Here is a 55853-nt window from a genome sequence, read left to right as displayed (position 1 = left end):
CGCGACGGCCGTCACCGCCTTCGGCGACTGGTTCGAGGCCAAGGGCATTGCGCTCAACGTGCACCTGCCGAACGACACGCTCGTCATCGAGGGCGACCTGCACCGTCTCACGCAACTGCTCGGCAACCTGTTCGAGAATTCGCTGCGCTACACCGACGCAGGCGGCGCCGTGCGGGTGTATCTGTCATCCACCGACAAACACTTGCGTCTCGAGATCGAGGACTCGGCGCCCGGCGTGCCCGACCACGCCCTGCCGCGCCTGTTCGAGCGGCTCTTCCGCGTGGAGGCGTCGCGCAGCCGGCGCAGCGGCGGCGCCGGCCTTGGCCTCGCGCTGTGCAAGCACATCGTGGAAGCACACGGCGGCCAGATCGTGGCGCGGCATTCGCCGCTGGGCGGCCTCGCGCTCGCCATCACGCTGCCGTACCCGGGCTGCGCCACCGGCGACGCAGCCGCGCCACGCCACAGCCCGGCGCATTGCGCGGGCGCCGCCGCCTTCGGCGCCCACGCGCCGGGGGCCCTCTGCTGAGCCCGTCATCCGTGCATCCCGCCTTGCAGACCGAATCCCCCTCCGCTCCCCGTCCGACGCGATGACCTTTGCCGACACCGCCCCGATCCTGATTGTCGAAGACGAGCCGAAACTGGCCGCATTGCTCGCCGAATATCTGCGCGCGGCCGGCATGCCGTGCCGCATCGTCGCCGACGGCCGCGACGTGCTGCCGGCCGTGCGCGCGACCGAGCCGCGTCTCGTGCTGCTCGACCTGATGCTCCCCGGCATGGACGGGCTGGAAGTGTGCCGCGCCGTGCGTGAAATCTCCGAAGTCCCCATCGTGATGCTCACCGCCCGCGCCGCGGAAACGGATCGTCTGCTCGGTCTGGAGCTGGGCGCCGACGACTACATCTGCAAGCCCTTCAGTCCGCGCGAGGTGGTGGCGCGCGTGAAGGCCATCCTGCGACGCGTTCGCGGCAACGGCGCCACGGCGGGGGCTCCCGTCGCCGCGCCGCAAACGCCTGCGCTCGTGATCGATCCGGTGCGTCATCACGCGCGCCTCGACGGCCACGAGCTGCCCCTCACGCCGGTGGAGCTGCGCCTGCTGGCCACGCTCGCCAGTCATCCCGACAAGACGTTCCCGCGCGCGCATCTGCTCGATCGCATGTACGACGACCACCGCGTGGTGGCCGACCGTACCGTCGACAGCCACATCAAGAATCTGCGCCGCAAGCTGCAGGCCATCCGTCCCGACGAGGAAATCGTGCGCTCGATCTATGGCGTGGGCTACCGGCTGGAGTTGCGCACCGATCGCCCGACCGGGCACCCGGCGCGACATGGCGTCGCCGCTATCGACAATCCGGCAGGTGCAGTGCCAGAATAGGCGCACCCGCGCCACGGCGGGTGCCCATTGAGGAGATCGACGATGCCACGCCGCACCGCCCCGCTCTGCCCGATGTTCCCGATGTTCCCGATGTCCGCGCCATCCCATCCGCCCGCCACGCCAGTCGGCTCGTTGCGCACACGCGCCGCCCGCGATGCCGCCGCGTGCGGGAAGCGCCCACGGCTCGATCGCCTGATGCGCGTAACGCTGGCCCTGGCCCTTCTCGGCAGCGGCGCGCTGGCACACGCGCAAACGCCGGTGTGCTTCGATAGCGTCGGACGCGCCCTTCCCCCGGAGCAATGCTCGCAGGCCGCGCGCGACCAGGCGGCGGCGCAAGCCGCCGCATCGGGGGCCGGGTCACCGTCCCTGCGAGACGAATGCCGCGCCCTCGCCGACAAAATCGCCAACACCCCCGACAAGCCGGTCTACACGCGCGACCGGCCGGTCGTCGCGCCCAACGGCAATCGTATCGACATTCCTACGCGCACAAACCCGCGCAAGGCGCTCAAGGAAGAATACATGCGCAAGTGCACGTAGGCATGCGCCTACAAATTAGCGGAAGATGCAAGCGAGTTAGCGGAACTTGTGGCGCCGGTTTCTTGACAATACACGCAGACACCGCATAATCGTTGTCATGCCGGCGCGTACTGCAACGTCGCGAATGCGCTGTCCATCGGACGCCGAATCATCGTCCTCATCGCCGCTTCAATGCCGAAGCGTCTCGCCCCGCCGGGGTGTTGCGTCGGCCTGACGTTTTATCCGCATCCACCGCCGCCACACGTTGCAAGCGGCATACGCTTTCCGGAGGGAGAAAATGCAGAAACGCGAATTCCTGATGAAAACTTCCGTGGCCATGGCGGCTGCCGCCTTCGCTCTGGCAGGCTGCACCACCACGACGCCTTCGCAGGCCGATCGGAGCGACAAGGCCGCCGGCACGAACGCGAACAAGCGCCGCGAAATCGATGCGGCCGTCAACGGCGCGCTCGAGAAAATGTATGCCTCCGTGAAGGGCTCGCGCGAACTGGTAAACCGCGCACGCGGCGTGCTCGTGTTCCCGTCGGTGCTGCAGGCCGGCTTCGTCGTGGGCGGCGAGTATGGCGAAGGCGCGCTGCGCGTCGGCGGCGCGACCAAGGGTTACTACAACACCGTGACGGCGTCGTTCGGCCTGCAAATCGGCGCGCAGTCCAAGGCGGTCATCTTCCTGTTCATGACGCAGGACGCGCTCGACAAATTCCAGCGCACCGACGGCTGGACGGCTGGCGCGGACGCCTCCGTCGCGCTCGTCAAGGTCGGGGCCAACGGCGCGGTCGACCTGAATACGGCCACCTCGCCGGTAGAGGTCATCGTCATGACCAACGCCGGCCTGATGGCCAACCTGAACGTCGAAGGCACGAAGGTCACGAAGCTCAATATCTGACCGGGCGGGCGTCGCCCTGCGCGGCGGCGCCCATCGAACGGCCAACGAACGACAAACGAACGGCCAACCAACAACGCCAACGGGAAAACGGCGCTGCCCCTGCGGGGGGCGCCGTTTTTTCATGCGACGGACTCGCCTCGGCCGGCCATCACTCGTTGCTGAACGCGGCCGGACGCCACTTGAGCAGGCGCTTCTCGAGCGACGTGAGCAGATAGTCGGCGCCCAGCGCCACGGCGGCGAGCACGATCATCGCGGCGAACACGCCGCTCGCGTTGAACGCGCCCTGCGCGGTCGAGATCAGCAGGCCAATGCCCTGCTTGGAGCCGAGGAATTCACCGACGACGGCGCCCACGAGCGCAAAGCCGAAGCTCACGTGCAGGCTGGCGAGAATCCACGACAGCGCCGACGGAATCACCACCGACATCGTCACCTGACGACGCGACGCACCGAGAATCTGCGCGTTGGCGATCATGTAGCGGTCGGCTTCGCGCACGCCCTGGAAGGCGTTGGCGAACACCACGAAGAACACCATCACCACGGCGAGCGCAACCTTCGACGCCATGCCCAGGCCGAACGCGATCACGAAGATCGAGCCGAGCACCACGCGCGGAATCGAGTTGGCGATCTGGATGTAGAGGCTGAAAACGTCCGAAAGCAGCTTGTTGCGCCCGAGCACGATGCCGCAGATCACGCCGGCCACGCCCCCGATCAGAAAGCCGAGCACGGTCTCTTCGAGCGTGACGAGCACCTGCGTCCAGAGCGGTCCCTGCGACGTGCCTTCCACGCACCAGTCATAGATCTGCTGCACGATGAGCGACGGCTGCGAGAAGAAAAACGGATCGATCCAGCCGACGCGCGCGGCGAGTTCCCAGCCGCCCAGTCCGACCACCAGAATGGCCACGCGCAGAAAAATCACCAGCGCGCGACGTTGTTTGATACGGCGCTGCGCCGCGGCTTCCTCGCGTGCGAGATCGGCGTCGCCGATTCCTGCCAGCATGGCCTGTTCACTCATGTTCATGCCCTCCTCCTGACGGCATGGGCGTGCGCGCCTGCCGCGCCGCCCGATAATTCACTGTCGCCGGCTCTCGCCAATGCCGACAGACTCAACCGATCTTCACTTCTTCGCGCAGATCCGCCCAGATCTCGCGCGAGATGTCGATGAAACGCTGTTCGTAGCGAATCTCGGACATCACGCGCGGGCGCGGCAGATCGATCGTGTACACGTTCTTGAGCGTGGCCGGACGCGCACTCAGCACGAACACACGATCGGCGAGTGCAATCGCTTCCTCCAGATCGTGCGTGACGAACACCACCGAGCCCGACGTCGACGACCACAGTTGCAGCAGCTCGTCCTGCATGAGCGTGCGCGTTTGCATGTCGAGCGCCGAGAACGGCTCGTCCATCAACAGGATTTCGGGGTTGTTGATGAACGTCTGCGCCAACGCCACGCGCTTGCGCATACCGCCCGAGAGCTGGTGCGGGTAGTGATTGCCGAACTTGTCGAGGCCAACGCGCTTGATCCACTCGTCGGCCAGCGCATACGCGGCGTCCTTCGACTGGCCCCGGAAGAGGGGTCCGGCGGCCACGTTCTCGCGCACGCTGCGCCAAGGGAAAACGGCGTCGTTCTGGAAGACGAAGCCGATGCGCGGATCGATGCCATTTACCGTCTGGCCCATCACGCGGACGGTGCCGGTCGTGGGACGCAGCAGGCCGGTAATCATCGACAGCGTGGTCGACTTGCCGCAGCCGGTCGGCCCGACGATGGCGACGAATTCGCCGCGCGCGACCGACATGCTGAAATTGCGCAGCGCGACGGTGGCGCGCCCGTCGGGCGAAATGAAGCGGCACGACACGTTGTCGAATTCGATGGCCGGCGTGTCGCGCGAGACGGTGCTCGCGGCACGCACCGGCGCCGTGGGGGTGGTGGTCTGGGTCATGCCCGGCTCCTCTGGTACGTCGAATGGCTAACGGTCTTGCCGTTGCGTTGGGATGAGCCGGCCCGCACACCGGACGGTCGTCAGGCGCGGGCGGCTCGGGGTGCGCGCCGAACTGCGCGCGCGCCGGTATTACGGGGTCAGGCGGTGCGCAGGCCGCGCCGCGAACGCGAGAACGCGAGGGCGGGCGAGCGCCCGATCACTTGACCTGATCGACGAACTCGTTGGTGTACGTCTTCGACAGGTCGATGTGCTTGCCCTTCACGTTCGGATTGAACGCAGCGAGCACCTTGAGCACGGTCTCGGGACCGCCCTTGGGCATGCGGCCGTCCGGCGAGAACATCGGCAGCGAGTTCTGCAGCGCCTGCACGTACAGGTCCCGATTCTTGCCGTAGTAGTCCTTCGGCATCTTGTCGGCGATCTCGGTCGCCGAGTGGGTGTTGATGTACTTGAGCGTCTTCACGAACGCGCGAGCCAGCTTGGCCGCTTCGGGCTTGTGCTTGTCGAGCCACGAGCGCTGCACGTACAGGCTCGATGCCGGATACGCGCCGCCGAGCGCGGCCACGGTGCCTTCCATCGTGCGCATGTCCACGAGCACGGCGGCGTCGCCGGTCTTGATCAGCTGCGAGGCGGTGGGCTCGGTCGTCATGCCGGCGTCGATGCGGTTCTGCTTGATCGCCGCGATGAACGTGTTGTCCGCGCCGACCGGCAGCACCGAGTACTGCGCCGACGTGATGCCATGCTTGGCGGCGAGGTACTGCGTGAGGAAGTTCGTCGAGGAGCCAAGGCCTGTCACGCCGAGGGTCTTGCCCTTCACGTCGGCCATGCTCTTGATGGTGTCCTTGCTCTTGGCGTTGACCAGTTCCACCTCGCCCGGCACCTGACCGAAGATCGTGATGGCCTGGACTTCCTTGCCCTTGCTCTGCAGATCGATGGAGTGATCGTAGAAACCGACCACGGCCTGCACCGCGCCGGCGAGCAGCTCGTTCTCGGCGTCGACGCCGGCTGGCTGCGAGAGCAGTTCGACGTTCAGCCCCTCTTCCTTGAAGTAACCGAGTTGCTCGGCGAGCTTGGCCGGCAGGTAGATCATCTTCGTGATGCCGCCGACCATGATCGTGATCTTGCCGCTGTCGGCGGCGAAGCCCGGTGCGGCGGCCAGCGCCAGCGACACGCCGAGCACGGCGGCGATTGCGGGTTTCACGAAGGCTTTGGGCAGGCGCGTGCCAAGGCTTGCTCGCATTGTGGTGTCTCCATCGTTTTAGGGATAATGGGGCCGAGCGCGTGTGCGGCGCCGGCGGGCCTCGCGCGACGCGTCGCGGGGCCGGGGCAGCGGTCCACTGAGTCGAATTCCCCTGCCTCGATGGCGATTGTAGAAAATCGAAGCTTTCATCAAGCTTTCGCCGCTTGCAGGTTTTCGTTCGCGACTCATGGGTGTTTACCCGCTGTTGGCGAGCGTCCGGACAGCGGGCACACTCCCGAGCGCATTACGCCCTCGCCGTCATGAAACTGCTGCTCATCGAAGACAACGACACGCTCGCCCACTGGCTCGCCCGCATGCTGCGCGACGACAACTTCACCGTCGACGCCGCGCGCGACGGCGATGCGGCCGATCGCCTGCTGCAAACGGAAACCTACGACGTCGTGCTGCTCGATCTGATGCTGCCCAGGCTCGGCGGCAAGCATGTGCTGCGGCGCCTGCGCGAGCGGCGCAACAACGTGCCGGTCATCATTCTGACGGCGAGCGGCTCGGTCGACGAGAAAGTCGACTGCCTTGGCGCGGGGGCGGACGATTACCTCGTCAAGCCGTTCGAAGTGCGCGAGCTCATCGCGCGCGTCAAGGCGCTGGCCCGGCGGCACTCCCCCGAACAGGGCGCCGAGCTGCAGTGCGCCGATCTCGTCTATCACACCGGCACCCGCCAGTTCACCATCGCCGGCGCACCGCTTGCGCTGCCCTCGCGCGAGCACGCCGTGCTCGAGATCCTCATGCGCAAGCAGGGCAAGACCGTCGCCAAGAGCGCGCTCGTCGACGGCGTGTTCGGCCTGGACGACGAACCCAGCGCGGACGCCATCGAAATCTACATCCATCGCCTGCGCAAGAAGCTCGAGACCAGCCGCGCGGCGATCATGACGCTGCGCGGTCTCGGATATCTGCTGCGCGAGAAAGATGCTTAGCCTGCGCGTCAGGCTGTTGATGTGGCTGATGCTGCCGCTCTCGCTCTATATCGGCGCGAGCGCGTGGCTCGCCTATCGCAGCGCGCGCGACACGGCCGAGCTCGTGCAGGACCGTGCGCTGCTCACGTCGGCGCAGGTCATCGCCGGCGAGCTCACGTGGGTCGACGGCGCGCTGCGCGCCAGCGTGCCGCCTTCGGCGCTCGAGCTCTTCGCCTCGCCGGCGCGCGACCGGGTGTTCTATCAGGTCATCACGGAAGACGGCCGCCTGCTCGCCGGGCCGCCCGACTTTCCGCATCCGCCGCTGTTTCAGGCGTCCGCGCCCGTCTACACGGACGTCACCTTCAACGGCGAGCCGCTTCGCGTGGTGAATTACGTGCGCACGATGTACGACTCCGGGCAGCGCTATCGCGTCGCCGTCGTGGTCGCGCAGACCATGCACGGACACGACGAGATGCTCGCGCAGCTCTGGGAGCCCTCGCTGCATCGCCAGATCGCCATGGCCGCGCTCGCCGCCATACTCGTGCTCATCGGCCTGACCGTGGAGCTGCATCCGCTCATCCGGCTCAAGGAAGAGGTGGCCGGCCGCGCCCCGCAGGAGCTGGTGCCCATTCGCGCAGGACAACTGCAAACGGAATTGCGCCCCATCGTCGACGCGATCAACCTGTGCATCCAGCGGTTGTCCGCACAGGCGCAGCAACAGCGCCGCTTCGTGGCGGACGCCGCACATCAGCTGCGCACGCCGCTCACGCTGCTCGACACCCAGTTGCAGTTCGCCGCACAGTTGGACGACCGCGCCGCGCTGGCCGACGTGCTCGCCGCCATGCAGACCAGCAGCCGCGGACTGGCCGACCTCACCAACAAGCTGCTGCTGCTCTCACAGGCGGAGGCGGCGGACACGCCGGCGTTCTCGCGCTCGCGCGTCGATCTGGTGGGCGTGGCGGCCGGCGTGCTCGAAGAGCTCGTCGCCCTCGCGCAGCGGCGTGACATCGACCTGGGGCTGGAGACCGCCGAAGCGCATGTCTGGGTCTCGGGCAACGGCGAGCTGTTTCATGCGATGGTCATGAATCTTGTCGACAATGCGATCCGCTATATCCATGAGGGCGGCCGCGTGACTGTCGCGATCGACCGCGAGGGCGGCGCCGCACGCCTGCGCGTGATCGATGACGGCCCCGGCATTCAGGCCGAAGCGCGCCAGCGCGTGTTCGAGCGCTTTTATCGCAATGCGCCGCCCGGGCAACCCGGCACCGGCCTTGGCCTCGCCATCGTGAAAGAAATCGTGGCGGCCAGCCACGGCGCCGTCACGCTGGGCCCGGGCGCGCACGGACAGGGTCTGGTCGTGACCGTGACGCTTCCTCTGGATCCGGAAACAGAAAACAACGCCCTATAGGGCCCGCGCCTGGCGTACCGTCACCGATGAGGCGCGCGGCACTTCCGGGCGATTGTCTGAAAGAAACTCACAACCGTATGAAGTACCGATAAAAATCAAGGCACTACAACTGGTTAGATCGAAAGTGTCGTTTGAAACATACGCTCGACTGGATACGCTAGGACAAACCCTGATATATTTGGGGTCTTCGCAGAATCCTCCTCAAGCAAGCGCAAACTTATTGATCCAAATCAATTAGTTATGCTTCGCTGTCAACCACGCGGGCGCCCGCCGCGTGTAATTGTGACGAAATGTAAAGTTTGTTAAATTGGTTGTCGGTCCCGCCGCGTGGGTTGCGGCACGGGACTTTTTCTCTCAGGGATTTGCCTCCATGCCGTATCTCGTCGATCCTGCCGCACAGGCTGCGAGACGCCGCACGTCGCTGGACGACGCGGTGCACGCTCGCGCCGTGACGCCGGCATCGGATCAGGCCGCCGTCTGCGATGCGTCATTGCCGGTGGAACCCGCCTCGCGCGCGGGCGTCCCCCGTGCGCTCGCGCAGTCGGTGGCGCGCAAGATCGACGCCGCACGCGAGGCCGAGCGCACGCGCCTTGCGCAGGAAATGCACGATGGCCTCGGCGCCCATCTCACGGCACTGCAACTGACGGTCGCGCGCCTGACGATGCGCCCGCCGGCCAACCCCGCCGAATGGCAATCCCTCTGCGCCCAGATCCAGCATGCGGCAAGTGCCGCACAGGACGCGGCACACGAACTCGTCGGCCGCCATCGCCCTCCCGCGCTCGACGCGGGTCTGGTGGCGGCGTTGCGCGCGTGGCTGCGCGGCTTCGGCGAGCAAAGCGGACTTACCTGCATCTGGCGGTGTGACGACGTGACCCGCGAGCGCGTGGCACGGCTCACGCCCGAGGCGGTGCTCGCGCTGTATCGCATCGCGCAGGAAGCGCTCACCAACGTTGCTCGTCACGCCCGCGCGTCGCGCGTCGTCGTCGCGCTCGACGGCAGCCATCGCTCGCTCAAACTCACGGTTTGCGACGATGGTTGCGGGCTTGCCCGCGGCGCGCGCCGCAAGCAGGGACATTTCGGCCTGATCGGCATGCGCGAGCGCTGCACGGCGCTCGGCGGCACGCTGCGCATTGGCGGTGGCGAGGGATCGGGGACGCTCGTGAGCGCCCGCCTTCCCTGGCACCAGATCCTTCCGGCCCCGGCCGGAATCCAGGCCCTGCAGGCCCCGGAATCGCTCGCTCTTCACGGATACGCATCATGACGCTTAGAGTGCTCATCGTCGACGACCATGCCATCGTGCGGCAGGGCGTCCGACAATTGCTCTCCGATAGCGGGAGCATCGCCGTCGTCGGCGAAGCCGACTGTGGCGCGGAAGCGCTGGAGATGACCGACTCGGCGCAATGGGATATCGTCCTGCTCGATATTTCGTTGCCCGACACGAACGGTCTCGAGATTCTCAAGACCCTGCGACGCAAGCACCCCCGTCTGCCGGTCATGGTCTTCAGCATGTACGGCGAAGGCCAGTTCGCGCTGCGAGCGCTCAAGGCTGGCGCGGCCGGCTATCTGAGCAAACGGTCGAACGCGCAGCAACTGGTCTCGGCCGTGCGGCAGGTCGCCTCCGGCCGCAAGTACGTGAGCCCGATGGTCGCCGAGACGCTCGCCGACTATCTCGGCCCGGATGCCGACCAGCCGCCGCACGAGCGCCTGTCCGATCGCGAGTATCAGACGCTGTGCATGATCGGCTCGGGCAAGCGCCTCACCGATATTGCCAATGCGCTGTCGCTCTCGGTCAAGACGGTGAGCGTGTACCGCACGCGCCTGCTCGAGAAGATGCGTCTGAACAACAACGCCGAGCTGACCTATTACGTCATGCAGCACGGTCTGGTCAGCGCCGAGATGGGACCGGTTGGCGTTTGATCGCCGGCGCAGCCCTGACCGGCCGCCCACGGGCGGACCGGCAGTGAATAAGTACTCACTCCATGGCCCGCCTGCGCGGGCCATGCGCATTTCCGGCGTCCGACCTGGTATCCGCGACGTCTTTTTCACGGGCGCGGCGAAAAAATTTTCGTCGCCGCGGTGCCTCGTCGCGCACACGCGCTCTTCGCGCTCGGGCGCCCTCTGCGCCGCAGGGCTTGCCGCCTCTCAGCGCCTTACAGGATATGAATAGGCGCCAGATTGCCCCTTTCCTTGGCGGATCGATCGTGGAGGAATTTCGTAGACTGGCTCACTAGCGTTTTTCCGACATCGACGGGCACGGTCGATGGGGGGTGGCAAAGCAATTTGCAAAAGCACCCTAAATTTTCCCAAATGCCGTCCGATATCCCCTACAACGGCGGCTTTCGGCGATTGGCTCGTGAGCCAAAGTTACGGCGCTTAAGCCGGAGCCAATTTATTTGGGAAAGGAGTTGCTAAATGGCATCTGTCATCAATACCAATATCTTCTCGCTGGTTGCTCAACGTAACCTGAGCTCGTCGCAAGGCGCGCTGCAAACCTCGATCACGCGCCTGTCCTCGGGCCTGCGCATCAACAGCGCCGCCGACGACGCCGCCGGTCTGGCCATTACCGACCGCATGACCGCCCAGGTCAACGGTCTGACCCAGGCACAGCGCAACGCCAACGACGGTATCTCGCTGGTGCAGACCGCTGCCGGCGCCCTGTCGTCGATCACGGACAACCTGCAGCGCATCCGCACGCTGGCCGTTCAGGCGACCAACGCCACGAACTCGGATTCGGACCGTGCCGCTCTGGACCAGGAAGTCCAGCAACGTCTGGCCGAAATCCAGCGTACTGCGCAACAAACTCAGTTCAACGGTCTGTCGGTTCTTAACGGCACGATGGGCACCGCGAACTTCCAAGTCGGTGCGAACGCCGGTCAAACCATCTCGGTCAATCTGTCGCAGAGCATGACGATCGACAGCATTGGTGCCGTCGCAACCAAGGCAGCAGGAGCGTTGCCGACGTTCGGCCCGTTCGTTGTCAACGGTGCGACCAATGCAATCACGGTTGCCATTGGCGGCGGCGCCAGCGTCTCCGTCGCAAACGGTTCGTACGGCAACCTCAATGATTTGGCTAGCGCAATCAACGTCGCGGCGAGCGCCGCAGGTGCTACCTCGCAAGTGGCAACTGTCGTTGGTGGCGAACTGGAGCTCACCAATAACGACACGACGCCCGGCAACACCTTGACCATCGCCGGCGCTGGCGCAACCGCCCTTGGCATCCCGGCAGGCGCGATCGCCATTAGCGGTGGCACCGCTTCGTCCACCAACGGCGCCATTGTTGGTTCGACGCTGACCCTGAATGCCGGTGACCTTACCCTCACCGTCGGTGGGAAGACGACCAACGTCGTCGGCAAGTTCTCGTCGTTGTCGGATGTCGCTAACGCCATCAGCGCATCGAATTCCGGCGTTAATGCGTTCGTTGACTCCAACGGCAAACTGAACCTGGTTTCGTCGCAAGACTTCACGCTCGGCGGCGATACCGCTGCGGCGGGCAAGCTTGTGGCCCTGGGTTTTGCCACTACTGATGCAGTCGCCTACTCCGTCGGCGGCAACCTGACAACTGCAAACGTGCAGTCCGTCGGTAGCGCTACGACGATGCTCAGCCAAATCGATGCCGCGATCTCGCAAGTCGATAGCCTGAACGCAACGCTGGGCGCAATTCAAAACCGCTTCCAATCGACGATCAGCAGCCTGTCGACTACGACGCAGAACCTGACCTCGGCACGCTCGGGCGTTCAGGACACGGACTACGCAGCGGAAACGGCCAACCTGACCCGCTCGCAGATCCTGCAACAAGCCGGTATCTCGATGCTGTCGCAAGCTAACCAGCTGCCGCAGCAAGTGCTCAAGCTCCTCCAGTAATACCGGAGTAGTGCAAGCATGGCCGACGCGAACGAGTGCGCCGGCAAGCCGGCGGCGTCACTGCATAGCGGTGCCGCCGCCGCGCGCTTTACAGACCGGGACACACAAACAACGGTCTGGTAGTAAAAACCAGTTCAACGAAGCGAGAGCAAAAAATGGCAACTTCGAGTTCAGCGGGCAGCATTTCCTCCCCCGGTATCGGTTCGGGGCTGGACGTCAACGCCCTTGTCACGAGCCTGATGCAGCCGGCCAACAACAAGCTCACGCTGCTGAAGAACCAGGAAGCCAGCTATCAGACGAAGGTCTCGGCCCTAGGTCAACTCCAGTCCGCGTTGAGCACCTTCCGGTCGGCGTTAAGCTCGCTATCGAGCGCGTCGCAATATCTCCAGATGTCCGCCAATGTCGGCGATTCGACGATTCTCGGCGCAACGGCCGGCAGCACCGCCGCCGCTGGCGTGTATTCGCTTAACGTCTCGCAGCTAGCCGCCTCCCAAAGCCTGACGGCGGCCGGCGTTACGAGTCAGTCGGCCGCCATTGGATCGGGCACAGCCACCAAAGTCACGCTCTCCTTCGGCACGATCTCGGGCGGCACCCTGACCAACGGCACGTACAGCGGCGCATCGTTCACGCCGAATGCTTCGCAGTCGCCGGTCACGATCACGATCGACAGCACCAATAACTCGCTCACAGGCATCCGCGACGCCATCAACGCATCGGGCGCGAACGTTAACGCGACCATCGTGAATGACGGCACGGGAACCCCCTATCGCCTGGTTCTCACGTCGAAGACATCGGGCGAGCAGATGAGCATGAAGGTCGATGTCGCTGCGGGTGGCGACGCCGCCGTCACGAACTTGCTAGCCTACGATCCGACCGGCACGCAGAACCTGACGCAGACGGTCGCGGGCCAGAACGCGAAGCTCACTGTTAACGGCCTTGCTGTTCAAAGCGCAACCAATAACGTCACCGATGCCGTGCAAGGTCTGAGCTTCAGTCTCATCAAGACCGGCTCGACCACAGTGACAACCTCGAACAACTCGTCTGCCGTCACCACCGCCGTCACCAACTTCGCCAGCGCTTACAACACGCTGCAATCGACAATCGGCACGCTGACCAAGTACGACCCCACGGGCGCCAATACCGGCCCCCTGATCGGCGATTCAACCGTACAGATGATTCAGACGCAGATACAAACGATCCTGAACGGCAAGCTGCCGGGCGCTTCGGCGACGGGCTTGACGCAGCTCGCGCAGATCGGCGTTGCTTTCCAGAAGGACGGCACGTTGAGCGTCGATCAGTCGGCGCTCACCAAAGCCATGAATTCGCCCAACGGATTCAATCAATTGGCGTCGTTGCTGGCAACAAACGGGATCGCCTCGGACAGCCTGATCTCCTACACAAGCTCCACGTCAAAGACGCAAGCTGGCCAGTACAACGTCAACGTCACCCAACTGGCCACCCAAGGCGCAACGACCGGTTCGGTGACGTTGCCCTCGTCGATCACGCTAAACAGCACGAACAATCAACTATCCATCACGCTTGACGGAAATTCCGCAAGCATCGCGATTCCTCCCGGCACCTATACGCCGGACTCGCTTGCTACGGCAATTCAGGCTGCCATCAATGGAAATTCAAAGTTTTCCACTGCCGGCTCTACCGTATCGGTTAAGCAAAACAACGGCATTCTGACGATTACGTCGAATCGTTATGGCTCGGCTTCGAACGCCAGTGTGACTGGCGGAACAGGCTACACCAACCTCTTCGGCACGGCCTCAAGCGCAACGACCGGCGTCGACGTTGCCGGCACGATCGGCGGTTATGCGGCCACTGGCAGCGGGCAATCGCTCACCGGCGCGACGGGGACCCCCGTCGAGGGCCTGAAACTTCAGGTCACTGGCAACACCACCGGCAATCGCGGCACCATCAGCTTCTCGCAAGGCTATGCCTCGCTGTTGAACAATCAGGTCGGAGATTTCCTGAGTTCGTCGGGAGCCCTCTCCACGGCGACAACCAGCCTGAACACCACGATCAAGCAGATCCAGCAGCAGGAATCGGATTGGCAGGACCAGATGACGCAAATGCAGAACCGCTATCTGGCGCAATTCACGGCGCTGGATGCGACGATGGCCAAGCTGCAGAACACGAGCGACTACCTCAAGCAGGTGCTGGGCGGCTCGTCGTCCTCGTCGTCGTCCTCGAAGTAAGCGCGCGTCACGCTCAATCGGCCACGCGCCCCGGAGAAAGACATGTACGGTCAAAATGCCGCCAACGCTTATCGCAAGGTCGGTCTCGAGACGGGCGTCATCGCCGCGAGCCCGCACCAGCTCATCGTGATGCTGTTCGACGGCGCCAAGGCCGCGCTCACCCGCGCGCGCGTGCACTTCGAGGACGGCCGCATCGCCGAGCGCGGCCAGGCCATCTCGAAGGCCATCGAAATCATCGGTGGGCTGCGCGACGGGCTCAATATGGAAGTCGGCGGGGAACTGTCCCGCAATCTGCGTGATCTGTACGACTACATGGGGCGGCGTCTGCTCGAGGCGAACCTCGAGAACGACGTGGCCAAGGTAAGAGAAGTCGACACCCTGCTCGACACCATTGCATCGGCCTGGCGAGAAATCGCCCCGGCCGCCGGCACGGGTGCCGCCGCCGCCCAGGCGGGCACCGGAGTGCGCTATGAATGATGCCGCGACCTTGCTCGATTGCTACGAAAGTATTGCCGGTCTGACAGAGCGCATGCTCGGTGTGGCGCGTGACGGCGATTGGGATGCCCTCATCGACCTCGAGGCGCAGTACCGCGCGCAGGTCGACGCGATCAAACAGCTCGACGCCGCGCTGCCGCTCAGCGAGGACGAGCGCGCGCGCAAGCATGCCATCATCCGCCGCATTCTGGCCGACGACGCGGCCATCCGCGATCTCGTGGTGCCGCGTCTCGCGCATCTCGACGCCATGATCAACAGCACGCGCCGTCAACGTGCCCTGCACGAAGTCTACGGCCTGAACCTGGGCACCTGAGGCGCGCCGCCCGGCAGCGCGTCTCGTCGCCCGCATTTCGGAGTAAGGCATGGCCGGTCTCGACTCGGTTCTGGCCACGACACTCGCCCGGCGGCTCGATTCGTTGCTCGGGCTCGGCCAGGGTGTCTCCACGACGAGCGCACCCAGCGCCGTTGCCGGCACACCGCCCGCGGGCGACGCGACCGCCGCGCTCGGTGACCTCGCCACGCGCGGCTCGCCGAGCGCCCCCGTCGGTCTGGGCGACACGCCCGCCCAAACCGCCGCGCGCCTTCCCACCCCGATCCAGCAGGCAACGCTCTCGGCGGCCGCACGCACCATCGACACGATTTTGCGCCTCGCGCCCGAGTCGCCCGGCCCCATTCAGGCGAGTGCGCCGGTATGGCCGGCCGCGCCCGGCACCGGTGCACCGGCGCTCGCGCCGCTGGTCGCCGCCGCGCTCAGGGAAGCCTTGTCCGCGAGCGGCCTCTTTTACGAATCGCATCTGGCGCAATGGGCGTCGGGCAGCCGCTCGTTCGAACAACTGCAGGCCGAGCCGCAATTGCGCTGGCCCGCGTCCGCGAACCTCGCGGCGCAACTGCGCGCCGCCGGGGCCGACGCGACGCTGCCCGGGCCCGGACCGCTCACACGGCTGCTGGGGCCGGCCGCCGGCGAGGCGACGCTCGCAACAGCGTGGCCGACGTTAGGTCCCGGGCGCCTGGACGCCTTGCCGGGCGCGGCGAATCCTTCACCGCCATCGTCGACATTGCCAGGGCAGCCGACGACGACGCCGGGCTCGCCCGGCCAACCCGCCGCGGACGGCGGCTTGCCGGCGGGAGCCCACCTGCCGAATGCCGCGACGGCACTCGCGCATGCGGCCAGCGTCGCGCAGACGACGAGCAGCGTCCTGCCTGCGGGGCACGGCGAGGACACGTCGGCTGCCGCCGACCGTCCCCCGCATGGACCGGCCGGCGCCATTGCCGCCGTGGCGAACACGCCGGCCGAGAGCGTGACGCTGGTGCGCCAGCAGCTCGACATGCTCGTCAATCCGCAATTCCAGTGGAACGGCATGGCGTGGCCCGGCGCCCCCATGGAGTGGCAGGTCGAGGAGCGCGCCGGGCAGCCCGCGCCAGGCGAGGCGGCCGCGCCTTCGACGTGGCACACGCATCTGCGTCTGACGCTGCCCTCGCTCGGCACGGTCGACGTCACGCTCGGTTTGTCGGGCCAACAACTGCAAGCGCGAATGCTCGCGGACTCGGCGGCGTCGGCGGACATGCTCGCGAATGAAGGCGAAGAACTGCGTCAGCGATTGGCCGCGGTCGGTCTGATCGCGAGCCAGCTTTCGTTCGGGGCCCTGGGCGCCGAAGCGTCGGACGCGCCGGCCGAAGTCGGCGCGCACGCCATGGGCGCCGCCGGCGCGGGAAATACGCGTGCGGCCAGCGAAGCCGCCGGCGAGCGAGCGCCGGGTGCCACATCGCCGGCAGGAGGTGACGCATGACGTTGCCGCCGGAGCGCCGCACCGCGGTGGCCCTCGCCTACGGCGCGAAGGACACGGCGCCGCGTGTCGTGGCAAAGGGCTACGGCCTGCTCGCCGAGACCATCGTGCGCACGGCGCGCGAGCATGGCCTGTACGTTCACGAATCGCCGGAGCTGGTGAGCCTGCTGATGCAGGTCGACCTCGACCAGCGCATTCCCGCGCAGTTGTATCAGGCCGTGGCCGAACTGCTGGCGTGGCTCTACAAACTCGAAGCGAGCCGCGGCGGCAAGACGCCATCGTTGCCGCCAATGCCCCCCGGCGCGGCGCCCACCGCGCAGACGCCAGCACCGGACGCCGCCGCTGCACCCGCTGCACCATCCAGCAGCGCCGACGTCCCCCCCGCCTGAGCGCCGGCAGCCGCGCCCGTCGTCCAGGCGCCGTGACGACGGCGGCCGGCGAGGGAAATGGCCGAAAGGTGTCTGGAAGGGAACGGCGAGCGGAATCGACGAAGGGATCGACGAAGGGATCGGCGGAGGGACCGATGAATGGAATCGGCCGGGGCGCGCCGACCGCGCGAAACATGGGGCGACATTGCGCCGCCGCTGGCCTCACACCTGCATGTTCATCACGGTGGTGTATGCCGAAACGAGCTTGTTGCGCACTTGCAGGCTCATCTGAAAGCCGATGTTGGCCTTTTGGAGGTCGACCATCACGTCGTTGAGCGCCACGCCGGGTTCGCCCATTTCGAACGCCCGGGCCTGCGCCTCAGCGCCATTCTGCGCCGCCGACACGCGCCTGAGCGACGCGTCGAGTTCCGCGGCAAAGCCGCCGGTGGCCGAGGCCGCGCCGGCGCTGGACGTGCCCATGATCGAGCCCGCCGCCTGCGACGCCACACCGCCCAGCTTCTGCAATACCGATTCGATCCCCGGAATAGCCATCTTCTACTCGTCCTCAACGGATCCCGGCCACGCGCGACGCCGAGCCGCTCGCACCGGTTTGCCTTTTATCAGTCACGTCGGAGCTTACCACCGGCCGGCAAGCCCCCAATACCCTAATTAGCGGCAAAACACCCGCCTAATCCTCAAAACGATTCCATATTCGGCGTCGAATAATCAGGACCATCGGCATCGTGCGCACCGTGAGTCGGACCTCTCCGTTCCTTGTCCCCGCACACGTGAGCGCCTTGCCAAGCGTACCCGGAGAATCCTGTCGCATGTTAGTGAGCACTTCCACCGCGATGAACGTAATGTTGACGCCACTGGCGTGGGGCCGCGCATGAACGCCGCCACCCAGACGGCGGACGTCGCCGCCAAGCCGCCCCTGCTCGCGCAGTTGCGCTCACGCGAGCGCCTGCCGCTGCTCATCGGCGGTGCGGCGATCGTCGCATTGCTGATCGCCGTCTTCCTGTGGAGCCGTGCGCCGGACTACAAGGTGCTGTACAGCAACCTGAGCGACCGCGACGGCGGCGCCATCATCACGTCGCTGCAGCAGATGAACGTGCCCTACAAGTTCGCCGAGGGCGGCGGGGCCATTCTGGTGCCGGCCGAGCAGGTGCATGACGTCCGGCTGCGCCTCGCGTCCCAGGGCCTGCCCAAGGGCGGTCTGGTCGGCTTCGAACTGATGGACAACCAGAAGTTCGGCATCAGCCAGTTCGCCGAGCAGGTCAATTACCAGCGGGCTCTCGAAGGCGAACTCGCACGCTCGGTCGAGTCGCTGTCCGCCGTGCAGGCCGCGCGCGTGCATCTGGCGATCCCCAAGCCGTCCGTCTTCGTGCGCGAGCAGCAAAAGCCGAGCGCCTCGGTGCTCGTCACGCTCTACCCGGGCCGCGTGCTCGACGACGCCCAGGTGAGCGCCATCGTGCACATGGTCGCCTCGAGCGTGCCGGAGCTGCCGGTCAAGAACGTCACGATCCTCGACCAGAACGGCAACCTGCTCTCCGCGCAGAGCGGCAAGGGGCTGGGTCTGGACGCCAGCCAGCTCAAGTACGTGCGCGAGCTCGAGCAGTCCTACGCCCGCCGCATCGAATCGATCCTGAACCCGATCGTCGGCCCGGGCAACGTGCATGCGCAGGTCACGGCGGACGTCGACTTCAACCAGGTCGAGCAGACGTCGGAGAACTACAAGCCGAACGCGGGCGAGCAGGCGGTGCGCAGCCAGCAAAGCAGTGAAGCCTCGCAGATCGGTATCACGCCGCCGGGTGGTGTGCCGGGCGCGCTGTCGAACCAGCCCCCGGGGCAGGCGAGCGCACCGATCACGCAGCCGCCGCAACAGTTCGCGCAGAACGGCGCCAACCCGGCGAGCGCCCCGCAAGGCCCGCGCAGCGACCGCAGGGACACGACGGTCAACTACGAAGTCGACCGCACGATTCGCCACGTGCAGCAAGCCACGGGCGGCCTCAAGCGCCTGTCGGCGGCCATCGTCGTGAACTATCGCCCGGGCACCGACGCGAAGGGCAAGCCCGCGATGGTCGCGCTCACGCAGGCGCAGCTCGACCAGATCCAGAACCTGGCGAAGGAGGCAATCGGCTTCTCGGGCCAGCGCGGCGACACGCTCAACGTGGTCAACAGTCCGTTCACGGTCGAGGAAGACCCGGAGGCGAACCTGCCGTGGTGGCGCCAGCGCCAGAACATCGAACTGGCCAAGCAGGTCGGCAAGTGGGCGCTGATCTCGCTCATCGGCCTCTATCTGTGGTTCGGCGTGATCCGCCCGGCGATCCGCAAGCACTTGAGCCCGCCGCCGCCGGCAGAGCCGACGCTCGCCGGCGCCGCGGGTGCGGACGGCGCGCAGGACGCCGAGGGCGAAGGCGCCGACGGCGAGTCGGGCAAGAAGGGCGAACTGAGCGCCTACGAACGTAACTTGCAGTACGCGCGCCAAGTCGCGCGACAGGATCCGAAGATCGTGGCAACGGTAGTCAAATCATGGGTGGGTGGCGGCGATGAGCGCGGCTGAGGGACTCCAACGCAGCGCCATTTTGCTGATGTCGCTGGGTGAAGACGAAGCGGCGGAGGTCTTCAAGTACCTCGCCCCGCGGGAAGTGCAGAAGCTCGGCGCGGCCATGGCCTCGCTGCGCCAGGTCTCGCGCGACCAGATCGCCGACGTGCTGCAGGACTTCGTGCTCGAGGCCGAGCAGCATTCCGCGCTCTCGCTCGATTCGTCCGAATACATCCGCTCGGTGCTCAACAAGGCGCTCGGCAGCGACAAGGCCGCGGGTCTCATCGAGCGCATTCTGCAAGGCGGCGACACCAGCGGCATCGAGGGTCTGAAGTGGATGGACTCGAACGCCGTGGCGGAACTGATCCGCCACGAGCATCCGCAGATCATCGCGACGATCCTGGTGCACCTCGACCGCGATCAGGCCTCGGAAGTGCTCGCGCTCTTCACCGAGCGCCTGCGCAACGACGTGGTGCTGCGCATCGCCACGCTCGACGGCATTCAGCCGGCCGCGCTGCGCGAGCTCAACGACGTGCTCACCAAGCTGCTCTCGGGCAGCGAGAACATCAAGCGCAGCCCGATGGGCGGCGTGCGCACGGCCGCGGAGATTCTCAACTACCTGGGCGGCGTGCACGAAGAGTCGGTCATCGAAGCCGTGCGCAACTACGACTCGGACCTCGCGGCGAAGATCGTCGAAGAGATGTTCGTGTTCGAGAACCTGCTCGACGTGGAAGACCGCAGCATTCAGGTGCTGCTCAAGGAAATCGAGTCCGAGTCGCTCATCATCGCGCTCAAGGGCGCGCCCGCCGAGCTGCGCGAGAAGTTCTTCAAGAACATGTCGGCGCGCGCCGCCGAACTGCTGCGCGAAGACCTCGAGTCGCGCGGCCCGGTGCGGGTCTCGGAAGTCGAAGCCGAACAGAAAAAGGTGCTGCAGGTGGTGCGGCGCCTCGCCGACCAGGGCGCCATCGTGATCGGCGGCCGCGGCGACGACGCTTACGTGTAACCGGACGGGGCTCACGCGCATGTCGACCATCATCCCGAAGGAACGCCTGTCCGCCTGGCAACGCTGGGAGATGGCGTCGTTCGACCCGCCGCCCCCACCGCCGCCACCGCAACCCGCGCCGCCCAGCCCGCTCGACGACCCGGCGCTCGTCGAACAGATCGCCGCCTGGCGCGAACAGGCGCGCGCCGAAGGCCACGCCCAGGGCTACGCGGCCGGCCACGCCGAAGGCTATGCCGCCGGACAGGCCGCCGGTCAGCACGAAGTGCAGACCCGCGCGGCGCAGCTCGCCGACATTGCCCATGGTTTCGGCAATGCCGTGAACGCCATCGATCGCGAAGTCGCCGAGCCGTTGCTCGGCCTGGCGCTCGACATCGCACGTCAGGCGCTGCGCCAGACGCTCACCATCCACCCCGAAACGCTGCTGCCCATCGTGCGCGAGTTGCTCGCCAACGATCCGCTCACCGGCTCGCCGCGCCTGCTCCTCAATCCGGAGGACGTGGCGCTCGTCGAGGCCCACGTCGGTGCGGAGCTGCAGGCGGCCGGCTGGACCGTGCGCGCCGATCCGGGCATCGAGCGCGGTGGCTGCAAAGCCGAAGCGGCGAGCGGCGAGGTGGACGCCACCGTCGCGACGCGCTGGCAGCGCGTCATGGCCGCCCTGGGCAAGGATTTGCCGTGGTGAGCCCCGAACTCACCCCCCTCTCGGCCCACGCGCCGGTGCTCTCCGCCACGGCCGGCGCGCATGGCGACGCGCCGCCGCCGTCGCACGCCCCTGTTCAGGCGAACGACGACGCGGCACCGTCCGTCCGCCTGTGGGACGAGATCGATACGGCAGCCCAGGCCGGCGCGTTGCAGCCCGAGGATCACGAACCTCACGAGCCGGCCTCCGCCCCCCGCGCCGAGGCCGCGACAGCGGGCGCCGCCATGGACGAGGACGTGGCGGCACGCGCCTGCGCCGCCGCGCCCAAAGCGGCCGTACACGCGCTCGACGCCCGGGAGATTGCACGCGACGCGCACTTGCGCCGCTGGCAGAACACGTTGCGCGAGCGCCTGCCGCACGTGCATGCCGTCGAATCGACGCGCCGCTGCGGCCGCCTGACGCGCGCCGCCGGGCTCGTGCTCGAAGCGGTCGGCCTGCGGCTGCCGGTCGGTGCGGGCTGCCTGATCGAGCTGCCGGTGCACGACGCCTCGCGCGAACCCGCCACGGCAGAAGCGGAAGTCGTCGGCTTCGGCGGCGACCGTCTCTTCCTGATGCCGCAAACGGAAGTCGCCGGCCTGCTGCCGGGCGCGCGCGTATTCCCCCTGGAGCCGGCCGCCGACGGTCCGCTGCCGAGCCAGCGTCACAACGGCAAGCGCCTGCCCGTGGGCGAGGCGCTGCTCGGCCGCGTGGTCGACGCCGCCGGCCGTCCGCTCGACGACTTCGGCCCGCTCGGGCTGACGGACAGTGCGTCGCTCGCGTCCGTGCCGATCAACCCGCTGGGACGCGCGCCCATCGAATCGGTGCTCGACGTCGGCGTGCGCGCCATTAACGCGCTGCTGACGGTCGGACGCGGCCAGCGCATGGGGCTTTTCGCCGGCTCGGGGGTGGGCAAGAGCGTGCTGCTGGGCATGATGGCGCGCTTCACGCAGGCCGAAGTGATCGTGGTCGGACTCATTGGCGAGCGCGGCCGCGAAGTGAAGGACTTCATCGAGAACATTCTCGGACCGGACGGTCTGTCGCGCTCGGTCGTGGTGGCCGCCCCGGCCGACGTCTCACCGTTGCTGCGCCTGCAGGGCGCCGCCTACGCCACCACGCTCGCCGAATACTTTCGCGACCAGGGCAAGGACGTGCTGCTGATCATGGACTCGCTCACGCGCTACGCGATGGCCCAGCGCGAGATCGCGCTCGCGATCGGCGAGCCGCCGGCCACCAAGGGTTACCCGCCTTCGGTCTTCGCCAAGCTCCCCGCGCTGGTCGAGCGTGCCGGCAACGGTCCGGACGGCGGCGGCTCGATCACCGCGTTCTACACGGTGCTCACCGAAGGCGACGATCAGCAGGACCCGATCGCCGATTCGGCGCGCGCCATTCTCGACGGCCACATCGTGCTCTCGCGTCAGTTGGCGGAATCCGGACATTACCCGGCCATCGACATCGAGCAATCGATCAGCCGGGCCATGGCCGCGCTCATCGACGACAACCAGTTCGACAGCGTGCGCCGCTTCAAGCAGATGCTCTCGCGCTACCAGCGCAACCGCGACCTCATCAACGTGGGCGCCTACGCGCCGGGCAGCGACCCGATGCTCGATCAGGCCATCGAACTCTACCCCCGTCTCGAAAGCTTCCTGCAGCAGGGAATGCGCGAGCGGGCCAGCTATCAGGACGCCGTGCAGCAGATGCGCGGACTGTTCCACTGACCGGAGGCGGCCATGAACTCCACCCTGCCCCTCAAGTTGCTCATCGAACTCGCGCAGAAAGACGTCGACGAGGCCGCGCGCCTGCTCGGCGAGCGCCAGACCCAGCGCGCGGAAGTCGAGCGCCAGCTCGAAGCGTTGCGTCAGTACCGCCACGAGTACCGCACGCGCATGCAGGCGGCAACGATCCAGGGCATGGCAGGCTGCGACTGGCGCAACTTCCAGCAATTCATCGATACGCTCGACGCCGCCATCGGGCAGCAGGCCATGCTGCTCGAGCAGGCCGAGGAGCGTCTCGTTGCCGCACGCCGCGAGTGGCAGGCGCAACAGCGCCGCCTGAACTCGTTCGGCACGCTCGCCTCGCGCGAGCAGGCGCGCACCGCCCTGCGCGTGGCGCGTCGCGAGCAGAAGGAAAACGACGAGTACGCCGCGCGCAGCCTGCGCCGCCGTGCCGAATCCCAGATTTGAAGGACCGTAGGAGCCCGACATGTCGATTCTGAGCTTCCTGACCGACTCCGCAAGTGCCGCCATGCAGGCCGTGAAGGCCGGCCGCGCCGGCGCGCCGAGCAGCGACGACGGCAACGCACTGCCGTTCTCGACCGTCTTGTCGCAGCAGACCCGAAGCGTGCCGACGCCGGCCCCCGCCGTGAGCAGCGGCGCGGCGACGAACGCCCCGGCCGGGCGGACGGATGCGTCGTCGGGCGGTGCCCGCTCGACGGACGGCGCCGCGGCCGGCAGCCCGGCGAGCCAGACGGCGCAGGCCGGGCAGACGAGCGTGTCGAGCCCGCCATCGCAGCCGTCGAAGGCGAACACAGCCAACGGCGGCAAGGACGACAACAGCGGCGACGACAGCGACGACGTCCAGAGCGCCGCATCGGGCGATGCCGCGGCAGCGCTCGCCGTCGCACTGGCCGCGATGAATGGCGCGCCGCTCGCGCCGCAAACACCGGCGCCGGCTGACGCGAGCGCCAGCGCGCAGGCAGCAGCGAGCGCCGCGCACGGCAAGTCCGGCGCGGGCGCGGCCATCGCAGCCGCCGTGGACGGCGCCCTGCAAGCCAGTGGTGCGGCCCAGTTGACGGGGCAGCCGCCGGCAGGCGGAGCCGCCGACGCCAAGACCGCGGCCCCCCCCACGGCCGATGCCAAGGCACCGGTCCATGGGACTGTGACGCCGGCGGCCTCGAATACGACCGGGCCGGGCCTGTCGCTCGACGCGCTCGCGAAGAACGCCACGGCCTCGCAGGCCGCCGCCGGCGCACAAACCGCGGCAACGGACGCGAGGGCGGCCGCAACCGCCCCGGTGAGCGCCGACGCACAGGCGTCGCGCATGGCCGACGCGATGGCGCAGCAGGCACAGGGCAACCGCGACGCTGCCACGCAAGCCGCGGCTGCCGCCAATGCCGCCTCGCAGGCCGCCGCGCAGGCGGCACAGACGGCCACCGCCACGCTCAGCGCGCCACCGCAACTGCAGGCCCAGGCCAACTTGCCGGCGGCCCTCGCGCTGAGTGCGCGCGTCGGCACGCAGGACTGGAACAACCAGCTCTCGCAGCAAGTCGTGTGGCTTTCCTCGGCCCACACGCAAACGGCGCAATTGAGCCTGAACCCGCCCGACCTCGGCCCGCTGCACGTGGTGCTGAACGTGGCGAACGACTCGGCCCAGGCGATGTTCGTCTCGCAGCACGCCGCGGTGCGCGACGCCGTACAGGCCGCGCTCCCGCAACTGCGTGAAAACCTGGCCAACAACGGCATCGCGCTGGGTAACGCCTCGGTGAGCGCCGACAGCTCGCAGCAGCAGACGTTTGCGCAGCAGGGTGCGAGCGGCAACGGCGGCGGCAATGGCAGCGCCCGCGGCACGACCGCGGACTTCGATTCCGGCAACGACACGCCGCTCGCCACGGCCGTGAGCGTGCCGGTGCGCGCGGGCAACGGCCTCGTCGACACGTTCGCCTGATCGTCCGACGCCTGTCCGGCCGATGACGTCCAATGGGGCCAAATGAGGACCAATGAGGACCAATGAGGGCCAAGCACAGGGTCCAATAAGGGCCGGTCGCGCCCGCGCCGCACCCGACCGGCCGGGCACCCGTGAATGGATCCGCGCACGCTCACTGCCCCGAGCTCGTCCCATCGGTCTGGAAGGCGCAGACCTAAAGCCGGCGGTTTTTCCTGCCGTTAAGACAAAGACGCGAGTTAGACGCGATTGTCCCTTCTTTTCGGTCGATCACCCCTAGCCGGAGTGGCCGACAATCACTACCCAATAGCAGGCGAATACATGGCAAATCCCGCACCGACGCAAGCCGCTGCTCCCTCCGGAGGGGGTGTGCGCAAATGGATTCTGTTGATCGTTGCGGTGGCGCTCATGGCGGCTGCAGGCGCGGCCACGGCCGTGTATCTGCTCACCGGCCGCAGCGAAGCGGCGAAAGCCCCGCCGCCACCGCCGCCGCCCGTATTCGTCGGCATGGATCCGTTCACGGTGAACCTGTCGGGCGAAGACGGCGAGCGTTATCTGCACATCGGCCTCTCGCTCAAGGTCGCGGATGCCGAGACGCAGGCCCGCATCACGCAGCACATGCCCGAAGTGCGCAGCCGCGTGTTGCTCCTGCTCTCGTCCAAGCAGCCGCAGGATCTGGCCACGATCGACGGCAAGCGCCGTCTGGCGAGCGAGATCCGCACGCTGATCGCGCAGCCGTTCGCGGCCAACATGCCGCAGCAGGCCGTGGGCGAAGTGCTGTTCACCGCGTTTGTAATTCAGTGAGTGATTCATGGCGCATGAGGAGTTCCTGTCGCAGGAAGAAGTCGACGCCCTTCTGAAGGGCGTCACCGGCGAACAGGATGACCGGTCCGATACGGAAGATCATTCCGGCATCAGGCCCTACAACATCGCGACGCAAGAACGCATCGTGCGCGGGCGCATGCCCACGCTCGAGATCATCAACGACCGTTTCTCGCGCCTGTTCCGCATTGCGCTGTTCAACTTCATGCGCCGCAGCGCCGAAATCTCGGTCAGCCCGGTGCGTGTGCAGAAGTACAGCGAATTCATCCGCAACCTGCCGGTTCCCACCAACCTCAACCTGGTCCACATCAAGCCGCTGCGCGGCACGGCGCTGTTCGTGTTCGATCCGAACCTCGTCTTCCTGGTGGTGGACAACCTGTTCGGCGGCGACGGCCGGTTCCATACGCGCGTCGAAGGGCGCGACTTCACGCAGACCGAGCAGCGTATCATCGCGCGCCTGCTCGATCTGGTGTTCGAGAACTACGGCGCGTCCTGGAAGCCGGTGCATCCGGTGGAATTCGAATACGTGCGCGCCGAAATGCACACGCAGTTCGCCAACGTGGCCACGCCCAACGAGGTGGTGGTCACCACGACGTTCGACATCGAGTTCGGCTCGGTGGGCGGTGAATTCCACATCTGCATGCCGTACTCGATGATCGAGCCGTTGCGCGACCAGCTCTCGAGTCCGCTCCAGGGCGAGACGCTCGAAGTCGACAAGCGCTGGGTGCGCCTGCTCTCGCAGCAGGTGCAGGCCGCCGACGTGGAAATCGTGACCAACCTCGCGCAGGTCGACATGACGCTCTCGCAGCTGCTCAACATGCGCGTGGGCGACGTGATTCCGCTCGACGTGCCCGAGGTGCTCGAGGCCAAGGTCGACGGCGTGCCCGTGATGCTCTGCAATTACGGCGTCTTCAATGGTCAATACGCGCTGCGCGTGAACCAGATGATCAACCATTCGCACAGCGATTACACGAAGGACAACGAGTGATGAGCGATACCCCTCAAACGCCCGGTGACGACGCCCAGGCCATGGCGGACGAGTGGGCCAGCGCCATGGCGGAGCAGACGGCCGCCGAATCGGCGCCCGCGGCGGCCCCGCAGCCGGCGCCCGCCCCGGTGTTCCAGCCGCTCTCGGCGAGCGCCGGCAATCCGCCGGGCGCCACGCACAACGACATCGACCTGATTCTCGACATCCCGGTCCAGATGACCGTGGAGCTCGGCCGCACCAAGATCGCCATCAAGAACCTGCTGCAACTCGCGCAGGGCTCGGTCGTCGAGCTCGACGGCATGGCCGGCGAGCCGATGGACGTGCTGGTCAACGGCTGCCTCATCGCGCAGGGCGAAGTGGTGGTCGTCAATGACAAGTTCGGCATTCGCCTGACTGATATCATCACGCCATCCGAACGCATCCGTAAGCTCAACCGATGATTGCAACGAAAGTCCGCGGCGCGCCCGTCGGGCGCGCCGTGGCAGCCGCCGCCCTCGGCCTGACGACCCTGTGCACCGCCCACGCCCAGGGCACCGCCTCGCAGGCCGCCGCCGTGCCGAGCCTCGGCGGCGCCGGCATCGTGCAGACCGGCCTCGGTCTCGTACTGGTGCTCGCCCTTCTCTTCGGGCTCGCGTGGCTTGCCAAGCGCTTCGGCTTGCAGCGCCCGATGGGCAGCGGCAACGTGCGCATCGTGGGCAGCGCCGCCGTCGGCCAGCGCGAGCGCGTCGTCGTGGTCGAAGTGGCCGGCGACTGGGTGGTGCTCGGCGTCGCGCCGGGACAGGTGCGCAGCCTGCACGTGATCGACGCCGAGCGCGTTGCCGACCTGCCCGCCCCCGCGCCGGCCGCCCCGGTCGGCGCTCAGGCCAACCGCGCCGCGCAGGCTTTTGCGCAAAAGTTGCGCGATTCGATGAAAAAGGATTCCTGATGTCACGCGGCTTGCTGCGGGCCGGGTGGATGCCGGGACTGGCGCTCGGACTGATCGTTGCCGGCATCGCCCTGCCGGGCGCGGCACTCGCGCAGGCCACGTTGCCGGCGCTCACGACGACGCCCGCCCCGGGCGGCGGACAGACGTACTCGCTGTCCGTGCAGACGATGCTGCTGCTCACGTCGCTCGGCTTCCTGCCGGCGATCCTGCTGATGATGACGGCGTTCACGCGCATCATCATCGTGCTCTCGCTGCTGCGCCATGCCATCGGCGTGACGACCTCGCCGCCGAACCAGATCCTGATCGGCCTGGCGCTGTTCCTGACGTTCTTCGTGATGTCACCGGTGTTCGACAAGGCCTACACCGACGCCTACCAGCCGTTCGCCGCCAACAAGATCAGCTTCGAGCAGGCCGTCGACACGGGTGCCAAGCCGTTTCACGCGTTCATGCTCAGGCAGACGCGCGAGGCCGACCTCGCCCTCTTCGCCAAGCTCGCCAGGACGCCGCCGATGAACGGCCCCGAGGACGTGCCGATGCGCATTCTCGTGCCCGCCTTCGCGACGAGCGAGCTCAAGACCGCGTTCCAGATCGGCTTCACGATCTTCATCCCGTTCCTGATCATCGATCTGGTGGTCGCGAGCGTGCTGATGTCGATGGGCATGATGATGGTCTCGCCCTCGACGGTGTCGCTGCCGTTCAAGCTGATGCTCTTCGTGGTGGTCGACGGCTGGCAACTGCTGCTGGGCTCGCTCGCCCAGAGCTTCACGATGTAGCGACGAGGAACGCGAGATGACTCCCGAAACCGTCATGGCGCTGGCCCACCAGGCAATGCAGGTCACTTTGCTGCTGGCCGCGCCGCTGCTGCTCGTCGCCCTCGTCTCCGGCCTGCTCGTGAGTCTCTTCCAGGCCGCCACGCAGATCAACGAAATGACGCTGTCGTTCATCCCCAAGCTGCTCGCCGTGTTCGTCACGCTGGTGATCGCCGGCCCGTGGATGCTCAACCTCATGGTCGATTACATGCGCCAGCTGCTCACCGGCATTCCCGGCCTCGTCGGGTAAGCCGCGCGCCCGTTGATCAGCTTTACCTACGAACAGCTCTCGGGCGTCATCGCGGCGTTCCTGTTTCCGTTCGCGCGTCTGCTGGCGCTGTCGATGAGCGCACCGCTCTTCGGCAACGCCGCCGTGCCCGCCACGGTGAAGATCGGCCTCGCGGGCGTGGTCACCCTCGCGCTCGCGCCGGTGCTCGGGCCCATGCCGGCCGTCTCGCCGTTCTCCTGGGAGGGTCTGTGGGTGCTCGCGCAGCAGGTCATGATCGGCGCGGCGCTGGGCTGGTGCATGCAGATCGTGTTCTCGGCGATCAGCATGGCGGGCGACTTCGTCGGCCTGCAAATGGGCCTGTCCTTCGCCACGCTGCTCAACCCCAACAGCGACGGCAGCACGGCCGTGCTCGGCATGCTGCTCAACGTGGTCGCCATGCTCGTCTTTCTCGCCACCAACGGCCATCTCGTAATGTTCGCCACGCTGGTGCAGAGTTTCACGGTGCTGCCCGTCTCGGGCACGCCGATCTCGGTGGCCGGCTGGCACTACCTCGCCATGCTCGGCACGCAGCTCTTCACGCTGGCGCTCATGCTGTCGCTGCCGCTGGTCGCCGCGCTGCTCATCTGCAATCTGGCGCTCGGCATCCTGAACCGCGCCGCGCCGCAGCTCAACATCTTTGCCGTGGGCTTCCCGCTCACGCTCGGCGTGGGTCTCGTCGTGCTCGAACTGATGATGCCGCGCATCGCGCCGGTCATGGACCACTTCATCTCGATCGGCATCGACATGATGATCCGCGCCACGGCGGCCTTCGTGCCGAAGGCCTGAGCGCGGCAACCGGTCACAGATAGTTGAACAGCGACAGCTTCTGCGTCTGGATGAAGCTCTGCTGCGAGGCTTGCAGCGAGGCCTGCAGTTGCGCGAACTTGCTGGCCGTGCCGATGAGGTCGACATCCAGCAGGTCGCTCAGCTGCGACTGATACGACAGGTCGGCCCCGCTGCCGATGTTGTCGAGCGACGTCAGCTCGTTCATCCGCGAGCCGATGGTCGTTCGTATCGTGGTCACGTTGTCGTAGGTGTTGCTGAACATCTGGTTGAACGTGGTCAGCGCGTTGCTCAGGTTCGCCTGCCCGCTCGGGCCCTGCAGGCCATACGGCGTCTTGAGCGTGTTGATGAGCGACTGCAGGTTGTCGAACACGTTCGTGCTGCCCTGCGTGGCCGGCTGCACCGTGTAGTTGTCGCCCGTGGCCGGCACACCCGTGAACGTGACCGTCTTGCCTGCGAACGAGATCGGCTGGCCCGACGTGTACACGCCCGTCACGTCCGTGGCCGTGGTGTCGGTCAGGTCCTTGATGGTGTAGTTCGTCGTGGGCGGCGTGGTCGTGTTGTCGATCGCAAAGCTGATCTGGAACTGGTGGTTCGCCGCCGGGTCGGTCACGTCGGTCGTCGAAACGGTCGTGTACGTGGCGGTGCCCGTGTTGGCGGCGTTGCCGCTGATGAGCGTGCCGGCGGTGGCCGGCTGCAGCCCCTCGAAAATGCTCGAGCCGATGTCGTTGACCGGGATCACGCGGTTCGCCCCGACCTGCACGTTGCGAATACCGGTGTCGCCGGCGTAGCTCGCCCCGGTGGGCGAGGCCACATAAGCCGCCGAACCGCCCAGGAAGCCGGAGAACAGGTACTGGCCGTTCGCGTCCGTGGTGTTGGCGAGCGAGAGCAGTTGCTGGAAGCTCGACTGGAGGTCGGTGGCGATCGTCGTGCGGTCGTTGTCGCTCAGCGTGGCGTTGCCCGCACTCACCACCTGCGACATGATGTGCTGCAGGTTGGCGATGACGCTGCCGAAGGTCGAATCCTCGAGCTGCAGCTGGGTCATGGCGGACTTGCGGTTCGTCGCGTACTGCGAGTTCATGTCCTTGTCCTGCGACACGGCCACCGCCTGTGCCGCGGCCACCGGGTCGTCGCTGGGCGTGGTCACGCGCTTGCCGGACGAGAGCTGCGCCTGGGCGTTGAGCATGTCGGACGTGTTGCGGCTCATCGCCTGCGTGCCCTGCTCGAAAATCATGTTGGTGCTGATGCGCATCGTTCGACCCCTGCTTAGTTGACCATCTGAAGGATGGTGTCGAACAGCTGCGACGCCGTCTGGATCACCTTCGAGTTGGCCTGATACAGCTGCTGATACTTGATCAGGTTGGCGGCCTCTTCGTCGAGGTTCACGCCGGAATTGGACGACTGGGCCGTCTGCGCCTGCGTGAGCAGCGTCTGCTGCGCGGCGCTGGTGGCCTTGTACGTGTTCGTGGTCGAACCGACGTAGGAGACTAGGCTCGCGTAAGCCGACGCGTAGCTCTCCTTGCCGCCCACGCGCGTCTTGTCGTTCTGCAGCCCGGCGAGCGCCAGACCGTTGCGGTTGTCGGTGACCGCCCCCGTCGTGTTCGGGCTGATGGTGACCTTGTCGCCATTGCCGGGCGTGCCGCTCAGATTCACCGTCATGCCGTTCATGGTGATCTTCGCGCCGTAGGTCGCGTCATACGGCACCGTGTCGCCCTCGGCATACGTGGTCGTCACGCCGTTGACCGTCACCGTCATCGGCGAGGGCGCGACGAGCGTGAGCGCGCCCGTGGTCGCGTCCTTGCTGAACGTGAACGAGACCGGCGCCGTCAGCACGTTCGACAGGTAGTTCGCGTCCACGCTGCCCTGATCGGTCTTGAGCGAGCCGGTGTTGGTCGACGGCGTCGAGGCCAGGATGGGCGCGGCCAGGGCGATCTTGCCCGGGTCGGTGATTGCCACGCCGATGTTCTGCGCCGCGTTGCGCGTGGGCTGGATCGTGAAGCTGTCGCCGGCCACGAGGCCGCCGGCCGTCACGCTGAAGCCGTCGGCAAATGCGTTGCCGCTGGTGTCGGTGAACGCGAGCGGCGCGCCCGGCGTGGCGGGTGCGCCGGCCGTCCAGGTCGCGCCGTCCGTCACACGCGTGAGCGTGTAGTTCGTGCCGTCATACGACACCGTGTAGTCGCTCGCGGTGACCTTCGACGCGTCGGTAATGCTCGCGTTGAGCGTGGCGGCGTTCGAGTTGTTCGTGTTGGCGACGATGGTCGGGCTCGGCACGGTGAAGAAGTCGCCGCCCGGCTGACCATACAGGTCGAGGCCCAATTGGTTCTGCGCGTTGAACGTGCCGGCCAGCGACAGCGCGATCTGGCCGAGCGTGTTTTGCGCCTGCGTGAGCGCGCCGCTGCGGAACGACAGCAGACCAGCCACCGAACCGCCGGTGATCGACGACTCGGGAATCGGCACCTTGGTGCCGCTCGGCGTCACGTAGGCGAGCGTCATCTGCGACGGGTCGCTCGTCGACGCCACCGTGGTGAGCTGGTAGGCCGAGTTGCCCATCACCAGCGATTGCCCGTTGCCGATGAACACGTTGTACGCGCCGTTGCTGTCCTTGACCACGTTCGTCTGCACGAGCGCGTTCAGGTTGGCCACGGCCTGGTCGCGCTGGTCGAGCAGATCGTTCGGCGTGGCGTTGATGCCGTTGGCCTGCGCCTGCTGGATCGCGTCGTTGAGCGCGGCGATCTGCTTGGCGTAGGTGTTGATCTGGTCGGTCGACTGGGCGAGCGTGCCGTTGATGCTCGAGCGCAGCGAGGCGATCTGCCCCGAGAGCGACTGGAACATGCTCGTGAGCGTCTGCGCCGACGAGATGACCGTCGCGCGCGTGGCCGAGTTGGCCTGTCCCGAGACGATGTTCTGCAGATTCGTGAAGAACGTCGACATCGACGCCGGCAGGCCGGTCGTCGAGCTGCCCAGCGCGTTGTTGATCTGCGAGATCTGCTGGTAGTAGGTGTTGAGCTGGCTGAACTGGGTTTGCGCCTGGTTGACCTGGTTCGACAGGAACTGGTCGTACACGCGCGACACGTCGGTCACCAGCACGCCCTGGCCGAGGTAGCCCATGCCCGTGAACTGGCTGTTCTGCTGGGCGTAGTTGACGACTTGACGGTTGTAGCCGGCCGTCCCCGAATTGGAGATGTTGTTGCCGGTGGTATTGAGGGCGAACTGGGAAGCGTTCAGCCCGCTCATGCCAATGTTGATTAGGCTCATGATCTCGCGGCTTGAGTTGGGGGCGCGCGCCGCGGCTCTGTGTCCCGAGCCCTGGGCTTCGCACCGTTACCGATGTGTTTACGGCAGCCCGGCGCCAATATTGAGGCCGTCGCCGCATGATTTCGTCCCGTTTTCCATGCCGGCGGCCGGCCATCGCAGCCCCTTGCCGACCCCTGCCACCCCTTGCCGGGCATTGCCGTGCGCCCCTTCTGCGCTCGTGGGGCGATCGTGGGGAGCTCGGGGGGCGCTCGTGGGGCGCGCCTGCCGCCCGTCGGTCCGTCCGTCCGTCAGGCGAAGTGCTTCATGATCTTCATGAGCTTGCTGGCGTAGTGCGGATCGGTCGCGTAACCGGCGCGCTGCAGGTTGGTCGCGAAGCTCGCGGCGTCGTTGGCGCTCGCCACGACCGACGCGTAGCGCGGGTTGTTCGAAATCAGGCTGGCGTAGTCGGCGAACGCCTCGTCGTAAGAACGATAGGCGCGGAACCTGGCCATCACCTTGCGCGGCTGGCCGTTGACGTACTCGGTCGTGGCGACCTCGACCGTCGGGCCCGTCCAGCTCTTGCCCGCCTTGATGCCGAAGACGTTGAAACTCGTGCTGCCGTCGCTGCGCCGGATCTCGCGCTTGCCCCAGCCGGACTCCAGCGCCGCCTGACTCAGCATGAAGCGCGCCGGAATGCCGCTGCTGGCGCTCGCGTTCTGCGCGGCCGCGGCCATGCGCTCGACGAACTCGCCGGCAGCCGCCGGTGCGCCCTCGGCAATGCCGATGCCGTCCGCGGCGTTGTAGGCGCGGCCCTGCAGCGGCTGCTGACGGCCCATGGCCGCCGGCGGCAACGTGGTGCCGGTCTTCGCGAGCTGCCTGAGCATCAGATCGGCCAGGCCGATGCCCTTGTTCGACGCGAGCTGCTGGGCGAGCTGGTCGTCGAGCATGCCGTTGAACATCTTTTCCTGATCGCTGCCGAGCAGGCCGCCGGACATCGTGGCCTCGCGCATGCTCTTCATCATCATCTGCGTGAAGACGGCCTCGAACTGCCTGGCCGCCTGCTGCGTGGCCTGCGGCGTCTGCTGATGGGCAGCCGCACGCAGGGCGGTGAGACCCTGCATGTCGTAGGTCGCGCGCTGCGTCAGGTCGGGAAGGGACTTGCCTGCGCCGGTGAGTCGGGAGCCGTCGGCCATATCAGATGATCTCCAGGTCGGCGCGCAGGGCGCCCGAGGCCTTCATGGCCTGCAGAATCGACATCAGGTCCGCCGGGCTCGCACCGAGCGAGTTCAGCGCCTTGACGACGTCGGCGAGGTTCGCGCCCGCCTTGACGAGCTTGAGCGCGTTGTTCTCCTGTTGGACGGAGATCTGCGAATTCGGCGCCACCACGGTCTGGCCGCCCGAGAACGGCGCCGGCTGGCTCACGTTGTTCTGCGTGTCGATGACGACCGACAGGTTGCCATGCGCCACCGCGCATTGCTGGATCGTCACGTTCTGATTCATCACGACCGAACCGGTGCGCGCGTTGATGATCACGCGCGCGGCCGTGTTGTCGGGTCGCACTTCCAGGCTCTCGAGCTGCGCGAGGAACTGCACGCGCGAGGACGGATCGGTCGGCGTGCGCAGCAGGATCACGCGGCCGTCGAGCGCCTGCGCGGTGCTGTAGCCGAAGCGGCGGTTCACGGCGTCGACCACGCGCTGCGCGGTCGAGAAATCGGTCACGTTCAGCTCCATCTGCACGGTGCCCGGCTGGCCGCCCATGGCGGTCGGCACGGCGCGCTCGACGATGGCCCCGGCCGGAATGCGGCCCGAAGCGAGCTGGTTGACCGTCACGCTCGAACCGTTGGCCGACGCGCCGGCGCCGCCCACGAGCAGGTTGCCCTGCGCGAGCGCGTAGACCTGACCGTCCGGCCCCTTGAGCGGCGTCATGAGCAGCGTGCCGCCGCGCAGGCTCTTGGCGTTGCCCATCGAGGAGACCACCACGTCGATGGCCTGGCCGGGACGCGCAAATGCGGGCAGTGTGGCCGTCACCATGACCGCGGCCACGTTCTTCAACTGCATGTTCGTGCCTGGCGCGACGGTGATGCCGAGCTGCGAGAGCATGTTGGTCATGCTCTGCACGGTAAACGGCGTCTGCGTGGTCTGGTCGCCCGAGTTGTCCAGACCGGCCACCAGGCCGTAGCCGATCAGCTGGTTGTCGCGCACGCCCTGAATCGACGCGAGCTCCTTCAGGCGTTCGGCGTGCGCCGCGCCCGGCATTGCCAGCAGCGCGGCGCCGGCGGCCGCCGCCACGGCGAGCGAGCGCACGACGCCCGCCCAACGGCGAAGGCAGCCGGGGCGAGCAGGGAGACGGAGGCGAAGCGCGCGGCGCGACGGGTACGGCATGTTCGACATCACAAGGGCATCAGAAAGGCGACACGTTGAGGAAGAAGCGCTGCAGCCAGCCCATGGTCTCGGCTTCGTTGATGTAGCCCTTGCCGCGGTATTCGATGCGCGCATCGGCCACCTGCGTCGAGGGCACGGTGTTCGAGCCGGAAATCGTCTGCGGGCTCACGATGCCCGAGAACTTGATGTACTCGGTGCCCTGGTTGATGGCGATCTGCTTCTCGCCGGCCACCGCCAGATTGCCGTTGGGCAGCACGTCCATGACCGTCACCGTGATCTGGCCCGAGAACACGTTGTTGGCGTTGGCCGCGCCCTTGGCGTCGAACTTGTTGCCGCCGCTCGCGTTCAGGCTCTGGTTGTTGAACACGCCGCCGACCACCCCGGGCATCTGGTTGAGCGTGAGCGAGCCGCTGCTCGAGCGGTTCGTGTTGGCTGCGGAATTCTTGCTCGCCGCCGTGTTCTCGTTGATGACGATGGTGAGAATGTCGCCTACGTTACGCGGGCGCCGGTCTTCGAAGAGCGGGCGGTTCGAGTACAGCGGTCGATAGATCGAGCCCTCCGGGTCGGCCGCCACCGGCGGGGGCGGCGGACGCGTGGTGGTCGGGCCCTGCACCACCGGTTCCTGCGGCACGTAGGCGCAGCCCGCCAGAGCGCCCAACGCGACGGCGGCGGCGAGCGCAAGATACCGCGACTGGCCTGCGCTGCTTCGTGGGATGACGATCTTTGCGGACATGGTCGGCATTTCCTGAAGCGATCAGCGGCGAGCCGCTGCTTACATCTGCGTCAGGCGCTGCAGCATCTGGTCGGATGCCGTCACCGCCTTCGAGTTGATTTCATAGGCGCGCTGCGCCTGGATCATGTTCACCAGCTCTTCCACCACGTTCACGTTCGACGTTTCGACGTAGTTCTGGTTGAGCACGCCCGCGCCGTTGGTGCCCGGCTGCGCCACGTTCGGCGCGCCCGAAGCCGCGGTTTCGGCGTACAGGTTCTCGCCCAGGCTCTGCAGCCCGGCGTTGTTGATGAAGGTGGCGAGCTGGAACGTGCCGATCTGCACGTTGGCCGTGTTGCCCGGTTGCGTGACCGAGACCGTACCGTCGCGCGCGATGGTGAGCGAGAGCGCGTTGGCCGGAATCGTGATGGCCGGCTGAATCGGGTAGCCCGAAGCGGTCACGAGCTGGCCGTTGTTGTCGACCTGGAACGAGCCGTCGCGCGTGTAGGCGGTCGTGCCGTCCGGCATGAGCACCTGGAAGAAACCGTCGCCGTTGATGGCCACGTCCTTCGCGTTGTTGGTCGACGTGAGGTTGCCCTGCGTGAAGATGCGCTCGGTGGCGGCCGGACGCACGCCGGTGCCCAGCTGCAGGCCGGAGGGCAGCAGCGTTTGCTGCGACGACTGCGCGCCCGGCTGGCGCAGGGTCTGGTACAGCAGATCCTCGAACACCGCACGGCCCTTCTTGAAGCCGTTCGTGCTGGTGTTGGCGAGGTTGTTGGAAATCACGTCCATGTTCGTCTGCTGGGCGTTCATGCCCGTGGCGGCGATGTAGAGCGAACGGATCATTTGATTTGACTCCCCGTGTACGGTAGCGAGCGCGCGCTGGCGTCTCGCGAGGCCATCAGCTGAAGTTCAGCAACTGGTTGGCGGTTTGTTCGTTGGTATCGGCCGTCGAGAGCATCTTCATCTGCATCTCAAAGGCCCGCGACTGCGAAATCATGTTCACCAGACCGCTCACCGGATTGACGTTGCTGTTCTCGATCGAGCCGGCAACGACCACCACGTTCGGATCGACCTGCGCCGGCACGTTGTTGGCGGTGCGAAACAGGCCGTCGTCGCCGCGCACCAGATTCGCTTCGGGCGGGTTGACGAGCTTCAGTTGCCCCATGACCGCGATGGAGTTGGGCGGATCGCCCTGTCCCAGCGCGGAGATCGTGCCGTCGGTGCCGATGGTCACGGACGCGCCCGGCGGCACGGCAGCCGGCCCGGCGTCGGTCATCACCGGCAGGCCGTGCAGCGTGATCTGGCCATCGGCCGTCATCTCGAGGTTGCCGCCGCGGGTGTAGGCTTCGCGGCCCTGCGCGTCGCGCACGGCGAGCCAGCCCTGCCCCTGGATGGCCACGTCGAGTGCGCGGCCCGTCTGCTGCATCGCGCCGGGCGTGAAGTCGGTGCCCGGCGTGGAAGTGGCCACGAACGTGCGCGTGCCGGTCGTGCCGTCGGCGGCGCGCACCGGCGCCTGGCGAAACGCCGAGAGCTGGGCGCGAAAACCGGGCGTCGAGACGTTCGCCAGGTTGTTGGCGGTGGTCGATTGCTGCTCCATCGCCTGCTTCGCGCCGGTCATGGCGACATAGATCAGACGGTCCATCGACGCCTCTGCTGCAGGTTACCCATGCGCGGCTCCGGATTACAGGTTGACCATCGTCTGCATCAACTGGTCTTCCGTCTTGATCGTCTGCGCGTTGGCCTGATAGTTGCGCTGCGCGGTGATCATGTGGACCAGTTCTGCGGTCAGGTCGACGTTCGACGCTTCCACGGCGCCGGCCTGCAGCTTGCCGAGGTTCGTGCCGCCGGGCACGCCGACGATGGGAATGCCCGAGTCTGCCGATTCGGCCCACAGGTTGTTGCCCAGCGGAATCAGACCCTGCACGTTGTTGAAGTTGGCCAGCGCCACCTGCCCCAGCGTGATCGACTTCGTGTTCGAGTACGTGCCCACGATGGTGCCGTCGGCGTTGAACGTGAAGCCCGTCAGGCGGCCCGAGGTGTAGCCGTCCTGCGTGAGTGTGTTGGGCGTGTAGGTGTTGCCGTATTGCGTGGTGCCCGAGAGGTCGAGCGTCATGTTCGCGTTCGACGCGCCGTTGCCGTAGGCGATCGTGGGCAGCGTGATCGGGCCGGTCACGGTCGCGCCGGTCGAGTCCGTCTGCGCCACGAGGCTGCCGGCCGAGTTGAACGTCATCGTGCCGATCGGGCCGGTGCCCACGAGCGTGGTGCCGTCGACCGAGGCGTAGACGGTCCACGTGGCGTTGTTGGTCGTGGCGTCGACGCTCGTCTTCTTGAAGTAGAGGTTCACGTCGTGCGCGTTGCCCAGCGAGTCGTAGACCTTGAGCGACGTGGCGTTGGTGTACGAATTCGGGTCGGTGATCGAGAACGGCGTGGTGTTGACCGCGTTGCGCGAGTCGAGGTTGAACTGACCGGTGATCTTGCTGGTGGCCGTGGGCGCGAGATCGCCCGTGGGGATCTGCAGATCGACCGGCGAGACGCTGTTGATGATGCCGTTCGGGCCGGCGAGGTAGCCGGTCAGGTGATCGCCGTTGGCGTCGACGATGTAGCCGTTCTTGTCGAGCGAGAACTGGCCGTTGCGCGTGTAGGCAATGGTGCCGTTGTTCGACACCCGGAAAAAGCCGTTACCCGAGATGGCCAGGTCGAGCTGACGATTCGTGACCGTGATGTCGCCCTGCGTGAACTGCTGCGCCACGGCCGCCACGCGCGTACCGATGCCGACAGTGTTGTTGCCCGCGCCGAACAGCGAATTGGCGTAGATGTCGGCGAATTGCGCCTGCCCTTGCTTGAAGCCGACCGTAGCCGCGTTGGCAACGTTGTTGCCGATGACGTCCAGGTCCTTGGAGGCGGCGTTCAGGCCGCTCAATCCGGTCGAAAAGGCCATGCTGTTACTCCTGAGTTCGGTTGTCGACGATGTGCGTCGCGAGGAAAACGGTTAAGGGCTTGCGTCGAAAACGGGTCGCTTACAGGATCTCGCGCACGTCGGCGAGCTTGACGTTCGTGCCCGTGCCCACATTGAGCAGCGGCGAGCCGGTCGTGCTCGCCACCACGCTTTGCACCTGTGCATACGAGAGCAGCGTCGGCGTCACGGCCTTGCCGTTGGCCGAGGCGGTCACCGTCAGCGTGTACTTGCCGTCGGCCACGGCGGTGCCCGCGTCGTCCTTGGCGTCCCACGTGAGTGCCTGCACGCCGGCATCCAGGGCGCCGGCGTTGACCGTGCGCACCACCTTGCCCGTAGCGTCCTTGATCTGGATGGTGACGGTGTCGGCGTCGCTCGGCAGCTCGAAGCCGAACGGCGTGGCGGTCTTCGTGACGGTGCCGTCGGTGCCGGTCGTGCTGCCCACGCCGATGCCGTTGCCCGGAATCAGCACGCCCTTGCCCACGAGCGCCGCGGCTTGCAGGCTTTGCGTGGAGTTGAGCTGCGAGGTGACCGAGGAGAGCGTGGTGTTGAGCTGCGTGATGCCCGAGACCGTGCTGATCTGCGCGAGCTGCGACGTGACCTGCGAGTTGTCCATCGGGTTGAGCGGGTCCTGGTTGTTCATCTGGGCGACGAGCAACTTCAGAAAGCTGTTTTGCAGGTCGTCGGCGCTGCCCGCCGAGGACTTCGAGCTGGAGCTGTTGGCCGTGCCGTTGATCGAGTCGAGGAACGACTGCGAGAAATTGCCGGCGTTCGACGTGTTGATACTTGCCATGATTCGGATCTCCGCGCGGCCCCTTACTGGCCGACCGTGAGGGTTTTGAGCATCAGCGTCTTGGCGGTGTTGAGCGCCTCGACGTTGGCCTGATAGGAGCGGGAAGCGGAGATCATGTTGACCATCTCTTCCACCGGATTCACGTTGGGCATGGTGACGTAGCCCTGGGCGTTGGCAGCCGGATTCTTCGGGTCGTACACGGTCTTGAGCGGCGACGGATCGTCGACCACGCCGGCGACCTTGACGCCGCCCACGTCGGCGCCGGCCACGGGGTTGACCTGAAACACGACCTGCTTGGCGCGGTACGGCTGACCGTCCGGGCCGGTAACGGATTCGGCATTGGCCAGGTTGCTGGCCGTGACGTTCATGCGCTGCGATTGCGCAGTCATGGCCGAACCGGCGACGTCGAAGATGCTCATCAGTGGCATGGCGCTTACCCTTGACTCGTGATGGCTGCCAGCATCGTCTTGATCTGGCTGGACAGGACCGTGAGGCCCGTTTGGTAATGCACGGCGTTATCGGCGAAGTTCACCCGCTCGGCGTCGAGCTCGACGGTGTTGCCGTCCACGCTCTGCTGATACGGCACGCGATAGAGCAGCTCGGGCCCACCCAGCGGGGGCGCCGTGCTCGCGCCGCGTGCGGCGATGTGGCGCGGCGAGGTGCGCGTGAGCGAGACGCTCGACTCGGTGGCGAGCTGCTGCTGCGTGCCACGCTCGACGGCCTGCGTGAGCGCGCTGTTGAAATCGACGTCGCGCGCCTTGTAGCCCGGCGTATCGGCGTTGGCGATGTTCGAGGAGATGATCTCCTGGCGATAGGCGCGCATGGCCAGCGCCTGCTGGGAAAATCGCAATGCCGCGTCCAGTTTGTCCATGATCTCGTCTCGCCCGATGCTTGCCTTGCTGCCAGGTGTTGCACAAGAAGTCCGTCCGTCGTCGCGCCCTGGCGCCAGGGCCGCCGGGGCCGTGGCGTCGCGTCCCGGGAAGCGGGCGTCGCCATGGCGCGCCGACGGGATGTCCTGCCGGGTCCGGAAAAAGTACGGACCTTTTGGCATGCTTCGCATCGTATGCCCGCCCTCCGGGATTCAATCGGATGAATAGGCACGAGATTGACCGCCATTTCGGGCCATGCCCCCGGCCGGACATCTCTAGAATGGCTTCCTGACGGCGCCGGACGGCGTTCGCCCCCCAGGCACAGGAACACTGCCCGGTGCCGTCGGCTTCACCGCGCCGCCGGGGTCCGGGGCGCCAGGCGGGTCGAGCGTCGGGCTGCACTGAATGCACCCCGTGCACCGTGAGTGCGCGACGAATGCCCCGCGAGCCGCACCCGAAGGAGAGTGAACATGGCAGGTAATTTCGGCGACCGTGTCGTCAGCGCCGCCCGCGAGCGCCATGCGCCGCGGCGTGGTCGTCGCGCGGGCTCGCGAGCCGGCCTGCGGGCCGCCGTGCTCATTGCCCTGTTCTCCGCGCTGTTCTCCGGCCCGTTCGCCGCCCCGCTGACAGCGGGAGCGGATGGTGCCGCACACGCTGCCACGCAGAGCCCGAACGCGGGCATCGCCACCGATCCTGCCGCGCAGAACCTGGGCAACGCGCTCGGGCCCGGGGCCATCGTCATTCCCGGCAACAATGCCGCCGCGGGTGGCGTCGCTTCGAACGTGCCGGGCAACGTTCGGCCGGTCGCCGTCAATGCCCAACCGAATGCGGGGGCCACTGCCGCTCAGGTCGCTCCTGCCCCTCAACCGTCGCCGCAGGCAACGGTCCCAGGCAATTCCCAATTCCAGAACACCGAAGTCGTGCGGCAGACGGCCGAGCGTTTCCTGCGTGAGCAGACGACCGGCCTGCCGGGCCGCGTGACGATCACCGTGGGCGACGCCGTCTCCGAGCGCATGCCCGCGTGCAGCGCGCTCGAACCGTTCCTGCCGCCCGGCGCGCGTCTGTGGGGCTCGACGACCGTTGGCGTGCGCTGCGCGGGCGAGCGTCCGTGGACGCTGTACCTGCAGGCGCGCGTGAGCATCAACGCAACGTATTTCGTGGCCGCCCGCCAGATCAACCCGGGCGAGACGATCGGGCCGAACGATCTGTCGCCGCGCCAGGGCGATCTCACATTGCTGCCGCGCACGGTGGCGACCGACGCCGGCCAGATCGTCGGCACGGTGGCAGTCAACCGCATCACGTCCGGATTGCCGATTCGCTCCGATCTGCTGCGCAGCGCGATTGCCGTGCAGCAGGGACAGACGGTGCGCGTGGTCTCGCGCGGCTCCGGCTTCGAGGTGAGCACCGAAGGCCAGGTGCTCTCGCGCGCCAGCGCGGGCGATCCCGTCCAGGTGCGTACCCGCGCCGGTCAGGTCGTCAGCGGCACCGTCAGGACGGGCAAAGGAGGCAACGTGGAAGTGGAAGTGGCCCTGTAGAGTCCGCGCAGCAAGCGCTCACTATCATTAAATCTTCGTTGAAATCACCCGGGTACTTGAACTGGTAACAGGATGTTACTTGCCTAAAGTTATGGCGGATAATGCCGTTACACAGGCAGGTTTCTGGGGAAAGCACATGAAAATCGAACCACCCGCCAATCCGTTGACTGGCGTCGGCCCGGGTAAGGGCACGGCGGACCGGGCGACGACCGGCACTGTGAGCACCGACGGCGCAACGGCGTCCGCGGCCAACGCCGGCGGCGCGGCGAGCGTGAGCACGAGCGCGTTGTCCTCGGAGATGCGCGCCCTGCAGGCCGCGCTGGCACAGACGGGTTCGGCCGATATCGACGTCGCCAAGGTCGCCGCCATCAAGCAGGCGATTTCGGAAGGCCGGCTCACGATCGACACCAACAAGATCGCGGATGGCCTCATTGCGACCGCGCGCGATCTACTCTCGACGCAATCGAAGTCATGACCACGGATGCCCTGCTGAATGCCCTCGTCACGGAAACGGCCGCGATCGGCGCGTTTACAACGCTGCTCGACGAGGAACAGCAGGCATTGGTGAACGGCACGCTCGACGCATTGCCGGAACTCACCGAGCGCAAGACGCGCGCGGTGGCGGAACTCTCGGCGCTTGGCCGCGAGCGTGACGCGCACCTCCAGGCGTTGGGCTACACGCCCGACGAAGCGGGAGCCACGGCCGCCGCGGCAGCGGACACGCGCATCGACGGCGCGTGGAAGACGCTGCTCGCCGCAGCGGCCGAGGCCAAGCGCGCCAACGACACGAACGGCGTGCTGATCCGCACCCGTCTCACCTACACCCAGCAAGCGCTCAACGTACTGTACGGCCCGGAGCAGAATGCCCCGCTGTATGGCCCCGACGGACGCACCACCCCACGCTCGAGCGGGGGAAGCGTTACCGCTTGAACCCCGAATCGCTTGCAGCGCTCGGCGCTTGAGCGGCCGGCGGGCCGGAGAGCCGGAGCGACACCCGGCGAGCGGCCCGGGAATCTTCTCGCCGTGCGCCCGCCCGTCGACGGTCACTTCGCCACCGCTTCACCACCGATCACCACCGCTTCCGCTACGGCAATGACGCGGCTCAACTCGCCGACGTCCACGCCTTCTCGCGCAGCGTCGCACGCAGCCGCGAAATGGCCTGGCTGTGGAGCTGGCACACGCGGGACTCGCTGACCTCGAGCACCGCGCCGATCTCGCGCAGGTTCAGGCCCTGCTCGTAGTACAGACTCATCAGCAGCTTCTCGCGCTCGGGCAGGCGCTCGATCGCGTCGACCACGCCGCCGCGCAGCCCCTCGTCGAGCAGCATCGTCAGCGGATCGGCCCCCGGGTCCGCACAGATGCGGTCGATGAAGGGCTCTTCGTCCGCCGACTCGAAGTCTTCGTAGTAAATCAGCTGGCAGCCGTGCACGTCCTGCAGCATCTGCTGATACTCGGCCAGCCCGATGGACATCTCGCCGGCGATCTCGCTCTCCGACGGCCCTCGTCCGAGCCGCTGCTCCAGGCGCTGCACCGCCTGCTCGATCTGGCGCGCCGTCTTGCGAATGCCTCGCGAGGCCCAATCCAGCTCGCGCAGCTCGTCGAGCATGGCGCCGCGAATCCGCTGGCTCGCGTAAGTCTCGAACTGCGCGCCCTGCGTTTCCTGATAGCGGTTGGCGGCATCCAGCAAACCCAGCATGCCGGCCTGGATCAGATCCTCCAATTCCACGCTCGCCGGCAGCTTGGCCATCAATTGCAGCGCCAGCCGGCGCACCAACGGCGCGTATTGGGTCAGCGTGTCGTTCGTGTCGACCTTCCCGCGCGCGGTATACATGTTTCCCTCCGCTTCCTCTCGACGCGTGCCGTGCCGCTCAGGCCGTGTGCGCGCTCGTCGCGCCCACGCCGTGCGCCAGCTCGCCACCGCGATCGCCGCCGATGTCACCCATTGCCGCACCCATTGCCGCACCCATTCCCACGCCCAGGGCCGCACCCAGAGCCGGCCCCCCGGCCTCCGGCACCGCCAGCGGCCAGTGCATGACCTGGGCGGCCAACTGACGATACGCCACCGCCGCGGGCGCCATGGGGAACGCGTCGACCACCGTGCGCGTCAATTGCCGCGCGCGCATGACCTGACGATCGGCCGGCACATGGCCCGCCAGCTCCAGCGACACCGCGAGATAACGGCTCGCCGTCGTCGCCAGATTGCGGCACACCACGCGGGCCTCCACATCCTCCGCCCGGTTCACCAGCACCCGGAATTGCGCCAGCGCATATTCGTAATGCGCCCGCTTGATCCACGAATACGCTCCCGTGATCGACGCCGGCTCGCGCCCGAGCACCACCAGCACGTCGTTCGCATGCGCGGCAAGCGGACTGAGCAGCGCGCCCGCGTGCGTGCAGTCGATCACCACGACATCGGGCTCGCCCGCGGTGAGCACCGGCAGCGCGCGCATCGGGTCGATGCGCTCCGGATGGCGATGCGCCACCGGCACGAGCACCACGTTCTCGCGCGTATGCACGCGAACCGAATCGGCCGCGATGCGGCCGGCAAGCACGTCATGGATGTCGCCGCGCAGCGGCAGCCCGAGCGCCGGCGCGGCATGGCCGCTCTCGTCGGCCAGCACGACATCCTGACCGTGATGGGCCAGCGCACTGGCCAGATTCAGCGCCACACTCGTCTGACCCGCTTCAGGCGTACTCCCGACCACGGCGATGATGCGCGTGGCATGGCGCGCCACCAGACGGCGCAGTCCCTCCGCTTGATCGAGCACGAGTTTAACCAAAGCACGCCTCGCCAGAAGATTGTGCGGGCGCGAACAGCCCGCTGTAGTTCGGATCGACGCCACGCACCACGGCCGGCAGGTCTTCCTCGGCCGGCACGAACGGCGACCCCGTCACCGGCGCCGAGAGCGCCGTCTCGATCAGGAATTCGCGCTCGGCCACGTGCAGGTTCTCCGGCACGCGCTGCCCCGTGGACACGTAGTGCACCGGCAGACGGTGACGAATCACCGTATCGAGCACCGAGCCGAGATTGGTGGTCTCGTCGAGCTTCGTCAGGATACACCCGGCGAGGTCGCCGCCTTGCGCGCTGGCGCTGCGATACGCGTGCACCACTTCGTTGAGCGTGTCGCCGTGGCTCGTGGCGTTGAGCAGCAGCAGGCGCTGCACCGGCGTGTGCGCCCCACACAGCATGGCCACCTGCTCCGGCACGGTGCGATCGCGCTGGCTCATGCCCACCGTGTCGATGAGCACCATGTGCTTGTTGCGCAGCTCGGTGAGCGCGAGACGCAGGTCCGTTGCATCCTTTACCGCATGCACCGTCACGCCCAGGATCTTGCCGTAGATGCGCAGTTGCTCGTGGCCGCCGATACGGTAGCTGTCCGTCGTGAGCAGCGCGAGCTTCTCGGCGCCGTGGCGCATCACGCAACGCGCGGCGAGCTTGGCCGTCGTCGTGGTCTTGCCCACGCCGGTCGGCCCCATGAGCGCATACACCCCGCCGCGCTCCATCAATTCGTCTTCGTTCGCCATGACGGGCAGATTGCGCTTGAGCGCATTTTTCACCCACTCGAGACCCGGCTCACGCCCGCTGCCTTCGGGCAGATGCTCGAGCAGCGCACGGCCGAGCTGCGCCGAAAAACCCGCGGCGAGCAGCGTGCGCAGGATTTCGCCTTGGGCCGGCGAGCGCCGCCGCTTGTCGTTCCACACCAGCCCGGCCACCTGCTCCTCAAGCAGGCCGCGCATGCTCTGGAGTTCGCCCATCATGCTCTGCGCGAAGGCGCTCGCCGCCGCGATGTCCTGAGCCGCCGCGGCCGCCGCCGGCGGCGCCGCCGGAGCCGGACGGGGACGCGGCCGGTAAGTGGGCATGTCGCCGCCGGCGAGCGCGTCGAGATCCTCTTCCGCCAGCGCCACGATTTCCACGCCGTTGGCCACCGAACGGTTGGACAACACGACCGCATCGGGCCCGATTTCCTCGCGAATCTGGCGCAGTGCGTCGCGGCACGTGCCCGCAAAGAACTTCCGAATCTTCACGCTTGACCTCCGATGAGTGCCGTCATTTTCACGTTGCGCGTATCAGGCACTTCCGCATACGACAAAACCTTGAGCTGCGGCAGGCTGCGGCGCAGGAAGCGCGAGAGCAGCGAGCGCAACGGATGTTGAACCAGCAATACCGCCGGCAGCCCCTGGCGCTCCTGACGCGCCACGGCCGCCTGCGTCTCACGCAGCAGCGTGTCGGCCAGGCCCGGCTCGAGGCCGGTGCCGCCGCCGGCGGACAGCGCCTGCGTGAGAATTCTTTCGAGATTGGCGTCGAGCCCCACGACCTCCAGGTCGCCGTTGCCCGGGAACACGCTCTGGGTGATCGCGCGGCCCAGCGACAGGCGCACCAGCGCCGTGAGATCGTGCGGGTCCTGCACGCGCGCGCCGTGTTCGGCAATGGTGTCGATGATGGTGCGCATGTCGCGAATCGGCACCTGCTCCTCGAGCAGGTTTTGCAGCACCTTCTGCAGCGTGGTGAGCGCGATCGTCTTGGGCACCAGATCCTCGATGAGCTTCGGCGCGTCCTTGCCGATGCGCTCGATGAGCTGCTGCACTTCCTGGCGCCCGAGCAACTCGTGCGCGTGGGCGTTGATCAGATGGTTCAGGTGCGTGGCCACGACCGTGCCGGCATCGACCACCGTGTACCCGTATGCCTGCGCCTGATCGCGCTGGCCGACGTCGATCCACGTCGCGGGCAGGCCGAAGGCCGGATCTCGCGTCGGCGTGCCCTGCAGCGGCGCGCTCACCTGCCCCGGGTCGATCGCGAGCAACTGCCCCGGATACGCTTCGCCCTCGCCGATGATCACGCCCTTGAGCGTGATGCGGTACTGGTTCGGCCGCAACTCCAGGTTGTCGCGAATATGGACGACCGGCGCGAGAAAGCCGATCTCCTGCGCGAACTTCTTGCGAATGCCCTTGATGCGCTTGAGCAGCTCACCGTCCTGATTGCGATCGACGAGCGGGATCAGGCGGTAGCCGACTTCGAGGCCGAGCGGATCGACGAGCGCCACGTCGTCCCACGACGCTTCGGCCACTTCGGCCGGCGCCGTCGCCGCGACGGGCGCCGGACGCGCGGCTTGCTGCCTGCTCGCCTCGGCGCGACGGAACTGCCAGCGCGCGAGCGCACCAAGGCCGAGAGCCAGCAGCAGGAATGCCAGGTGCGGCATGCCCGGGATCAGCCCCATCAGGCCGAGGATGGCGGCGGTAATGCCCAGCACCCGCGGGTTGCTGAAGAGCTGGGAGACGACCTGCTGGCCGACGTCCTCGTCGGTGGCCACGCGCGAGACCACCACGCCGGCGGCCGTCGAGATCACCAGCGCGGGGATCTGGGCGACGAGGCCGTCGCCGATGGTGAGCAGCGTGTAGTTCTTGGCCGCCGTGGCGAGATCCAGGTTGTGCTGCGCCACGCCCACGATCAGCCCGCCGACGATGTTGATCAGCATGATGAGCAGACCGGCGACCGCGTCGCCGCGCACGAACTTCGAGGCGCCGTCCATGGAGCCGTAGAAGTCCGCTTCCTGCGCGATCACGGCGCGGCGCTTGCGCGCCTCCTCTTCGCCGATCAGGCCGGCGTTCAGGTCAGCGTCGATGGCCATCTGCTTGCCGGGCATGGCGTCGAGGGTGAAGCGCGCCCCCACTTCGGCGATACGCCCGGCGCCCTTCGTGATCACCATGAAGTTGATCACGACCAGGATGATGAAGACCACGATGCCCACGGCGTAGTTGCCGCCGACCAGGAAGTGACCGAACGCCTCGATCACCTTGCCGGCCGCGTCCGGACCGGTATGCCCTTCGAGCAGCACCACGCGCGTGGACGCCACGTTCAGCGACAGACGCAGCAGCGTGGAGAAAAGCAGCACGCTCGGGAACGCCGCGAAGTCGAGCGGCTTTTGGGTGTACATGCTCACGAGCAGCACCATCACCGACAGCGCGATGTTGAACGTAAACAGCAAGTCCAGGATGAACGGCGGCAACGGCAGGATCATCATGCCCAGAATCATGATGATCAGCACCGGCGCGGCGAGCGACTTCAGATTGCCGCCGAGGAGCAGTTGCGAGGTGCGCAGCAGCTGGTTCGCGCGAGGGTTGAGGTTCATTCGTTACACTCGTTTCGACCGGGCGCGCCGCGGGGCGGCGAGTTCGGCCGGCACCGGCAGCTCGGTCGGCGTGACCGGCTCCACGCCGCCCTCGGTACGCCAGCGGCGAAGCTGGAAGACCCACGCCAGCACTTCGGCCACGGCCGTGTACAGGGTGGCCGGAATTTCGTGACCGATTTCCACGTGCGCGTGCAGCGCGCGGGCCAGCGGCGGGGCTTCGAGAATCGGGATGTTGTGCTCCACGCCCATCTCGCGGATACGCTGGGCGACCAGATCGGTGCCCTTGGCGAGCACGCGCGGCGCGCTCATGTGCTCCTTGTATTCGAGCGCGACGGCGAAGTGCGTCGGGTTCGTCACGATCACGTCGGCCTTCGGCACGTCCTGCATCATGCGCCGGCGCGCGGCCTGGCGCTGCAACTGGCGAATGTGGGCCTTCAGGTGCGGATCGCCTTCGTTTTCCTTGTTCTCCTGGCGCACTTCCTCCTTGGTCATGCGCAGCTTCTTGTAGTGCTGCCAGAGTTGGAATGGCACGTCGATGGCCGCCACCAGCAGCAGCGAGGCCACGATGAACGCGCAGCACACCACGATCATCTCGCCCACGTATGGCAGCGCCGCCCGCGGCGACTGCGTCATGAGTCCCATGACCGCGTCGCGATCGCGCGCGATTGCCCAGTAGGCCACGGCGCCGACCAGCAGTGTCTTGGCGACCGCCTTGACCAGCTCGATCAGGCCCTGCACGGAGAACATGCGCCCGAAGCCCTTGAGCGGGTTCAGGCGCCCGAAGTTGGGCGCGAGCGACTTGGTGGTGAAAAGCCAGCCGCCGAGCGCCATCGGTGCGGCGATCGCCGCGATCACCAGCAGGCCGAGCAGCGGCGCAATGGTCATGAGCGCGTCGGCGCCCGAGTGCGCGGCGCTCGAGAGCATGCGGTGCGTGTCGAGGGCGGTGCCCGGCTCGAACTGCATGCCGCGGCGCATGAGCTGCCCGAAACCTTGCGAGATACGCTCGGCCGTCATCCACAGGCCGGCCACCCCGGCCGCCAGCAGGGCGAACGTGGATAATTCGCGCGAACGCGCAACCTGTCCCTCCTCGCGCGCCTTTTCAAGGCGCCGGGGGGACGCAGGTTCCGTCTTTTCGAGATCGCTATCCTCAGCCATGCCCTATCCACAACGGGCGGACGAACCCACCCTATCGCGACCGATTATGGCCGTAACCGTCAAGTCACAAAGGGGGGAATAGAGGCGGGATTGGGCGGTATTTCGCCCGGGCGGCCAACCGGCCGCCGGGCCGTCAGAATCCGAGGCTGGCGAGCAGGTCGTCGACCTGGCCCTGATCCGAGACGATGTCGTTGCGGCCTTCTTTCTTGATCTGCGGGCCGTTGAGCAGGGAGTCTTCGGCTTCCTTGCGCTTTTCGGGCGGCATGTTCTCGAGCAGCGTCTGGAGCAGATGCTTCTCGATCTCCTGCACCACGTCCATGATCTTCTTGATGACCTGCCCGGTCAGATCCTGGAAATCCTGCGCCATCATGATTTCCATCAGATGCGCGTTGGTCGCGCGGGTGTCCTCGGGCACGCGGCGCAGATACGTGCGCGTGTCCTGCACGAGCTGGCGCGCGTCATCGAGCTCGAGCGGCTGGTCGAACCACTTGGCCCAGCGCTCGTCGAGCGCGTTGGCGTCGCTCTCGAGACGGTCCTGAATCGGCTTGGCCAGTTCGATGGCCGTCAGCGCGCGCACCGCCGCCTGCTCGGTCATGGTCGCGACGTAGTTCAGCCGGTCCCGTGCGTCGGGAATGGCCTCGGCCGCCTGCTCCAGTTGCTTGTCCAGCCCCAGTTCGCGCAGGTTGTCGCGCAGCATGCGCGTGAGCTGCCCGATGCGCATGAGCATGCGCTCGGCCGGATCCGCCTCGCCGGTCACGTAAGCGCCGTCGGGCTCGGCCGGCCATTCAGTGCTCGCCTCGTGGGTCACGGTCAGGCCCCCGTTTTTTCCATTTTCTCGAAGATCTTGCCCAGCTTTTCGTCAAGGGTCGCCGCCGTGAACGGCTTGACCACGTACCCGCTCGCCCCGGCCTGCGCGGCGGCGATGATGTTTTCCTTCTTGGCTTCGGCCGTGACCATCAGCACCGGCAGCTTCGAGAGGTTCGGATCGGCGCGGATCTGCTGGAGCATGGTCAGGCCGTCCATGTTGGGCATGTTCCAGTCCGACACCACGAACTCGAAGTTGCCGCCGCGCAGCTTGGCGAGCGCCGCCGCGCCATCCTCGGCCTCGTCCACATTCGAGAAACCGAGCTCCTTGAGCAGGTTTCGCACGATCCGTCGCATCGTCGGGAAGTCGTCGACGACCAGGAATTTCATGTTCTTGTCTACCATCTTCACTCCAATTCGGCGGGCTCCGCGCGGGAGCCGGCCAGATTCATGGGCAAATGCCGCCTTCACTCAGTGCCCTAAGTGTGTCCGCAAACCAACGCGAGGCATACGGCGAACAAATGCCAATTAGGGGCCGATTTGGCGCCCTACTATACCCGTTGCGTGCGTTCGCCAAATTTCGCGACCTGATGCAGCACTTTTCGGGCCATCTCGTGCAGCGGGACCACCTCTTCCGCGCCGCCCATCGCAATGGCCTCGCGCGGCATGCCGAACACGATGCAGCTCGCCTCGTCCTGCGCGAACGTGTAGGCGCCGGCCTGGCGCATCTCCACCAGGCCGGCGGCGCCGTCGCGGCCCATGCCCGTGAGGATCACGCCGATGGCGTTGCGCCCGGCATGCACGGCCGCGGAGCGAAACAATACATCGACCGACGGCCGATGTCGATTCACCGGCGGCGCCGGATCGAGCAGCGCCACGTAGTTCGCGCCGCTGCGCGAGAGCTGCAGGTGGCTGTCGCCGCCCGGCGCGATGTACGCGTGGCCCGGCAGCACCCGCTCGCCGTGCTCGGCTTCCTTGACGGTGATCCGGCACAGGCCGTTCAGGCGCTGCGCGAACGATTTCGTAAAGCCCGCCGGCATGTGCTGCGTGATGAGAATGGCCGGGGCGTCGGGCGGCATCGGCACGAGCACCTCGCGGATCGCTTCCGTGCCGCCCGTGGACGCGCCGATGATGATCAGCTTCTCGGTCGATACGAGCGGGTTGCGCAGCATCGGCGCCGATTCGACCGGCGCCGGCGCAGCGCTCCTGGGCGGCGCGCTGCGCACGCGCGCGCGCGCCGCGCCGCGGATCTTGTCGGCGATCATCTCGCCGTACTCGAGCATGCCGTCACGAATGCCCAGACGCGGCTTGGTCACGAAGTCCACGGCGCCGAGTTCGAGCGCGCGCAGCGTGACTTCCGAGCCGCGCTCGGTAAGCGAGGACACCATGAGCACCGGCATCGGGCGCAGGCGCATGAGCTTCTCGAGGAAGTCCAGGCCGTCCATGCGCGGCATTTCGACGTCGAGCGTGAGCACGTCCGGGTTGTGTTGCTTGATCAGGTCGCGCGCCACGAGCGGGTCGGGTGCGGTCGCCACTACGGTCATGTCCGGTTGGGCATTGATGATCTCGGTCATCAGGCTGCGCACGAGTGCGGAATCGTCCACGCACAGGACTTTGATTGGTTCGCTCAAGCCTCCTCCATTTGTCGGTTGTCAGGCCCCGGCCGAGGCTTGGCATTTCTGGCCGGTGGCGCAAAGAGTTCTACGGAGCCCCGTACTTCGCGTGCGCGCAGTCGCTGCGCATACGCCTGTTCGCGCTGGACGATCGCCGGGTCTCCCCGGTCGCCCAGCTTCCTGACCATCACCCGCCCGGTGCGCGGCAAGAAACACACCTTGCGCGGGTGCGGTCCGAGCAAATCCTGCGCGCTCACGCGGATCTGCTCCATCTCGAGATACCGCAACACGAAGTTCGCGTTGCGATCGCCGATGTTCAGTGTCGTCATGCCCGCGAGCACCGCACCGCCGCCGAAGACTTTCGCTTCAAGCCGCTCGCGGCGCGCGCCGAGCTTGATGAGCTCGTTGATGAGCATTTCCATCGCATACGCCCCGTAGCGCATGGACGCCGACAGAATGCGATCTCGCTCGCTCTCGCCATCGTCGGGCAGCATGAAGTGATTCATGCCGCCGATGCCGGTGACGGTGTCGCGCACACACGCCGCCACGCACGAGCCGAGCACGGTCACGAGCATGATGTCCTCGGTCGTGACGTAGTACTCCGAGGGCAGCAGCTTCACCGCCCGCGTATTGAAGGCGTTGTCGAAATAATGGTTGGTGGCGAGCGCCTCGGCCAGCGGCTGTGCCATGTCACGCTCCCCGTGCGCCCGTGCCGGCCAGCTCGTAGACTGTCTGCCCTCGCAGACGGAACGCGCGGCTCACATAAGTGAAGTTTTCCGAATGCCCGGCAAAGAGCAGTCCATCCGGCTTGAGCAGCGGCACGAAGCGCTCCAGAATGCGCGCCTGCGTGGCCTTGTCGAAATAGATCATGACGTTGCGGCAGAAGATGGCGTCGAACGGCCCGCCGATCTGCCACGACGGCGCAAGCAGGTTCAGCGGCTCGAACGTCACGAGCTGCTGCAGTTCCGGACGCACCTTGATCTTGCCCGCGTTCGCGCCCGTGCCGCGCAGGAAGTGCCGGCGCAACTGCTCCTGCGTGAGCTTGCCGGTCTGCTCGCCGTTGTACACGGCGGCCGAGGCGCGCGCGAGCACCTGCGTATCGACGTCGGTGGCCAGCACGCTCGCGTTGGGCCGCGAGCCCAGCGTATCGACCAGCGTCATCGCGATCGAATACGGCTCCTCGCCGGTGGACGCGGCGCAGCACCAGATCGAAATCGGCTTCGGACGGTTGCGCACGAACTCGGCGAGCAGCGGGAAGTGATGCGATTCGCGAAAGAACGACGTGAGGTTCGTGGTGAGCGCGTTGGTGAACGACTCCCACTCGGCGTCGCCCGTATCGGCCTCGAGCATGTCGAGGTACTCGGTGAAGCTCGTCATGCCAAGCGCTCGCAGGCGCCGCGCGATGCGGCTGTACACCATCTCGCGCTTGTGCTCGGCAAGCGCAATGCCCGCACGCTGGTAGATCAGGTTGCGGATGCGGCCAAAGTCGGCCAGCGAGAAGGCAAAGTCACGCTCGCCCGCGAGGGCCGCACCGCTCGCGCGCGCGAAATCCGCGCTGCGCGAACCGACCTCACCGTCGGGGCCAGCGGCCCCACGGCGCGTCAGATGCGAAGAGTTGCGCGAATCAGTCATGGTGTCTCACTTGAATACGGCGTGGATCGCTCGCTTTACTGGCGGCTCGATGGTCCTTGCGCGTCGCGTCTCATGCCGCCCGGGCCATCGGCGCCGGTTCGCGCCGGACCGCGCCGATCGAGCGCGGCGTTGCCGCGTCGGCCCCGCGCGCCTCACCGCCATCACTGCCGCCGCCGGTCTGGAATACCGACACGGCCGCGCGCAGTTCGTGCGCCTGCGATTCGAGCGCACCGGCGGCCGCCGCGGCCTCTTCCACGAGCGCCGCGTTCTGCTGCGTGACTTCGTCCATCTGCGCCACGGCGCGGTTGACCTGCTCGATGCCGCCCGACTGCTCCGCCGACGCGGCCGAAATCTCGCCCATGATGTCCGTCACGCGCTTGACCGCCTGCACGATCTCGTCCATGGTCTGTCGCTGCTGCGCGACAAGGGCCGTGCCGTCCTGTACGCGCCGCGCCGAGTCCTCGATCAGCGCCTTGATTTCCTTGGCGGCGGCTGCGCTGCGCTGCGCGAGCGTGCGCACTTCGCCGGCTACCACGGCGAAGCCACGACCCTGCTCGCCCGCGCGCGCGGCCTCGACCGCCGCGTTGAGCGCGAGGATGTTGGTCTGGAACGCAATGCCATCGATCACGCCGATGATGTCGACGATCTTGTTCGAGCTCGCCGAAATGCCGTCCATCGTCTCGCCGACCTGACCGGACACTTCGCCGCCGCGCGTGGCGATCTCCGAGGCGTTGACCGCCAACTGGCTCGCCTGGCGCGCGTTGTCCGCGTTCTGCTTGACGGTCGCCGTGAGCTGCTCCATCGACGAGGCCGTCTCTTCGAGCGAGGCCGCCTGCTGTTCCGTGCGCGCCGACAGGTCCGTGTTGCCCGCCGCGATCTGCTGCGCGGCCGTCGTGATGGACTCGGTCCCCTGGCGGATCTGGCCGATGGTGTCGGCCAACGTGCTTTGCATGCGTTGCATCGCGTAGAGCAGGCTTGAAGTGTCGCCCGGCGCCACGCTCACATGGCTGTGCAGATCGCCCGAGGCGATGCGCCGCGCGATTTGCGCCGCGTATTCGGGCTCGCCGCCAAGGCTGCGCTGCACGTTGCGGATGATGGTGATCATGGCGGCGGTGACGATGGCCCCGATCAGCAGCAGCGCGGCGCCGAAGCGCATCAGCGTGCCGTAGAACGCCTCGTCGATGTCCTGCACGTAGACACCGCTCATCAGGCCCCAGTCCCAGGGCGCGAAGTACTTCACGAACGAGATCTTCGCGAGACGCTCGTCGCTGCCCGCGCGGCGTCCGTAGTACTCGACGAAGCCGGTGCCTTTGTCCTTGGCCACGCGCACCATCTCGACATAGAGCAGCTTGCCGTTCGTATCTTTGTAGTTGGAGACATCCTTGTTGACCAGGTCGGCGAGCGTCGGGTGCATGAGCACGACCGGCTTCGAGTCGAAGATGACGAGATAGCCGTTGTCGCCGTAGCGCATGGTCTTCAGACGCGCCATGGCTTGCTGCTTGGCCTCCTCGACGCTCATCTTGCCCGCGGCGGCCTGCGCCGCGTAGTCGCGCACGATGCCGTCGGCGCTCGTGACAACGTCCTGCACGGCCGTGCGGCGCTCGGAGAGCATCGTGCCGCGCTCATGCCAGGCGGCCCAGCCGCCGAGGAACAACAGGCCCAGCCACATCAGCGCGAGCGCGGACCAGAGTTTTGCCTTGAGACTCAACTGCATCATGATGCGACCCCTCCACTACCGGCACGCCGTGGCGCCGCACTTTCGTGCAGCGCGCGCGACGGCCCTGTCTTACCCAGTGTTGCCACTTGCCGACACACGCCTCGCCCCGGCGGGCAAGGCGCGTGCACCGTTCCTGTAGGTTGTTGCCAATGCTCTCCCGGCGGGAGATGCCACGCCCGGTGCGATCAGAAGGTTTCCCAATCGCCGTTCGCGTCGTCCGTGCCCGTGCGGCTCGCCGCCGGAGCGGCGGCCGCCGGCGCCGGCTTGCGCAGCGGTGCGGGCGCCGGTGCTGCCTTCGGCGTGGGCGCGGCGGCCGGCGCCGCGACCTTCTTCGCGACCGGACGCGCCACTGCCGGCATGGCCGCCGGGGCGGCGTGGCTCGCGCCCGCCTGACTGGCGTCCAGGCGGAACACGCTCACCACCGACTTCAGACGGTTGGCCTGCTCCTCGAGCGAGCCGGCCGCGGCGGCCGCTTCTTCCACGAGCGCCGCGTTCTGCTGCGTGACCTCGTCCATCTGCGTCACGGCGCGGTTGACCTGTTCGATGCCGCCCGACTGCTCCGCCGACGCGGCCGAAATCTCGCCCATGATGTCCGTCACGCGCTTGACCGCCTGCACGATCTCGTCCATGGTCTGACCGGCCTGCTCGACGAGTGCCGAGCCGTCCTGCACCTTGTGGGCGGAGTCCTCGATCAGCTCCTTGATTTCCTTGGCGGCGGCCGCGCTGCGCTGCGCGAGCGTGCGCACTTCGCCGGCCACCACCGCGAAGCCGCGGCCCTGCTCGCCCGCGCGCGCGGCTTCGACCGCCGCGTTGAGCGCGAGGATGTTGGTCTGGAACGCAATGCCGTCGATCACGCTG

The 55853-nt window shown here is 67.0% G+C and carries 56 protein-coding genes and 1 pseudogene (1 of these 57 running past the window's edge); 30 read left to right on the top strand and 27 right to left on the bottom strand.

Going from position 1 to position 55853, the window contains the following annotated elements; translation table 11 throughout:
* The 4 genes from CDN36_RS14915 to CDN36_RS14900 all read left to right on the top strand — a co-directional run.
* On the top strand, positions 1-526 hold the final stretch of the coding sequence (locus CDN36_RS14915; protein WP_287497121.1) for an ATP-binding protein. It extends 584 nt beyond the left edge of the window; 526 of the gene's 1110 nt are visible here — the last part of the coding sequence; its start codon lies beyond the left edge, outside the window; its stop codon occupies positions 524-526.
* A 61-nt stretch (positions 527-587) separates the two neighbouring features.
* Positions 588-1370: a response regulator gene (locus CDN36_RS14910; protein WP_287497120.1), complete on the top strand. Its 783-nt coding sequence runs from the start codon at positions 588-590 to the stop codon at positions 1368-1370.
* 42 nt (positions 1371-1412) lie between these two features.
* On the top strand, positions 1413-1907 hold the full coding sequence (locus tag CDN36_RS14905; protein WP_287497119.1) for a hypothetical protein: 495 nt from the start codon (positions 1413-1415) through the stop codon (positions 1905-1907).
* Between the two features lie 277 nt (positions 1908-2184).
* The gene (locus CDN36_RS14900; protein ID WP_150557372.1) at positions 2185-2787 is read left to right on the top strand and encodes a BPSL1445 family SYLF domain-containing lipoprotein; all 603 of its coding nucleotides are present in this window, start codon (positions 2185-2187) and stop codon (positions 2785-2787) included.
* A gap of 148 nt (positions 2788-2935) precedes the next feature.
* On the opposite strand, the gene CDN36_RS14895 is transcribed toward CDN36_RS14900, so the two are convergent.
* The 3 genes from CDN36_RS14895 to CDN36_RS14885 all read right to left on the bottom strand — a co-directional run bounded on the left by CDN36_RS14895 (position 2936) and on the right by CDN36_RS14885 (position 5961).
* Entirely contained in the window at positions 2936-3805 is an 870-nt protein-coding gene (locus tag CDN36_RS14895) for an ABC transporter permease (RefSeq protein ID WP_287497118.1), read from the bottom strand.
* 85 nt (positions 3806-3890) lie between these two features.
* Positions 3891-4724, bottom strand: coding sequence for an ABC transporter ATP-binding protein (locus CDN36_RS14890; RefSeq protein WP_150557371.1), 834 nt, complete (start codon positions 4722-4724; stop codon positions 3891-3893).
* A gap of 196 nt (positions 4725-4920) precedes the next feature.
* Entirely contained in the window at positions 4921-5961 is a 1041-nt protein-coding gene (locus tag CDN36_RS14885) for an ABC transporter substrate-binding protein (RefSeq protein WP_150557370.1), read from the bottom strand.
* A 260-nt stretch (positions 5962-6221) separates the two neighbouring features.
* Between CDN36_RS14885 and CDN36_RS14880 the strand changes: the two genes are divergently transcribed.
* The 10 genes and pseudogenes from CDN36_RS14880 to CDN36_RS14835 all read left to right on the top strand — a co-directional run.
* Positions 6222-6893, top strand: a complete 672-nt coding sequence (locus CDN36_RS14880; RefSeq protein WP_150557369.1) for a response regulator — start codon at positions 6222-6224, stop codon at positions 6891-6893.
* On the top strand, positions 6886-8280 hold the full coding sequence (locus CDN36_RS14875; RefSeq protein ID WP_287497117.1) for a sensor histidine kinase: 1395 nt from the start codon (positions 6886-6888) through the stop codon (positions 8278-8280). The genes CDN36_RS14880 and CDN36_RS14875 overlap by 8 nt, the downstream gene beginning before the upstream one ends.
* A gap of 370 nt (positions 8281-8650) precedes the next feature.
* Positions 8651-9541 carry a sensor histidine kinase gene (locus CDN36_RS14870; protein WP_150557368.1) on the top strand — a complete coding sequence of 297 codons (891 nt, stop codon included), beginning with the start codon at positions 8651-8653 and terminating at the stop codon, positions 9539-9541.
* A complete protein-coding gene (locus tag CDN36_RS14865) occupies positions 9538-10197 on the top strand; it encodes a response regulator (protein ID WP_150557367.1) in 660 nt (219 codons plus the stop codon). The genes CDN36_RS14870 and CDN36_RS14865 overlap by 4 nt, the downstream gene beginning before the upstream one ends.
* Positions 10198-10692: 495 nt before the next feature.
* Positions 10693-12141, top strand: a complete 1449-nt coding sequence (locus tag CDN36_RS14860) for a flagellin N-terminal helical domain-containing protein (RefSeq protein WP_287497116.1) — start codon at positions 10693-10695, stop codon at positions 12139-12141.
* 155 nt (positions 12142-12296) lie between these two features.
* Complete coding sequence (fliD, locus tag CDN36_RS14855; protein WP_287497115.1) at positions 12297-14345, top strand: flagellar filament capping protein FliD; 2049 nt, start codon at positions 12297-12299, stop codon at positions 14343-14345.
* 42 nt (positions 14346-14387) lie between these two features.
* Entirely contained in the window at positions 14388-14822 is a 435-nt protein-coding gene (fliS, locus tag CDN36_RS14850) for a flagellar export chaperone FliS (protein WP_150557364.1), read from the top strand.
* Positions 14815-15153 carry a flagellar protein FliT gene (locus CDN36_RS14845; protein WP_150557363.1) on the top strand — a complete coding sequence of 113 codons (339 nt, stop codon included), beginning with the start codon at positions 14815-14817 and terminating at the stop codon, positions 15151-15153. The genes fliS and CDN36_RS14845 overlap by 8 nt, the downstream gene beginning before the upstream one ends.
* 49 nt (positions 15154-15202) lie before the next feature.
* Positions 15203-16627, top strand: a complete 1425-nt coding sequence (fliK, locus tag CDN36_RS14840) for a flagellar hook-length control protein FliK (protein WP_287497114.1) — start codon at positions 15203-15205, stop codon at positions 16625-16627.
* Positions 16624-16920: pseudogene (locus CDN36_RS14835) on the top strand (EscU/YscU/HrcU family type III secretion system export apparatus switch protein); the annotation flags it as partial. The gene fliK and the pseudogene CDN36_RS14835, both read left to right, overlap by 4 nt.
* Before the next feature lie 294 nt (positions 16921-17214).
* Here the strand turns inward: CDN36_RS14835 and fliE are convergent.
* Complete coding sequence (gene fliE, locus CDN36_RS14830; protein ID WP_150557360.1) at positions 17215-17544, bottom strand: flagellar hook-basal body complex protein FliE; 330 nt, start codon at positions 17542-17544, stop codon at positions 17215-17217.
* A 337-nt stretch (positions 17545-17881) separates the two neighbouring features.
* Between fliE and fliF the strand changes: the two genes are divergently transcribed.
* The 13 genes from fliF to fliR all read left to right on the top strand — a co-directional run bounded on the left by fliF (position 17882) and on the right by fliR (position 29471).
* The gene (gene fliF, locus CDN36_RS14825; protein WP_287497112.1) at positions 17882-19555 is read left to right on the top strand and encodes a flagellar basal-body MS-ring/collar protein FliF; all 1674 of its coding nucleotides are present in this window, start codon (positions 17882-17884) and stop codon (positions 19553-19555) included.
* Positions 19542-20540, top strand: a complete 999-nt coding sequence (fliG, locus tag CDN36_RS14820; RefSeq protein ID WP_150557358.1) for a flagellar motor switch protein FliG — start codon at positions 19542-19544, stop codon at positions 20538-20540. Before fliF ends, fliG begins: the two co-directional genes overlap by 14 nt.
* A gap of 19 nt (positions 20541-20559) precedes the next feature.
* Positions 20560-21219, top strand: a complete 660-nt coding sequence (fliH, locus tag CDN36_RS14815; protein WP_150557357.1) for a flagellar assembly protein FliH — start codon at positions 20560-20562, stop codon at positions 21217-21219.
* A gap of 242 nt (positions 21220-21461) precedes the next feature.
* The gene (gene fliI / locus CDN36_RS14810; RefSeq protein ID WP_241013791.1) at positions 21462-22931 is read left to right on the top strand and encodes a flagellar protein export ATPase FliI; all 1470 of its coding nucleotides are present in this window, start codon (positions 21462-21464) and stop codon (positions 22929-22931) included.
* A 12-nt stretch (positions 22932-22943) separates the two neighbouring features.
* Positions 22944-23396: a flagellar export protein FliJ gene (gene fliJ / locus CDN36_RS14805; RefSeq protein ID WP_287497111.1), complete on the top strand. Its 453-nt coding sequence runs from the start codon at positions 22944-22946 to the stop codon at positions 23394-23396.
* 19 nt (positions 23397-23415) lie between these two features.
* Complete coding sequence (locus CDN36_RS14800) at positions 23416-24876, top strand: flagellar hook-length control protein FliK (protein WP_287497110.1); 1461 nt, start codon at positions 23416-23418, stop codon at positions 24874-24876.
* 318 nt (positions 24877-25194) lie between these two features.
* The gene (gene fliL, locus CDN36_RS14795; protein WP_150557354.1) at positions 25195-25677 is read left to right on the top strand and encodes a flagellar basal body-associated protein FliL; all 483 of its coding nucleotides are present in this window, start codon (positions 25195-25197) and stop codon (positions 25675-25677) included.
* A 7-nt stretch (positions 25678-25684) separates the two neighbouring features.
* A complete protein-coding gene (gene fliM / locus CDN36_RS14790) occupies positions 25685-26683 on the top strand; it encodes a flagellar motor switch protein FliM (RefSeq protein ID WP_150557353.1) in 999 nt (332 codons plus the stop codon).
* Entirely contained in the window at positions 26683-27123 is a 441-nt protein-coding gene (gene fliN / locus CDN36_RS14785; RefSeq protein WP_150557352.1) for a flagellar motor switch protein FliN, read from the top strand. The genes fliM and fliN overlap by 1 nt, the downstream gene beginning before the upstream one ends.
* Positions 27120-27608 (top strand): flagellar biosynthetic protein FliO, encoded by a 489-nt coding sequence (fliO, locus tag CDN36_RS14780; RefSeq protein WP_150557351.1) that lies wholly within the window; start codon positions 27120-27122, stop codon positions 27606-27608. Before fliN ends, fliO begins: the two co-directional genes overlap by 4 nt.
* A complete protein-coding gene (gene fliP, locus CDN36_RS14775) occupies positions 27608-28381 on the top strand; it encodes a flagellar type III secretion system pore protein FliP (protein ID WP_502920369.1) in 774 nt (257 codons plus the stop codon). The genes fliO and fliP overlap by 1 nt, the downstream gene beginning before the upstream one ends.
* 16 nt (positions 28382-28397) lie before the next feature.
* A complete protein-coding gene (gene fliQ / locus CDN36_RS14770; protein WP_010807718.1) occupies positions 28398-28667 on the top strand; it encodes a flagellar biosynthesis protein FliQ in 270 nt (89 codons plus the stop codon).
* 12 nt (positions 28668-28679) lie between these two features.
* Positions 28680-29471 (top strand): flagellar biosynthetic protein FliR, encoded by a 792-nt coding sequence (gene fliR / locus CDN36_RS14765; protein ID WP_150557350.1) that lies wholly within the window; start codon positions 28680-28682, stop codon positions 29469-29471.
* A gap of 13 nt (positions 29472-29484) precedes the next feature.
* Here the strand turns inward: fliR and flgL are convergent, their stop codons facing one another.
* From flgL to flgB, 11 genes are all read right to left on the bottom strand, one after another.
* A complete protein-coding gene (gene flgL / locus CDN36_RS14760) occupies positions 29485-30720 on the bottom strand; it encodes a flagellar hook-associated protein FlgL (protein ID WP_150557349.1) in 1236 nt (411 codons plus the stop codon).
* A gap of 14 nt (positions 30721-30734) precedes the next feature.
* Positions 30735-32723 carry a flagellar hook-associated protein FlgK gene (flgK, locus tag CDN36_RS14755; RefSeq protein WP_287497109.1) on the bottom strand — a complete coding sequence of 663 codons (1989 nt, stop codon included), beginning with the start codon at positions 32721-32723 and terminating at the stop codon, positions 30735-30737.
* Between the two features lie 287 nt (positions 32724-33010).
* Positions 33011-33895, bottom strand: a complete 885-nt coding sequence (gene flgJ / locus CDN36_RS14750; protein WP_287497108.1) for a flagellar assembly peptidoglycan hydrolase FlgJ — start codon at positions 33893-33895, stop codon at positions 33011-33013.
* A 1-nt stretch (position 33896) separates the two neighbouring features.
* A complete protein-coding gene (locus tag CDN36_RS14745; protein ID WP_241013792.1) occupies positions 33897-34958 on the bottom strand; it encodes a flagellar basal body P-ring protein FlgI in 1062 nt (353 codons plus the stop codon).
* A 145-nt stretch (positions 34959-35103) separates the two neighbouring features.
* Positions 35104-35817 carry a flagellar basal body L-ring protein FlgH gene (locus CDN36_RS14740; RefSeq protein WP_150557345.1) on the bottom strand — a complete coding sequence of 238 codons (714 nt, stop codon included), beginning with the start codon at positions 35815-35817 and terminating at the stop codon, positions 35104-35106.
* Between the two features lie 39 nt (positions 35818-35856).
* Positions 35857-36639 carry a flagellar basal-body rod protein FlgG gene (flgG, locus tag CDN36_RS14735; protein WP_150557344.1) on the bottom strand — a complete coding sequence of 261 codons (783 nt, stop codon included), beginning with the start codon at positions 36637-36639 and terminating at the stop codon, positions 35857-35859.
* Positions 36640-36694: 55 nt separating this feature from the next.
* Positions 36695-37438 (bottom strand): flagellar basal body rod protein FlgF, encoded by a 744-nt coding sequence (locus CDN36_RS14730; RefSeq protein ID WP_150557343.1) that lies wholly within the window; start codon positions 37436-37438, stop codon positions 36695-36697.
* A gap of 39 nt (positions 37439-37477) precedes the next feature.
* Entirely contained in the window at positions 37478-38734 is a 1257-nt protein-coding gene (gene flgE / locus CDN36_RS14725) for a flagellar hook protein FlgE (protein ID WP_150557342.1), read from the bottom strand.
* 79 nt (positions 38735-38813) lie between these two features.
* Positions 38814-39542, bottom strand: a complete 729-nt coding sequence (gene flgD / locus CDN36_RS14720; RefSeq protein ID WP_150557341.1) for a flagellar hook assembly protein FlgD — start codon at positions 39540-39542, stop codon at positions 38814-38816.
* A gap of 23 nt (positions 39543-39565) precedes the next feature.
* Positions 39566-39970, bottom strand: a complete 405-nt coding sequence (gene flgC / locus CDN36_RS14715; protein WP_023598365.1) for a flagellar basal body rod protein FlgC — start codon at positions 39968-39970, stop codon at positions 39566-39568.
* 5 nt (positions 39971-39975) lie between these two features.
* Positions 39976-40416, bottom strand: coding sequence for a flagellar basal body rod protein FlgB (gene flgB / locus CDN36_RS14710; protein ID WP_287497159.1), 441 nt, complete (start codon positions 40414-40416; stop codon positions 39976-39978).
* Between the two features lie 465 nt (positions 40417-40881).
* On the opposite strand from flgB, the gene flgA reads away from it, so the two are divergent.
* The 3 genes from flgA to CDN36_RS14695 all read left to right on the top strand — a co-directional run bounded on the left by flgA (position 40882) and on the right by CDN36_RS14695 (position 42876).
* On the top strand, positions 40882-41946 hold the full coding sequence (gene flgA / locus CDN36_RS14705) for a flagellar basal body P-ring formation chaperone FlgA (RefSeq protein WP_287497107.1): 1065 nt from the start codon (positions 40882-40884) through the stop codon (positions 41944-41946).
* 136 nt (positions 41947-42082) lie between these two features.
* Positions 42083-42421: a flagellar biosynthesis anti-sigma factor FlgM gene (gene flgM, locus CDN36_RS14700; RefSeq protein WP_150557339.1), complete on the top strand. Its 339-nt coding sequence runs from the start codon at positions 42083-42085 to the stop codon at positions 42419-42421.
* On the top strand, positions 42418-42876 hold the full coding sequence (locus CDN36_RS14695) for a flagella synthesis protein FlgN (RefSeq protein ID WP_287497106.1): 459 nt from the start codon (positions 42418-42420) through the stop codon (positions 42874-42876). The genes flgM and CDN36_RS14695 overlap by 4 nt, the downstream gene beginning before the upstream one ends.
* Positions 42877-43048: 172 nt before the next feature.
* On the opposite strand, the gene CDN36_RS14690 is transcribed toward CDN36_RS14695, so the two are convergent.
* The 12 genes from CDN36_RS14690 to CDN36_RS14635 form a co-directional block, all read right to left on the bottom strand.
* Positions 43049-43777: an RNA polymerase sigma factor FliA gene (locus tag CDN36_RS14690; RefSeq protein ID WP_150557337.1), complete on the bottom strand. Its 729-nt coding sequence runs from the start codon at positions 43775-43777 to the stop codon at positions 43049-43051.
* A gap of 37 nt (positions 43778-43814) precedes the next feature.
* On the bottom strand, positions 43815-44714 hold the full coding sequence (locus CDN36_RS14685) for a MinD/ParA family ATP-binding protein (RefSeq protein WP_287497105.1): 900 nt from the start codon (positions 44712-44714) through the stop codon (positions 43815-43817).
* A gap of 4 nt (positions 44715-44718) precedes the next feature.
* Positions 44719-45972 carry a flagellar biosynthesis GTPase FlhF gene (flhF, locus tag CDN36_RS14680; protein WP_150557335.1) on the bottom strand — a complete coding sequence of 418 codons (1254 nt, stop codon included), beginning with the start codon at positions 45970-45972 and terminating at the stop codon, positions 44719-44721.
* On the bottom strand, positions 45969-48074 hold the full coding sequence (gene flhA, locus CDN36_RS14675; protein ID WP_150557334.1) for a flagellar biosynthesis protein FlhA: 2106 nt from the start codon (positions 48072-48074) through the stop codon (positions 45969-45971). Before flhA ends, flhF begins: the two co-directional genes overlap by 4 nt.
* Positions 48075-48077: 3 nt before the next feature.
* Positions 48078-49229 carry a flagellar biosynthesis protein FlhB gene (gene flhB / locus CDN36_RS14670; protein WP_206110972.1) on the bottom strand — a complete coding sequence of 384 codons (1152 nt, stop codon included), beginning with the start codon at positions 49227-49229 and terminating at the stop codon, positions 48078-48080.
* Between the two features lie 133 nt (positions 49230-49362).
* Entirely contained in the window at positions 49363-49986 is a 624-nt protein-coding gene (cheZ, locus tag CDN36_RS14665; protein ID WP_280525240.1) for a protein phosphatase CheZ, read from the bottom strand.
* A gap of 53 nt (positions 49987-50039) precedes the next feature.
* Positions 50040-50438 carry a chemotaxis response regulator CheY gene (cheY, locus tag CDN36_RS14660; protein ID WP_039413638.1) on the bottom strand — a complete coding sequence of 133 codons (399 nt, stop codon included), beginning with the start codon at positions 50436-50438 and terminating at the stop codon, positions 50040-50042.
* A 146-nt stretch (positions 50439-50584) separates the two neighbouring features.
* Positions 50585-51664 (bottom strand): protein-glutamate methylesterase/protein-glutamine glutaminase, encoded by a 1080-nt coding sequence (locus CDN36_RS14655; protein WP_287497104.1) that lies wholly within the window; start codon positions 51662-51664, stop codon positions 50585-50587.
* Positions 51661-52335: a chemoreceptor glutamine deamidase CheD gene (gene cheD, locus CDN36_RS14650; protein WP_150557330.1), complete on the bottom strand. Its 675-nt coding sequence runs from the start codon at positions 52333-52335 to the stop codon at positions 51661-51663. Before cheD ends, CDN36_RS14655 begins: the two co-directional genes overlap by 4 nt.
* 1 nt (position 52336) lies before the next feature.
* Positions 52337-53278 carry a CheR family methyltransferase gene (locus CDN36_RS14645; protein WP_287497103.1) on the bottom strand — a complete coding sequence of 314 codons (942 nt, stop codon included), beginning with the start codon at positions 53276-53278 and terminating at the stop codon, positions 52337-52339.
* A gap of 70 nt (positions 53279-53348) precedes the next feature.
* A complete protein-coding gene (locus CDN36_RS14640) occupies positions 53349-54995 on the bottom strand; it encodes a methyl-accepting chemotaxis protein (RefSeq protein WP_287497102.1) in 1647 nt (548 codons plus the stop codon).
* 185 nt (positions 54996-55180) lie between these two features.
* A partial coding sequence (locus tag CDN36_RS14635; RefSeq protein WP_287497101.1) for a methyl-accepting chemotaxis protein occupies positions 55181-55853 on the bottom strand: 673 nt, incomplete at its 5' end.

It is taken from the genome of Pandoraea sp. CB10b_02, assembly GCF_002216225.1.
GTDB classification, from domain to species: Bacteria; Pseudomonadota; Gammaproteobacteria; order Burkholderiales; family Burkholderiaceae; genus Pandoraea; species Pandoraea nosoerga.
The sequence above is the reverse complement of the archived record's forward strand: the minus strand, read 5'-3'. Positions and strand labels throughout refer to the sequence as shown.

What these genes read in the sequence shown, in the direction of transcription:
- CDN36_RS14910 (WP_287497120.1), top strand. Translation starts at nt 588, where the DNA reads ATGACCTTTGCCGACACCGCCCCGATCCTGATTGTCGAAGACGAGCCG.
- CDN36_RS14905 (WP_287497119.1), top strand. Translation starts at nt 1,413, where the DNA reads ATGCCACGCCGCACCGCCCCGCTCTGCCCGATGTTCCCGATGTTCCCG.
- CDN36_RS14900 (WP_150557372.1), top strand. Translation starts at nt 2,185, where the DNA reads ATGCAGAAACGCGAATTCCTGATGAAAACTTCCGTGGCCATGGCGGCT.
- CDN36_RS14895 (WP_287497118.1), bottom strand. Translation starts at nt 3,805, where the DNA reads ATGAACATGAGTGAACAGGCCATGCTGGCAGGAATCGGCGACGCCGAT.
- CDN36_RS14890 (WP_150557371.1), bottom strand. Translation starts at nt 4,724, where the DNA reads ATGACCCAGACCACCACCCCCACGGCGCCGGTGCGTGCCGCGAGCACC.
- CDN36_RS14885 (WP_150557370.1), bottom strand. Translation starts at nt 5,961, where the DNA reads ATGCGAGCAAGCCTTGGCACGCGCCTGCCCAAAGCCTTCGTGAAACCC.
- CDN36_RS14880 (WP_150557369.1), top strand. Translation starts at nt 6,222, where the DNA reads ATGAAACTGCTGCTCATCGAAGACAACGACACGCTCGCCCACTGGCTC.
- CDN36_RS14875 (WP_287497117.1), top strand. Translation starts at nt 6,886, where the DNA reads ATGCTTAGCCTGCGCGTCAGGCTGTTGATGTGGCTGATGCTGCCGCTC.
- CDN36_RS14870 (WP_150557368.1), top strand. Translation starts at nt 8,651, where the DNA reads ATGCCGTATCTCGTCGATCCTGCCGCACAGGCTGCGAGACGCCGCACG.
- CDN36_RS14865 (WP_150557367.1), top strand. Translation starts at nt 9,538, where the DNA reads ATGACGCTTAGAGTGCTCATCGTCGACGACCATGCCATCGTGCGGCAG.
- CDN36_RS14860 (WP_287497116.1), top strand. Translation starts at nt 10,693, where the DNA reads ATGGCATCTGTCATCAATACCAATATCTTCTCGCTGGTTGCTCAACGT.
- fliD (WP_287497115.1), top strand. Translation starts at nt 12,297, where the DNA reads ATGGCAACTTCGAGTTCAGCGGGCAGCATTTCCTCCCCCGGTATCGGT.
- fliS (WP_150557364.1), top strand. Translation starts at nt 14,388, where the DNA reads ATGTACGGTCAAAATGCCGCCAACGCTTATCGCAAGGTCGGTCTCGAG.
- CDN36_RS14845 (WP_150557363.1), top strand. Translation starts at nt 14,815, where the DNA reads ATGAATGATGCCGCGACCTTGCTCGATTGCTACGAAAGTATTGCCGGT.
- fliK (WP_287497114.1), top strand. Translation starts at nt 15,203, where the DNA reads ATGGCCGGTCTCGACTCGGTTCTGGCCACGACACTCGCCCGGCGGCTC.
- fliE (WP_150557360.1), bottom strand. Translation starts at nt 17,544, where the DNA reads ATGGCTATTCCGGGGATCGAATCGGTATTGCAGAAGCTGGGCGGTGTG.
- fliF (WP_287497112.1), top strand. Translation starts at nt 17,882, where the DNA reads ATGAACGCCGCCACCCAGACGGCGGACGTCGCCGCCAAGCCGCCCCTG.
- fliG (WP_150557358.1), top strand. Translation starts at nt 19,542, where the DNA reads ATGAGCGCGGCTGAGGGACTCCAACGCAGCGCCATTTTGCTGATGTCG.
- fliH (WP_150557357.1), top strand. Translation starts at nt 20,560, where the DNA reads ATGTCGACCATCATCCCGAAGGAACGCCTGTCCGCCTGGCAACGCTGG.
- fliI (WP_241013791.1), top strand. Translation starts at nt 21,462, where the DNA reads ATGGACGAGGACGTGGCGGCACGCGCCTGCGCCGCCGCGCCCAAAGCG.
- fliJ (WP_287497111.1), top strand. Translation starts at nt 22,944, where the DNA reads ATGAACTCCACCCTGCCCCTCAAGTTGCTCATCGAACTCGCGCAGAAA.
- CDN36_RS14800 (WP_287497110.1), top strand. Translation starts at nt 23,416, where the DNA reads ATGTCGATTCTGAGCTTCCTGACCGACTCCGCAAGTGCCGCCATGCAG.
- fliL (WP_150557354.1), top strand. Translation starts at nt 25,195, where the DNA reads ATGGCAAATCCCGCACCGACGCAAGCCGCTGCTCCCTCCGGAGGGGGT.
- fliM (WP_150557353.1), top strand. Translation starts at nt 25,685, where the DNA reads ATGGCGCATGAGGAGTTCCTGTCGCAGGAAGAAGTCGACGCCCTTCTG.
- fliN (WP_150557352.1), top strand. Translation starts at nt 26,683, where the DNA reads ATGAGCGATACCCCTCAAACGCCCGGTGACGACGCCCAGGCCATGGCG.
- fliO (WP_150557351.1), top strand. Translation starts at nt 27,120, where the DNA reads ATGATTGCAACGAAAGTCCGCGGCGCGCCCGTCGGGCGCGCCGTGGCA.
- fliP (WP_502920369.1), top strand. Translation starts at nt 27,608, where the DNA reads ATGTCACGCGGCTTGCTGCGGGCCGGGTGGATGCCGGGACTGGCGCTC.
- fliQ (WP_010807718.1), top strand. Translation starts at nt 28,398, where the DNA reads ATGACTCCCGAAACCGTCATGGCGCTGGCCCACCAGGCAATGCAGGTC.
- flgL (WP_150557349.1), bottom strand. Translation starts at nt 30,720, where the DNA reads ATGCGCATCAGCACCAACATGATTTTCGAGCAGGGCACGCAGGCGATG.
- flgK (WP_287497109.1), bottom strand. Translation starts at nt 32,723, where the DNA reads ATGAGCCTAATCAACATTGGCATGAGCGGGCTGAACGCTTCCCAGTTC.
- flgJ (WP_287497108.1), bottom strand. Translation starts at nt 33,895, where the DNA reads ATGGCCGACGGCTCCCGACTCACCGGCGCAGGCAAGTCCCTTCCCGAC.
- CDN36_RS14745 (WP_241013792.1), bottom strand. Translation starts at nt 34,958, where the DNA reads ATGCCGGGCGCGGCGCACGCCGAACGCCTGAAGGAGCTCGCGTCGATT.
- CDN36_RS14740 (WP_150557345.1), bottom strand. Translation starts at nt 35,817, where the DNA reads ATGTCCGCAAAGATCGTCATCCCACGAAGCAGCGCAGGCCAGTCGCGG.
- flgG (WP_150557344.1), bottom strand. Translation starts at nt 36,639, where the DNA reads ATGATCCGTTCGCTCTACATCGCCGCCACGGGCATGAACGCCCAGCAG.
- CDN36_RS14730 (WP_150557343.1), bottom strand. Translation starts at nt 37,438, where the DNA reads ATGGACCGTCTGATCTATGTCGCCATGACCGGCGCGAAGCAGGCGATG.
- flgE (WP_150557342.1), bottom strand. Translation starts at nt 38,734, where the DNA reads ATGGCCTTTTCGACCGGATTGAGCGGCCTGAACGCCGCCTCCAAGGAC.
- flgD (WP_150557341.1), bottom strand. Translation starts at nt 39,542, where the DNA reads ATGGCAAGTATCAACACGTCGAACGCCGGCAATTTCTCGCAGTCGTTC.
- flgC (WP_023598365.1), bottom strand. Translation starts at nt 39,970, where the DNA reads ATGCCACTGATGAGCATCTTCGACGTCGCCGGTTCGGCCATGACTGCG.
- flgA (WP_287497107.1), top strand. Translation starts at nt 40,882, where the DNA reads ATGGCAGGTAATTTCGGCGACCGTGTCGTCAGCGCCGCCCGCGAGCGC.
- flgM (WP_150557339.1), top strand. Translation starts at nt 42,083, where the DNA reads ATGAAAATCGAACCACCCGCCAATCCGTTGACTGGCGTCGGCCCGGGT.
- CDN36_RS14695 (WP_287497106.1), top strand. Translation starts at nt 42,418, where the DNA reads ATGACCACGGATGCCCTGCTGAATGCCCTCGTCACGGAAACGGCCGCG.
- CDN36_RS14690 (WP_150557337.1), bottom strand. Translation starts at nt 43,777, where the DNA reads ATGTATACCGCGCGCGGGAAGGTCGACACGAACGACACGCTGACCCAA.
- flhA (WP_150557334.1), bottom strand. Translation starts at nt 48,074, where the DNA reads ATGAACCTCAACCCTCGCGCGAACCAGCTGCTGCGCACCTCGCAACTG.
- flhB (WP_206110972.1), bottom strand. Translation starts at nt 49,229, where the DNA reads ATGGCTGAGGATAGCGATCTCGAAAAGACGGAACCTGCGTCCCCCCGG.
- cheY (WP_039413638.1), bottom strand. Translation starts at nt 50,438, where the DNA reads ATGGTAGACAAGAACATGAAATTCCTGGTCGTCGACGACTTCCCGACG.
- cheD (WP_150557330.1), bottom strand. Translation starts at nt 52,335, where the DNA reads ATGGCACAGCCGCTGGCCGAGGCGCTCGCCACCAACCATTATTTCGAC.
- CDN36_RS14645 (WP_287497103.1), bottom strand. Translation starts at nt 53,278, where the DNA reads ATGACTGATTCGCGCAACTCTTCGCATCTGACGCGCCGTGGGGCCGCT.
- CDN36_RS14640 (WP_287497102.1), bottom strand. Translation starts at nt 54,995, where the DNA reads ATGATGCAGTTGAGTCTCAAGGCAAAACTCTGGTCCGCGCTCGCGCTG.